Annotated in this window: 55 protein-coding genes, 2 tRNA genes and 2 pseudogenes (1 of these 59 running past the window's edge); 39 read left to right on the forward strand and 20 right to left on the reverse strand. The window is 61.4% G+C overall.

Annotation, left to right across the window (positions count from 1 at the left end; genetic code table 11):
* Window positions 1-97: 97 nt before the first annotated feature.
* A pseudogene (locus NKH23_RS28095) lies at window positions 98-718 on the reverse strand (SDR family NAD(P)-dependent oxidoreductase); the annotation flags it as partial.
* Window positions 719-828: 110 nt separating this feature from the next.
* Between NKH23_RS28095 and NKH23_RS28100 the strand changes: the two are divergent.
* The 4 genes from NKH23_RS28100 to NKH23_RS28115 all read left to right on the forward strand — a co-directional run bounded on the left by NKH23_RS28100 (window position 829) and on the right by NKH23_RS28115 (window position 4,321).
* The gene (locus NKH23_RS28100; protein WP_292662551.1) at window positions 829-1,392 is read left to right on the forward strand and encodes a TetR/AcrR family transcriptional regulator; all 564 of its coding nucleotides are present in this window, start codon (window positions 829-831) and stop codon (window positions 1,390-1,392) included.
* 378 nt (window positions 1,393-1,770) lie between these two features.
* Window positions 1,771-3,498 carry a selenium-binding family protein gene (locus NKH23_RS28105; protein ID WP_352978279.1) on the forward strand — a complete coding sequence of 576 codons (1,728 nt, stop codon included), beginning with the start codon at window positions 1,771-1,773 and terminating at the stop codon, window positions 3,496-3,498.
* Window positions 3,495-3,866 (forward strand): 2Fe-2S iron-sulfur cluster-binding protein, encoded by a 372-nt coding sequence (locus NKH23_RS28110; RefSeq protein ID WP_353025930.1) that lies wholly within the window; start codon window positions 3,495-3,497, stop codon window positions 3,864-3,866. The genes NKH23_RS28105 and NKH23_RS28110 overlap by 4 nt, the downstream gene beginning before the upstream one ends.
* A gap of 5 nt (window positions 3,867-3,871) precedes the next feature.
* Window positions 3,872-4,321, forward strand: coding sequence for a CoA-binding protein (locus NKH23_RS28115; RefSeq protein ID WP_352666082.1), 450 nt, complete (start codon window positions 3,872-3,874; stop codon window positions 4,319-4,321).
* A 50-nt stretch (window positions 4,322-4,371) separates the two neighbouring features.
* Here the strand turns inward: NKH23_RS28115 and NKH23_RS28120 are convergent, their stop codons facing one another.
* The 3 genes from NKH23_RS28120 to NKH23_RS28130 all read right to left on the reverse strand — a co-directional run bounded on the left by NKH23_RS28120 (window position 4,372) and on the right by NKH23_RS28130 (window position 7,948).
* A complete protein-coding gene (locus NKH23_RS28120) occupies window positions 4,372-5,604 on the reverse strand; it encodes an NAD(P)-binding domain-containing protein (protein ID WP_352978275.1) in 1,233 nt (410 codons plus the stop codon).
* A 59-nt stretch (window positions 5,605-5,663) separates the two neighbouring features.
* Window positions 5,664-6,221: an OsmC family protein gene (locus NKH23_RS28125; RefSeq protein ID WP_095205037.1), complete on the reverse strand. Its 558-nt coding sequence runs from the start codon at window positions 6,219-6,221 to the stop codon at window positions 5,664-5,666.
* A gap of 689 nt (window positions 6,222-6,910) precedes the next feature.
* A complete protein-coding gene (locus tag NKH23_RS28130; protein ID WP_352976687.1) occupies window positions 6,911-7,948 on the reverse strand; it encodes an IS110 family RNA-guided transposase in 1,038 nt (345 codons plus the stop codon).
* A 408-nt stretch (window positions 7,949-8,356) separates the two neighbouring features.
* Here NKH23_RS28130 and NKH23_RS28135 point away from each other — a divergent pair, with 408 nt between their 5' ends.
* On the forward strand, window positions 8,357-8,638 hold the full coding sequence (locus tag NKH23_RS28135) for a hypothetical protein (RefSeq protein ID WP_352913379.1): 282 nt from the start codon (window positions 8,357-8,359) through the stop codon (window positions 8,636-8,638).
* Between the two features lie 1,015 nt (window positions 8,639-9,653).
* Here NKH23_RS28135 and NKH23_RS28140 read toward each other — a convergent pair.
* The 5 genes from NKH23_RS28140 to NKH23_RS28160 form a co-directional block, all read right to left on the reverse strand.
* Window positions 9,654-9,776, reverse strand: coding sequence for a hypothetical protein (locus NKH23_RS28140; protein ID WP_353035899.1), 123 nt, complete (start codon window positions 9,774-9,776; stop codon window positions 9,654-9,656).
* Window positions 9,777-10,126: 350 nt separating this feature from the next.
* Window positions 10,127-10,564 (reverse strand): hypothetical protein, encoded by a 438-nt coding sequence (locus tag NKH23_RS28145; protein WP_353035901.1) that lies wholly within the window; start codon window positions 10,562-10,564, stop codon window positions 10,127-10,129.
* Between the two features lie 98 nt (window positions 10,565-10,662).
* Window positions 10,663-10,986 carry a hypothetical protein gene (locus NKH23_RS28150; protein WP_353035903.1) on the reverse strand — a complete coding sequence of 108 codons (324 nt, stop codon included), beginning with the start codon at window positions 10,984-10,986 and terminating at the stop codon, window positions 10,663-10,665.
* Window positions 10,983-11,738, reverse strand: coding sequence for a hypothetical protein (locus tag NKH23_RS28155; protein ID WP_353035905.1), 756 nt, complete (start codon window positions 11,736-11,738; stop codon window positions 10,983-10,985). Before NKH23_RS28155 ends, NKH23_RS28150 begins: the two co-directional genes overlap by 4 nt.
* 178 nt (window positions 11,739-11,916) lie before the next feature.
* Window positions 11,917-12,558 (reverse strand): hypothetical protein, encoded by a 642-nt coding sequence (locus NKH23_RS28160; protein ID WP_353035907.1) that lies wholly within the window; start codon window positions 12,556-12,558, stop codon window positions 11,917-11,919.
* A 239-nt stretch (window positions 12,559-12,797) separates the two neighbouring features.
* Between NKH23_RS28160 and istA the strand changes: the two are divergent.
* Window positions 12,798-14,364, forward strand: a pseudogene (istA, locus tag NKH23_RS28165) (IS21 family transposase).
* The gene (istB, locus tag NKH23_RS28170; protein ID WP_352662292.1) at window positions 14,297-15,028 is read left to right on the forward strand and encodes an IS21-like element helper ATPase IstB; all 732 of its coding nucleotides are present in this window, start codon (window positions 14,297-14,299) and stop codon (window positions 15,026-15,028) included. Before istA ends, istB begins: the two are co-directional and overlap by 68 nt.
* A 578-nt stretch (window positions 15,029-15,606) precedes the next feature.
* On the opposite strand, the gene NKH23_RS28175 is transcribed toward istB, so the two are convergent.
* Both NKH23_RS28175 and NKH23_RS28180 read right to left on the reverse strand, forming a co-directional pair.
* Window positions 15,607-16,275, reverse strand: a complete 669-nt coding sequence (locus NKH23_RS28175; protein WP_352643597.1) for a recombinase family protein — start codon at window positions 16,273-16,275, stop codon at window positions 15,607-15,609.
* A 254-nt stretch (window positions 16,276-16,529) separates the two neighbouring features.
* Window positions 16,530-16,709, reverse strand: a complete 180-nt coding sequence (locus tag NKH23_RS28180; protein ID WP_352643595.1) for a hypothetical protein — start codon at window positions 16,707-16,709, stop codon at window positions 16,530-16,532.
* A gap of 362 nt (window positions 16,710-17,071) precedes the next feature.
* Between NKH23_RS28180 and NKH23_RS28185 the strand changes: the two genes are divergently transcribed.
* From NKH23_RS28185 to NKH23_RS28215, 7 genes are all read left to right on the forward strand, one after another.
* On the forward strand, window positions 17,072-17,266 hold the full coding sequence (locus tag NKH23_RS28185) for a hypothetical protein (RefSeq protein ID WP_353035910.1): 195 nt from the start codon (window positions 17,072-17,074) through the stop codon (window positions 17,264-17,266).
* Window positions 17,267-17,413: 147 nt separating this feature from the next.
* Window positions 17,414-17,641: a hypothetical protein gene (locus tag NKH23_RS28190; protein ID WP_352978254.1), complete on the forward strand. Its 228-nt coding sequence runs from the start codon at window positions 17,414-17,416 to the stop codon at window positions 17,639-17,641.
* A gap of 16 nt (window positions 17,642-17,657) precedes the next feature.
* Complete coding sequence (locus NKH23_RS28195; protein ID WP_352978252.1) at window positions 17,658-17,834, forward strand: hypothetical protein; 177 nt, start codon at window positions 17,658-17,660, stop codon at window positions 17,832-17,834.
* A gap of 3 nt (window positions 17,835-17,837) precedes the next feature.
* Window positions 17,838-18,086 (forward strand): DUF982 domain-containing protein, encoded by a 249-nt coding sequence (locus NKH23_RS28200; protein ID WP_353035912.1) that lies wholly within the window; start codon window positions 17,838-17,840, stop codon window positions 18,084-18,086.
* 166 nt (window positions 18,087-18,252) lie between these two features.
* Window positions 18,253-18,654, forward strand: coding sequence for a DUF982 domain-containing protein (locus NKH23_RS28205; RefSeq protein WP_353035914.1), 402 nt, complete (start codon window positions 18,253-18,255; stop codon window positions 18,652-18,654).
* A gap of 223 nt (window positions 18,655-18,877) precedes the next feature.
* Window positions 18,878-19,513, forward strand: coding sequence for a hypothetical protein (locus NKH23_RS28210; protein ID WP_353035916.1), 636 nt, complete (start codon window positions 18,878-18,880; stop codon window positions 19,511-19,513).
* Between the two features lie 33 nt (window positions 19,514-19,546).
* Window positions 19,547-19,789 (forward strand): hypothetical protein, encoded by a 243-nt coding sequence (locus tag NKH23_RS28215; protein WP_353035918.1) that lies wholly within the window; start codon window positions 19,547-19,549, stop codon window positions 19,787-19,789.
* Window positions 19,790-19,883: 94 nt separating this feature from the next.
* Here the strand turns inward: NKH23_RS28215 and NKH23_RS28220 are convergent, their stop codons facing one another.
* Window positions 19,884-20,147 carry a hypothetical protein gene (locus NKH23_RS28220; protein ID WP_353035920.1) on the reverse strand — a complete coding sequence of 88 codons (264 nt, stop codon included), beginning with the start codon at window positions 20,145-20,147 and terminating at the stop codon, window positions 19,884-19,886.
* 384 nt (window positions 20,148-20,531) lie between these two features.
* A complete protein-coding gene (locus NKH23_RS28225; RefSeq protein ID WP_353035922.1) occupies window positions 20,532-20,897 on the reverse strand; it encodes a hypothetical protein in 366 nt (121 codons plus the stop codon).
* A 217-nt stretch (window positions 20,898-21,114) separates the two neighbouring features.
* On the opposite strand from NKH23_RS28225, the gene NKH23_RS28230 reads away from it, so the two are divergent.
* From NKH23_RS28230 to NKH23_RS28240, 3 genes are read left to right on the forward strand one after another with little or no spacing between them, the layout of a single operon-like run.
* On the forward strand, window positions 21,115-22,194 hold the full coding sequence (locus tag NKH23_RS28230; RefSeq protein ID WP_353035924.1) for an ABC-three component system protein: 1,080 nt from the start codon (window positions 21,115-21,117) through the stop codon (window positions 22,192-22,194).
* Between the two features lie 4 nt (window positions 22,195-22,198).
* Window positions 22,199-22,684, forward strand: coding sequence for an ABC-three component system middle component 2 (locus NKH23_RS28235; protein ID WP_353035926.1), 486 nt, complete (start codon window positions 22,199-22,201; stop codon window positions 22,682-22,684).
* Window positions 22,681-24,540 carry an AAA family ATPase gene (locus NKH23_RS28240; protein WP_353035928.1) on the forward strand — a complete coding sequence of 620 codons (1,860 nt, stop codon included), beginning with the start codon at window positions 22,681-22,683 and terminating at the stop codon, window positions 24,538-24,540. Before NKH23_RS28235 ends, NKH23_RS28240 begins: the two co-directional genes overlap by 4 nt.
* 103 nt (window positions 24,541-24,643) lie before the next feature.
* On the opposite strand, the gene NKH23_RS28245 is transcribed toward NKH23_RS28240, so the two are convergent.
* Together NKH23_RS28245 and NKH23_RS28250 are read right to left on the reverse strand one after the other, a co-directional pair.
* Window positions 24,644-26,011 (reverse strand): tyrosine-type recombinase/integrase, encoded by a 1,368-nt coding sequence (locus tag NKH23_RS28245; RefSeq protein ID WP_353035930.1) that lies wholly within the window; start codon window positions 26,009-26,011, stop codon window positions 24,644-24,646.
* A 92-nt stretch (window positions 26,012-26,103) separates the two neighbouring features.
* Window positions 26,104-26,178 (reverse strand) — tRNA-Asn (locus NKH23_RS28250).
* A 220-nt stretch (window positions 26,179-26,398) separates the two neighbouring features.
* On the opposite strand from NKH23_RS28250, the gene NKH23_RS28255 reads away from it, so the two are divergent.
* On the forward strand, window positions 26,399-26,659 hold the full coding sequence (locus NKH23_RS28255; RefSeq protein WP_023676401.1) for a hypothetical protein: 261 nt from the start codon (window positions 26,399-26,401) through the stop codon (window positions 26,657-26,659).
* Between the two features lie 55 nt (window positions 26,660-26,714).
* Here NKH23_RS28255 and NKH23_RS28260 read toward each other — a convergent pair whose 3' ends face one another.
* Window positions 26,715-26,915, reverse strand: a complete 201-nt coding sequence (locus NKH23_RS28260; protein ID WP_352913399.1) for a hypothetical protein — start codon at window positions 26,913-26,915, stop codon at window positions 26,715-26,717.
* A 215-nt stretch (window positions 26,916-27,130) separates the two neighbouring features.
* Here NKH23_RS28260 and NKH23_RS28265 point away from each other — a divergent pair.
* The 8 genes from NKH23_RS28265 (at window position 27,131) to NKH23_RS28300 (ending at window position 38,132) form a co-directional block, all read left to right on the forward strand.
* Window positions 27,131-27,204 (forward strand) — tRNA-Cys (locus NKH23_RS28265).
* An 89-nt stretch (window positions 27,205-27,293) separates the two neighbouring features.
* Window positions 27,294-27,962 carry a protein-L-isoaspartate O-methyltransferase family protein gene (locus tag NKH23_RS28270; RefSeq protein WP_352721647.1) on the forward strand — a complete coding sequence of 223 codons (669 nt, stop codon included), beginning with the start codon at window positions 27,294-27,296 and terminating at the stop codon, window positions 27,960-27,962.
* A 186-nt stretch (window positions 27,963-28,148) separates the two neighbouring features.
* Window positions 28,149-29,540, forward strand: coding sequence for a TolC family outer membrane protein (locus NKH23_RS28275; protein WP_352721649.1), 1,392 nt, complete (start codon window positions 28,149-28,151; stop codon window positions 29,538-29,540).
* A 198-nt stretch (window positions 29,541-29,738) separates the two neighbouring features.
* Window positions 29,739-30,629 (forward strand): DUF2497 domain-containing protein, encoded by an 891-nt coding sequence (locus NKH23_RS28280; RefSeq protein ID WP_353035932.1) that lies wholly within the window; start codon window positions 29,739-29,741, stop codon window positions 30,627-30,629.
* Window positions 30,630-30,922: 293 nt separating this feature from the next.
* Window positions 30,923-33,706 carry a valine--tRNA ligase gene (locus NKH23_RS28285; protein ID WP_352913403.1) on the forward strand — a complete coding sequence of 928 codons (2,784 nt, stop codon included), beginning with the start codon at window positions 30,923-30,925 and terminating at the stop codon, window positions 33,704-33,706.
* Window positions 33,707-34,086: 380 nt separating this feature from the next.
* Complete coding sequence (locus NKH23_RS28290) at window positions 34,087-35,307, forward strand: OmpP1/FadL family transporter (protein ID WP_352979015.1); 1,221 nt, start codon at window positions 34,087-34,089, stop codon at window positions 35,305-35,307.
* A 277-nt stretch (window positions 35,308-35,584) separates the two neighbouring features.
* Window positions 35,585-37,309, forward strand: coding sequence for a dihydroxy-acid dehydratase (ilvD, locus tag NKH23_RS28295; protein WP_352721656.1), 1,725 nt, complete (start codon window positions 35,585-35,587; stop codon window positions 37,307-37,309).
* Window positions 37,296-38,132 (forward strand): tetratricopeptide repeat protein, encoded by an 837-nt coding sequence (locus tag NKH23_RS28300; RefSeq protein WP_023678939.1) that lies wholly within the window; start codon window positions 37,296-37,298, stop codon window positions 38,130-38,132. The genes ilvD and NKH23_RS28300 overlap by 14 nt, the downstream gene beginning before the upstream one ends.
* Window positions 38,133-38,155: 23 nt before the next feature.
* Here NKH23_RS28300 and NKH23_RS28305 read toward each other — a convergent pair whose 3' ends face one another.
* The 4 genes from NKH23_RS28305 to erpA all read right to left on the reverse strand — a co-directional run bounded on the left by NKH23_RS28305 (window position 38,156) and on the right by erpA (window position 40,115).
* The gene (locus NKH23_RS28305) at window positions 38,156-38,473 is read right to left on the reverse strand and encodes a hypothetical protein (RefSeq protein WP_352721657.1); all 318 of its coding nucleotides are present in this window, start codon (window positions 38,471-38,473) and stop codon (window positions 38,156-38,158) included.
* 77 nt (window positions 38,474-38,550) lie between these two features.
* Window positions 38,551-39,345, reverse strand: a complete 795-nt coding sequence (gene xth, locus NKH23_RS28310; protein WP_352721659.1) for an exodeoxyribonuclease III — start codon at window positions 39,343-39,345, stop codon at window positions 38,551-38,553.
* Between the two features lie 30 nt (window positions 39,346-39,375).
* Window positions 39,376-39,765, reverse strand: coding sequence for a VOC family protein (locus NKH23_RS28315; protein WP_352666048.1), 390 nt, complete (start codon window positions 39,763-39,765; stop codon window positions 39,376-39,378).
* A gap of 2 nt (window positions 39,766-39,767) precedes the next feature.
* Window positions 39,768-40,115 carry an iron-sulfur cluster insertion protein ErpA gene (erpA, locus tag NKH23_RS28320; protein WP_352913405.1) on the reverse strand — a complete coding sequence of 116 codons (348 nt, stop codon included), beginning with the start codon at window positions 40,113-40,115 and terminating at the stop codon, window positions 39,768-39,770.
* Between the two features lie 73 nt (window positions 40,116-40,188).
* Between erpA and NKH23_RS28325 the strand changes: the two genes are divergently transcribed.
* The 13 genes from NKH23_RS28325 to NKH23_RS28385 form a co-directional block, all read left to right on the forward strand.
* Window positions 40,189-41,403 carry a deoxyguanosinetriphosphate triphosphohydrolase gene (locus NKH23_RS28325; protein WP_352721661.1) on the forward strand — a complete coding sequence of 405 codons (1,215 nt, stop codon included), beginning with the start codon at window positions 40,189-40,191 and terminating at the stop codon, window positions 41,401-41,403.
* A 60-nt stretch (window positions 41,404-41,463) separates the two neighbouring features.
* A complete protein-coding gene (gene argS, locus NKH23_RS28330) occupies window positions 41,464-43,221 on the forward strand; it encodes an arginine--tRNA ligase (RefSeq protein WP_353026631.1) in 1,758 nt (585 codons plus the stop codon).
* A 103-nt stretch (window positions 43,222-43,324) separates the two neighbouring features.
* Complete coding sequence (locus NKH23_RS28335) at window positions 43,325-46,978, forward strand: SPOR domain-containing protein (RefSeq protein ID WP_353035935.1); 3,654 nt, start codon at window positions 43,325-43,327, stop codon at window positions 46,976-46,978.
* Between the two features lie 118 nt (window positions 46,979-47,096).
* The gene (nagZ, locus tag NKH23_RS28340; RefSeq protein ID WP_353035937.1) at window positions 47,097-48,116 is read left to right on the forward strand and encodes a beta-N-acetylhexosaminidase; all 1,020 of its coding nucleotides are present in this window, start codon (window positions 47,097-47,099) and stop codon (window positions 48,114-48,116) included.
* 58 nt (window positions 48,117-48,174) lie between these two features.
* Window positions 48,175-48,975, forward strand: a complete 801-nt coding sequence (locus NKH23_RS28345) for a segregation and condensation protein A (protein ID WP_023678931.1) — start codon at window positions 48,175-48,177, stop codon at window positions 48,973-48,975.
* Window positions 48,972-49,751 carry an SMC-Scp complex subunit ScpB gene (scpB, locus tag NKH23_RS28350; protein WP_353026627.1) on the forward strand — a complete coding sequence of 260 codons (780 nt, stop codon included), beginning with the start codon at window positions 48,972-48,974 and terminating at the stop codon, window positions 49,749-49,751. Before NKH23_RS28345 ends, scpB begins: the two co-directional genes overlap by 4 nt.
* A gap of 178 nt (window positions 49,752-49,929) precedes the next feature.
* Window positions 49,930-50,151 carry a twin-arginine translocase TatA/TatE family subunit gene (locus NKH23_RS28355; protein ID WP_352490594.1) on the forward strand — a complete coding sequence of 74 codons (222 nt, stop codon included), beginning with the start codon at window positions 49,930-49,932 and terminating at the stop codon, window positions 50,149-50,151.
* Between the two features lie 28 nt (window positions 50,152-50,179).
* Window positions 50,180-50,887, forward strand: a complete 708-nt coding sequence (tatB, locus tag NKH23_RS28360; protein WP_352913410.1) for a Sec-independent protein translocase protein TatB — start codon at window positions 50,180-50,182, stop codon at window positions 50,885-50,887.
* Window positions 50,884-51,747, forward strand: a complete 864-nt coding sequence (gene tatC / locus NKH23_RS28365) for a twin-arginine translocase subunit TatC (RefSeq protein ID WP_023720061.1) — start codon at window positions 50,884-50,886, stop codon at window positions 51,745-51,747. Before tatB ends, tatC begins: the two co-directional genes overlap by 4 nt.
* 479 nt (window positions 51,748-52,226) lie before the next feature.
* Window positions 52,227-53,531, forward strand: a complete 1,305-nt coding sequence (gene serS / locus NKH23_RS28370; protein WP_352719158.1) for a serine--tRNA ligase — start codon at window positions 52,227-52,229, stop codon at window positions 53,529-53,531.
* Window positions 53,531-54,289, forward strand: coding sequence for a 5'/3'-nucleotidase SurE (gene surE / locus NKH23_RS28375; RefSeq protein WP_352719159.1), 759 nt, complete (start codon window positions 53,531-53,533; stop codon window positions 54,287-54,289). The genes serS and surE overlap by 1 nt, the downstream gene beginning before the upstream one ends.
* Window positions 54,286-54,951, forward strand: a complete 666-nt coding sequence (locus tag NKH23_RS28380) for a protein-L-isoaspartate(D-aspartate) O-methyltransferase (RefSeq protein ID WP_352914978.1) — start codon at window positions 54,286-54,288, stop codon at window positions 54,949-54,951. The genes surE and NKH23_RS28380 overlap by 4 nt, the downstream gene beginning before the upstream one ends.
* A 285-nt stretch (window positions 54,952-55,236) precedes the next feature.
* On the forward strand, window positions 55,237-55,871 hold the start of the coding sequence (locus NKH23_RS28385) for a peptidoglycan DD-metalloendopeptidase family protein (protein WP_353035939.1). Its footprint extends 898 nt past the window's final position; the window shows 635 of its 1,533 coding nt (coding positions 1-635); its start codon is at window positions 55,237-55,239; its stop codon lies beyond the right edge, outside the window.

Below are 55,871 nucleotides of genomic sequence, written 5' to 3' on the forward strand. Positions count from 1 at the left end.
ATCATGCGGCGACCGATGTTGACCGCGAAGACAACCGTGTACCCGGCCAACGCATCTCCGAGCGCGAAGATACTTGACGTCCCCACCGCGATTAGACAACCTCCATCACGTTGGAAAGCGTGTTGACGTCGGCGCCGACGTGTTCCCAGATCTCCGTTCGCGTCGTGGCGGGAAGCACGGCCTGGACGTATACACCCTTCGGCGCGAGCTCGAGGCTGAGTCCCTGCGACAGAAACAGCACGAAGGCTTTGGTTGCGCCGTAGACCGTCATGCCGAACTCCGGCGCCAGGCCGACCACGGAGCCGATGTTGACGATCGCGCCTTCGCCCGCCGCCGCAAGGCGCGGGGCGATGGCACTGGCAAGCCGCAGAAGGGCGGTCGTGTTGAGCGCTACGAGCCGTGTAACGTCATCCGTGCTCTGCTCGATGAAGCTTCCGCCGATGGCCGTTCCGGCATTGTTGACGAGGATCCCGATGCGGGCGTCGTCGCGCAGCCTCGTCTCCACCGTTGCAAGATCGGTGGGCTGCGTGAGATCAGCCTGGACGATGTCGATCGCCACGCCGGTCTCCTGACGCAGGCGCGCCGACAGCGCCTCCATTCGTGCCGTGTCGCGGGCAACCAGCACGAGGTCGTGGCCGCGGCGCGCAAAGCGATCGGCATAGGAAGCTCCGATGCCGGTGGAGGCGCCGGTGATGAGGACTGACGGAATGGCGGTCATGGGATTGCTCTTTTCTCTGCAGGAACTTATAATCATGACGGTCATCATGATTGCAGATAAATATGATGACCATCATGTAAATGTCAACGGAGCCGGCGGAGAATTTTTAAATGAAGGTCAGCCGAGAGCAGATGGCGGAGAACCGTCGCCGGATTTTGGAGGTTGCCAGCCGGCTGTTTCGCGACAAGGGGTTCGATGCGGTCAGCGTGGCGGAGGTGATGAAGGCCGCCGGGCTGACCCATGGCGGTTTCTATGGTCACTTCAACTCGAAAGACGACCTGATTGCGCAGACCCTTGCCCATGTCCTCGCCGCGGACACAGGCGGAGGGCGCGGTCTTCGCGCTTATGTGGATGACTATCTTTCACCCCGGCATCGCGACAACTGCGCCGGTGGTTGCCCGACGGCGGGCCTTGCCGCGGCCATCCGCCATCAAACCCCGGCAGCGCGCTCGGCCATGACCGAAGGTCTTCGATCGCAGATCGACCGTATTGGCAAGGCGTTGCCGGAGCTGGATGCGGCAGACAGGCGCCGCGCGGCGATCGGAAGCTTTGCGGCGATGGTGGGGGCAGTGATCCTCGCCCGGGCGATTGACGACCCAGCGTTTTCCGATGAGGTGCTGGAACAGACACGTTCCTGGGTTGATGCCGGGATCAACCAAGTGTCAGCTAGTTAGCCCCGGCCGACCTGTTGTGCTGATTTATGAGACGGGACTTGTTCCCGACGATGTCGATCGTTCCCCGGCCAGCATTGCAGTCTGGGCGCGCCGCGGCTGGTTCTAGCGCGCCTTAGCGTACAATGAGCGCTAGCTCCCCGGGACCGACGAAGCAGCGAAATACGAGTTCGCCATAGCGCTCCGCCGAGACGCGCCACAGCCGCATCAAATGCGAAAACGTGATCGTGACCGCGCAAAAGCACTAGGCCTTGCAGGTGGGCGGCCGCCGTCGCTTCGGGATCGCGCCGTTGCTCTGGCGCAAGAGCGCGGCGAGGTGCGAACCCGCGATCTCATCAACATCGGCATCCCACGGTGCTATCTCTCCCAAATGTGCGAGGAATGGCTGCTCGTGAAGGTCGGCTACGGGCGGTATCGAGCGGCTGCATTGAAGGTGGCCTGACCTTCAGGCGGGGCGAATGCGCCATAGGATCGCGCCGCTTCGATGACCTCGCCAATCCGGCCTTCGGGGAGGGCGTCGATTGGGCGCGGTTTACGGCCGCTCTCGTGCCGTCCATCGCCCCACCAATGTTCCGCCGGGATAAGCAGCTCGCGTTGGACAGTCCCGTGGACGCTCTGTCGCCCAGTTGTACGTCACAGTGCGCGCGCTTGACCAGCCACCCCGGCCATAGCGCTAATGCCAAGCATGCACTAACATTCCAGCTTGACCCCCGTTGGGGCTGGCCAGTGATCTGTTCAAATTGGGAAGTACCCATGACCAATCATTGCTGTGGACCGGGCTATGCTTCTCCAGCAGAGGCGATGAGGGCACCTCGCGAAAAGCTGCTCTATACGATTGCCATCTACACTGGCACGGGCATTCAGAAGCCGGACTATTTGTGTACCATTGATGTCGACCCGGAGAGTTCGACCTACAGCCAAGTGATTTCACGTTTGCAAATGCCGGGTATTGGCGATGAGCTTCATCACATGGGCTGGAATGCCTGTTCGTCCTGCCATGGCGATGCGAGCATGGAGCGCAAGTATCTGATTGTGCCGGGTGTGCGCTCGACCAATCTGCATATTGTCGATTGCGCAACCGATCCCCGCAATCCGACACTGTTCAAGGTCATAGACGGCGCTGAAATCAAAACCAGGACCAACTTGTCGGCGCCGCACACAGTGCATTGCCTCGGCTCGGATATCATCATTTCCATGCTTGGCGACGCTCAAGGCAACGCCCCAGGCGGCTATTTGCAACTCAACAAGGAGTTCGAGATTGTCGGCCGTTGGGAAAACTCCATGGGCAGCATCAAGTTTGGTTATGATTTCTGGTACCAGCCGCGACATAACGTGATGGTCAGTTCGGAATGGGCCGCGCCCAATACCTTCATGCCTGGTTTTGACCTGGAGGAGGTTGGCCACCTGAAGTATGGCCGAGAGATACATTTCTGGGATTTTGAGAAGAAGGAACCAAAGCAGACATTCTATCTCGGTGAAGATGGCTTGCTCCCACTGGAAGTGCGATTCCATCATAATCCCGACAGCAGTCACGGCTTTGTCGGCGCGGCCCTTTCTGCAAACATCATCCATTGGTGGAAGGATGCGGCGGGTGACTGGCAATGGGAAAAAATTGTCGATGTTGGCAATGAGCCGCATCCCGAATGGCCGATCCCGATACCGGGCGTGATCTCGGTCATTCTGCTCAGTATGGACGATAGACACCTCTATCTGTGCAACTGGTTGCATGGCGACATCCGCCAATATGACATCTCGGACCCGCACAACGCCAAGCTCACCGGACAGGTGTGGATGGGCGGACTTCTCGGCCGTGCGCCCGAGATCAATGGCGTGAAAGTGACTGGTGGGCCTCAGATGATACAGCTCAGCCTCGACGGCAAGCGCCTTTATGTGACGACCTCGCTCTTCTCGACCTGGGACAATCAGTTCTATCCGGAAATCCGCACCAATGGCGGATGCATGCTGATGGTCAATTGCGATACGGAAAACGGCGGCATGGAAATTGATCCGCGATTTGTCGTCGATTTTGGCAAGGAACCAAATGGACCAAGCCGCTGCCACGAAACCCGTTATCCCGGCGGTGATTGCACGAGTGACATCTGGGTATGACCAGCTTCACCATCACCCTCGCCAACCAAGGCGGTGCAGCCTTTGAGGTCGATCACCGCAAGCCCCTCTTGCAAAGCCTGCGCGAGCAGGGCGTGGACCTGCCCTACGGGTGCAAGTATGGCGGCTGCATAACCTGCGCGGCCAAGATAATCACCGGCAAAGTCAGTCAAAAGGCCCAGCGGGCGCTGAACAATCGCCAGATCAACAATGGCTATATAATCCTCTGCGTTGCCCGCCCTATGAGCGACTGCACGCTGGAGGTCGGCGTTGAAAGCCACGACAAGCTCTATCGCAACCCCTTCCTAGATCCCTTGGCCGCACATGAATTGAAAGCCGATATTGCGACCCCGTTGGACACAAAGAAATGACCCATATGAATCATGATGAGCCCTATTCGGAGGCTTATCTGCAAGACATTCTGAAGTCGGTCAAAACCATTGCGATGGTGGGGGCCAGCCCCGACAAGACCAAGTTTTCCTATGGTGTTCTCAGGGTTCTGCACGAAACCGGCTATGACATGATCCCGGTCAATCCCACTCCAGGTCTGGATGAAATTCGAGGGCTCAAGGTGTACGCGTCACTGGCGGCCATCGACCGGCCTGTGGATATGGTTGAGGTTTTTCGCCGCTCCGAAGACCTGTTGGAAGTTGCACAGGAAGCCATCGCAATTGGTGCCAAGGTTCTGTGGAGTCAGATTGGGGTGCGCGATGACACCGCCGCCCTGTTGGCGGAGGAAGCGGGCTTGAAAGTGGTGATGAACCGCTGTCCCAAGATTGAGTTGTTCCGCCCCTTCTGGAAGCCGAAGTTGCACTTGGGAATATGATTGCAGGGTCACGGAATTCGGCGTTGTCGCGGTAGCTGACCTCCTTGGCCTTAGACGTTGATTGATTTGTGCCTGAGGTAAGATGCCAGATGGTCGCTGAGATCACGCGCGTCGTCGCCGGCGCCGTCGATCAGCGCAGACTTGCGGCGGCGCAGAAATTGCATCCCCATCAGGTACATGCCCGGATGTTCCGCAACGCCGCCGTCGTGACGGACGTGGCCTTTGCGGTCGAGGACCGGCAACTCCAGCCAGGAGTAGTCTGGCCGGTAGCCGGTGGCCCAGATGATCGTCCTGATCGCACCTCCGGTAAGGTCGAGGCCGAGCGGCGGGTTGTCCTCAACACGGGTCGGCGGCAGGCGATCCGGCGGCCCGACCGTAGCGTCAAGGCCGTTGGCGCGCGCCCATTCGTCGATGAGGTCGAGCAGCCGGGCCATCTTGAGATCGGAAAGCGCGCACATGTTGCGCAACGACCCCGCAAACTGGGCCTTGCCGTCTTCGGTGATGCCAGCGAGACGGCCAACGAGTCTGACGCCGAGGTCGACCAGCGCATTGAGGTCGAGGGTGGTGCGGTCGGGGGTGCCGGCAAGCTGCAGCGAAGGAACCCGTCGTGCCCGTCTGATGTCGTCTACCTCGTCGTAGCGCTCGTCGAGCACGCCGGCCGCGTCCATCCACCACTCCAGGTCCTTGCCGCGATAGACGCGCGGCGCCCGGATGTGCTCGCCCACCGACAGGGTCACTTGACGCCCCGAACGCTGCAGCTCCTGTGCGATCTGGGTGCCGCTCGACGAGGCACCCACCACCATCACGCCGCCGCCGGCGACCTGAGCCGGATTGCGGTAGGACTGTGCCGTCAGCATGGCGACCGACGGCGGCACGCGGACGGCCAAATCGGGCAGGCGTGCGATGTTGCACGCGCCCGACGCCAGCACGACAGTTCGGCAGCGCCACTCGCCGCGGTCCGTGCGCACGAGATATCCCGCCCCGTCGCTGCGAACCGAGGTAACGGTCGTATGTGTTCTGACTGGAGCCGCGATCGCCTTGGCATAATTCCCGAGGAAGTCGATCACTTCAGGCATCGTCCGGTAGCCGTCGGGGTCGTCGCCATCGTAGCGGAAGCCCGGCAGCCGGCTCTGCCAGTTCGGGGTGAGCAGCCGCAACGAATCCCATCGCTCGGTGCGCCAGGTATGGGCGATCTCGCCGCGCTCCAGCAGCACATGGTCGATAGAGCGCTCCGCGAGGCAGCGGCTCATCGCGAGCCCCGCGTGCCCTGCACCGACGATCACTGTGGTGACGGAACTAATCGCGCCCTCTCATCAGGAGAGTCTACGGCTCGAAGCGCCTTTCAATTCACCACGACCGTGACGTTCGTCGGATTGGTTACAATGTCATAGACAGCCGACCGCTTCTGTGACTGCGCGACGAGAGCCTCGATGTCCTCGGGCTTGGCGTCGGCGTCGATATTGTACTTCACCGTGATGCCGCTGAAGCCGTTGCGGACGTCGCTGTCGATGCCGAGTATGCCCGCTATATCCATGTCGCCTTCGATGGTCGCCTTCACCGACTTCAACTGGATGTTCCGGTTCTGGGCAACCGCGGCGATGCCGGCGGTCAGGCAACTCGCCAGCCCGACCAGCACGTATTCGACAGGCGTGGCGCCCTGATCCAGGGAAGCGAAGACCTCCGGATGGTCGGCATCGAATGCGAAGGTGGTCTTGCGATGCTGGTCCTGGCCGAGACCGTAGAAGCTTTCGACCGTCGAGTGGCTGTGGGTGCCATCCTTCCATTCGCAGGCCGCGCGCCACTTGAACTGCGCGGCCTCCGGGGCGTTGGTAAGCGCTTCTTTTGCGGCGAGCAGCGCCTCTACGTTAACGCCGTTGTTTGCCTGTACTTCGGAAGCCATAATTATCCTCCCTACCTTGCACTGGCTTAAAACCCGACCGATCCCACTGACCTCCTGATCAGATTTCACCAGGGGATGGCATGCTATGGGTAGCGAAGCGTTTCTTCAAGTTGTTTCCGTCGGGGATATGGTCGCCCCTTCGTGCACCGAGTTGCCCCTTGCAGGCTAAGGGTTGCCTGCGTGTCTGTCGGCGTTGGTTCCGCAGCCTGGTGCCAGGCCATAGGCATCGCGATGCAGTTCTTGAAGGTCGCCGGCAAGCTAGCGGACTGCATTTCCGCAGGGCGATCTTCCTGGCGTTGCGAACAGCTGGTTCGCCGCTGTTAACGGGCATTCAGAAGCTGTGAAATCAATTTCGGCTGCTGGCGCGACCACGACCTCCAGCGCGGTCAACTGCAATGTCTTCTGTGGATGGCTCCCGCGATGCAAGAGGTAATTCGACATTATGGCGCGTTGGTCGGGTGCAGTCTTCTGTCCGGCCTGTTGATGCAGCCATTCGAGACTGCTGGCCCTGATGGGGTCGGCGAACTGGGTCCCAATCTGCTTATCAGGCTATGATGCCTCCGACATCGCATGGGTTGTCCCTGTTCCCGGCCTGACCGGTCTCGCCATCACATCGCGTCGCTCTCACAACCTCATGGAGCCGATCGATCGGCTCGATCTGATTTCTGCTTCAGTGTCTTCTGCGCAACTTACGCTGCAAGGTTCGGAGCATGACGCGCCTGATAGGTTTCGCCGCGCGCCATGATAGCCCACACCACGCGGGCCATCTTGTTTGCCATCGCTACGCTCGCCACGCGCGCTGGCTTCCTGGCGAGCAACGCGAGGAGGCGCGGATCCGCAGCCTCGGGCTTATGCCTTGCCCGTCGGATCAGGGAGGTCGCGCCGATCACAAGGAGCTTTCTCAGGTACCGGTCGCCCATCTTGGTGATGTGCCCGAGACGGTCCTTTCCGCCGCTCGAGTTTTGCGAAGGTGTCAGCCCGAGCCAGGCGGCAAACTCTCGACCCGAGCGGAACTGACCCGGATCAGCAACCGAGGCCGCCAACGCTGTGGCACCGATCGGGCCAATGCCAGGTATGGTCGATAGACGCCGTGCCACTTCATTCGTTCTTTGTTGGGCAAGGATCGACCGGTCAATGGTCTGGAGCCGGGCATGGGTGTTGAGCACCTGCTCGCACAGGATACACAGAATCTGCAGTGCCATTGCCGGTACGTCCAATGTGGATTTCTTCGCGGCTATCTGGCGCGCCAGCTTAAGCGCCCGCTCCAAACCTTGGGGAATGTCGATGCCGAACTCAGCCAACAGGCCGCGGATCATGTTCACGAGTTGCGTGCGCTGCTTGACCAGAAGATTGCGTGTGCGGTGAAGCGACAGGGCCGCCTGTTGCTCGGCCGACTTCATCGCCACGAAGCGCATGGTCGGGCGTGTTGCCGCTTCGCAAATCGCTTCCGCGTCCACCGCATCATTCTTGCCGCGCTTCACATAGGGCTTCACGTAGGACGGTGGCATCAGGCGGACTTCATGGCCGAGCTCCGTCAGTTCTCGAGCCCAGTGATGTGCCGTCCCGCAGGCCTCCATGCCGATCAGGCAGGGTGGCAACTTGGTGAAGAACGGCAGAACTTGCGATCGGCGCAGGGCCTTGCGCACGACAACGCCCCCAGACGCGTCGACGGCATGAACCTGAAAAATGCGCTTGGCCAGATCAAGGCCCACGGTGGTAATCTGCATGGCGGATGGCTCCTTTGCTCGGGTTGCCTGACAGCAAACCCACTGTGGCACTCAGATGCCGGGAGCGGGAGCCATCCACCTCATCTGCTTCCGGGCGGAGGCAAAGTTCGCCTCTATGGTCGACATGAGGCGCAAGGCGGACCTGCCCGATGTTTCATGTGCGAACGCCTGAGACGCGAGCGCCGCCATTAACCATCGATTAACTATCCGGTCGCCTTTAATTCAATTTTGCAGCATACTGATTTGGGTAGCGAGGTTGCTCAAGGAGACTGGAACAAGAGGGTAATTCTCCTGTTCGCGCACTTGTCCCTTCACTCGTGCGCGACAGTCGAAATTGTAAAAAGAAACGACGGAACACCGTCGTCTCATGGGGAGGCGCCAGCATCATGTTTGATGAGGAGCGCCTGAATGAAGATCGAAGACGCAGTTACGGCTGTGACGTCAGAACCGAGCACGCTCATGTCTTGCCTCGGCCAGCCCGTTGTCGCCTACCACGTCATGGAAATCATGAGAGAGACAGACCTGGCCCACGCCCGCGAGATGCAGCACGCGCTGATGCGACGAAGCATCGAGGCTCTTGTCGATGATGGCCTGGAAGGCGTCGCCGCCGAACATTTCGCATCCCAGTTCGACGGCCGCGTCGGCCTGACTTGGAGACTCCTACACGCATCCGACGGCGTGGCGCATTGATCACGACCAGAGCGGTCTTGGTCAAGCTCTGGCAAGATCAGCTTCGAGGCGCGAAGCCGATGATCGGCGAAGCCGCCGATCGTCGGTATTTCCGCATGGCTGCCGCCGATCTTGAGATTGCGGCTTGCAAGGAATAGGCATGGGCGGGCGAGGCCGATATTCTACGCTTGGATTCGTCGGTCCTCGACGCTCTGCCACTCTGGAAGCTGGACTACGAGATCGAAGCGTAGGGAAAAATCGCACGCCGGGGTGCAAAATCGCGACTTGGCGTAGAAAAGGCGGTGGCTCCCCGGGCCGGACAAATTCGACAAATCGAACCGAGTGCAAAAAAGCCAGAAATGCCTGTATTTCCAATCTCTTGGTGTGACATCTTCCCCAAAGCGCCGACCGCCTTGGTGTATCTCTAGGGGTAGCGGCGGTGTATCTCTTAGTCAAGGGGCGCGACGTCACTTCTGATGTCAATTTCAATTCTCAGAACGCACGGCGCGCGCCAAAGCTTCGGTCGTTGCCGAGCCCTGAACACGCTCCACGGTCAAACCGCTGGGTGCTATGACCTCATCCGACCGGCGGGGAACGGGCGGTGCTTCTCAGTCCGAAGTCCATCCCGGTCGTATTCCGTGACGTCGATCCCCGCCCACGCGCCAATGGTCCGATCTGCCTTCCACATTGGCACGCCCCCGATAGTGACCCTGACACGCTCGCTGGGGTCGACGCCTCGCTTGACCAATTCTCGACACACGACCGGAACCGGGTCTTTGCGTGTTGTGGTGATCCTGATTTCCTCGCCCGACAGCGTCGTGACGGCAGTGTATGACCCGCTCATTTCGATCTGTTGCATGTTCTCCGTATTTGCATGGTGGAAGCGCGGAAGGTTCCGCAATGGCGGATTGTACCGGGGAGGGGCCTGAAGCCGCCCCACGGTCAAACCGCTGGGTTTTGTGGTGGTGTTTGATAGGAAGCCCGGGCAGGGCTGTGAGCTTGGGGCTTAGAGCAGCCACCACCCGGGAAGTCTGACTTAGATGCCCAAATCCAGCCGCATCTTTGCAGCGGCACGGGCATGGTTGATCAGGGCTTGCCAGTCACCCTCGACGACAGCGCGGCGGAAGGCTGGCAACTCGGCCTCGCCGATGTGTTCCATCCATTGGTCCATCGATAGTCCAACCGGGTTCAACACCTGACGCTCGATCTGGACCGCTGCCGCCGCCTAAACAATGGAGACTTCCAGCTCATCGACACCGGCTGCCGCGTGGTCGATCTCTCCCGTCTCGATGTATGAGGCAATCGAAGCTTCCCGAACCTCTTGGGTTTGGTTCTGGTTCCATCGGTCAAGGGCTCTGTCGGCCCCTTCGATCAACTGGGTCTCGGTCTTCTCCTTTTTCTCGTCGTCGGTCAGTTCCTTGTCGTCGTCTTCCTTCGTGTCGATCTCATCCGCAGTCGGGACTTCCGACCCCTCGACGGGGGCCGAAAGCTTCTCGTCGCCCGCTGCGGCTATTTGAAAGAACCGGGGGCCTTGTACCCGTGCAGCGCCAGCGCATCCGACAACGCCTTGTCGTATTCAGCCTTTGACCACTGGCCGTATTGGACCATGTCGCGGGCTTGCTGGCCGCTGATCTCCCAGCCGTTGAAGCGCACGTGGGTGCTTTCGACAACTTCCCTTGGCGCGATCATTCCGATGCTTTGCGATGAGATCGTGCGGTTGGTGCCGAAGCCGATCCGCTGCGCCTGAAGCTGAGGATTGTTCTGGACGGACAATTCTGTTGCCCGCTCGATCTCGGCCTTGAGGGCGTCCTCTTTGGCCTGCTCGGCGAGGGCCTCCATCTTGGCCTGATTGGCTGCCTGCTCTGCCATCCGAGCGCGGTACATGGCTTGCCCGAGTAAGGTCTGGTCGGGAATGTATTTGCTGGGATCGTCCTGGTAGTCGTTCATGTGGTGTCCTTTCAGTCATGGTTGATCGCTCCCGACGCGGAATGCGCCAAGAGGTGGTGGGTAGTGATGGTCCGATCACACGTTCTTTGTGGTCAATGTCACCGGCGGGGCGTGAAGCCGTAGCTGTGATCCGGTCTTGCCCCGGGTTCTGCGATGGGCGTCACCGGAGCGGCGGTCGGGGCCTTGCTACGGGGCCCCATGTAGACTTCGGCCATGTGCCTCGCCAGCGCCGCCGGCTCAAGCTGGGGATAGCCATAGACAAACCAACAGCGGTCCGCGACGATCACCGCGTTGGCGATGCCGGTGAGCCGGTCAAGCTCGTTAGGGGTACCTTCCTCGATCCGCTGAAGGGCGTCGAGAATTGCAAGTGCGGTGTCCCTTGTCGGGTAATCCTCCAACGGCATTGCGCCTCTGTAGGTCATAGCCGCTTCACCCGACCGAAGCGCTGGAGGTAGTAAAGGTCGGGCGGGATCTTGCCGGACAATTCCTCGGCGAAGACGGCGTCGAGGGTGCCCTTTGCTGCGAGCTTGTCCAAGACGGTCTGGTGTTCTTTGACTTGATCCGAGGTCATGTCTCGCCAGTCAGCATTGCGATGCTGGACAACCACGCCCTCAACGACCTTCCGCCGCCCCTCACGCCGCTCTGCCGCTGCCTTGATGGACTTCGATCTGCGAAGCTTGGCGCGGTGTGAGAGGGCTGCATCGGGGACAGCATAGGTGCCTGCAATGTGGTCGAGACGGTGCTGGACACGTCCGCCACGTTCGGCTCGTTCATCGTCGTGGCTATTTCTCTCCTTTCGTTTAGCAGCGTCCCTGCGACTGTTGGCGGCCTCAAGCCGCTGAGCGACCATCGCATCCCAGTCGGCTGCGGTGTACGTATCTGGGCAGTCTGCGGTCATCACCAAGAACAGGACCTCACGGTCGGTGAGGGCCTTCCGGTCGGTCGTCCGATGCATGATCTCAAACACGGTCGTGCGATAGACACACATGCCGATCTCGCTGACCAACCCCTGCCATCGATGGGTCGCTTGGTGATCGATAATTGGCCTGCCGTCCGGGTGCTGATCGTGAAAGGCGGCGAGGTAGGCGGTGACAGCTTCCACGGCGACGAAGCGGTCATTAGGGTCAAAGTCTGGCCGGCGCACGGAGGCGAGGGCCTTCTCATCGGCGGTCATTTTTCGACGATGTAACTCCTTGTGTAATGTAGGTATCCAGTCGGATGACGATCATGGTGACGTAGTCAGGGAACGCCCGAAGGCGAACCAATTGGGGGACTGGCGGAAACCTCGGGTTGAAGACCACAGAAGGGGGAGACCAAAGAAGGAAATCCCCAGTCCGGGTTCAGCTCGAAGTCTAGCCCCAGGTATCAATCAAGTCGGGATTGAAGGTGACATGTTTGGTCACCGAAAGGGGCTTCGCTTTCCAAGCCTTCCATGCCCTGATCTGGTCCGCTCGGGTGTTCACATGCAGGGAAACCATTCGGGGTGACGCTCCGGTTATCGTGCACATGTCGACCTGGAGGAGATCGGGGAACTGGTCGGACAAAAAGCAGACTTCCTCCTGGGGTGTCATGTTCGACCGGCGAGATGCCCTGAACGTGTCGAGGCATTCCTTGGCAGTGTTGACCATCGGACTTGAAGCAGTCTCAGCAGCCATGGTCTGGACTGCGTCGTCCCAACGCTGGTCGATCCATTCCTGTCCTTTTGGGGAGAGGACATCGAAGGGGTAGGTTCCTGCTTTCTTGGGATAGTTGCGCTTGCCCAGTCCGGCTTTGATGGCTTCGTCGGTCAATCGTCTTCGGGCAACCCGAGAGGTTCCCGACTTGGACACTTCAAGCTGTTCTTGAAGTAGCCCGAGGTGGGACAAGATTGCTCGGATTTGCCGAGGTCCGACGCCCTTGGTAGCGCCGTAGTAAGTCACGGTGACCCAATTGCCGAGTGAGACGGTTTTGAGGTCGCCGGTGGATCGGTCAAGTATTTCGGTCGTGTATTCCATTGCTCCTTGGTTGAGTGTGGTGGTCGATTTGGGCGGTTGTCCCCATGGAAAGGCACTGATCAGGACACAAGCGCCTCACCAAAGCTGACCCGCCAAGCGCCACGTCCGTCGCCCCGGAAAGTGTGTTTCGGCGTGCAATTTTGACCCCCTGAGGCGGGGAATCGGCGTCCAATTTTGACCCCCCCTGTTGATGGCGATCTGCGACCATCCGCTTGTCTCGGCGAGCGGATGGAGGGGGGATGAAGTCGGTGGATACAATTGCCCGTGTTCGGCGCGCTTTTTACGTTCAGAGGTGGTCGGTCAAACGGATCTGCCGGGACCTTCATCTGGCGCGCAACACGGTGCGCAAGATCCTCAGGTCTGACGAGACGTCCTTCTCCTATGAGCGCGAGCGGCAGCCGATGCCGAAGATCAGACCCTGGCAGGACCAGTTCGATGCGCTCCTGAGCAGCAACCGCGGCAAGTCCGGCCGCGATCGCCTGACGCTGGTGCGGATATACGAAGAGCTTCACCGGCTCGGCTACGAAGGCGGCTATGATGCGGTCCGGCGCTACGCCAAGACCTGGGCGAAGGCGCAAGGCTCGGCGTCGGAGGACGCCTATGTGCCGCTGTTCTTCCCGCCCGGCGACGCCTACCAGTTCGACTGGAGCCACGAGATCGTCCTCATCGACGGCGTGACGGTGACCCTGAAGGTGGCCCATGTCCGGCTCTGCCACAGCCGCATGATGTTCGTGCGGGCCTATCCGCGCGAGACGCAGGAGATGGTATTCGATGCCCACGACCGGGCCTTCGCTTTCTTCGGCGGGGCCTGCACGCGCGGCATCTACGACAACATGAAGACGGCGGTGGAGACGGTCTTCGTCGGCAAGGACCGTCAATACAATCGCCGCTTCCTGCAGATGTGCAGCCATTACCTGGTGCAGCCGGTCGCCTGCACCCCGGCCTCCGGCTGGGAGAAGGGGCAGGTGGAGAACCAGGTCGGGCTGGTGCGCGAGCGCTTCTTCACGCCGCGGCTGCGCTTCAGGAGTTATGAGGAGCTGAACGCCTGGCTGCTCGACAAGTGCGTCGCCTGGGCTAAGGCCCATCGCCATGTCGATCAGCCGGACCGCACGATCTGGGAAGTGTTCGAGGAGGAACGCCGCAAGCTGGTCGCCTATCGCGGCCCGTTCGACGGCTTCCATGTGGTTCCCGCCTCGGTGTCGAAGACCTGCACGGTGCGCTTCGACAACAACAAATACTCGGTGCTGTCGACGGCAGTCGGACGGCCGGTCGAGATCCAGGCCTATGCCGACCGCATCGTCATCCGCCAGGACGGCCTCATTGTCGGCGAGCACGCCCGCTTCTTCGGACGCGGCGAGACGGTTTATGATCCCTGGCACTACGTCCCGGTCCTCTCCCGAAAGCCCGGAGCGCTACGCAACGGCGCACCGTTCCGGGATTGGGTTCTGCCGTCGGCCACGGAGCAGGTCCGCCGCATACTGAAGGACGCCGACGACGGCGACCGGCAGATGGTCGCCATCCTGGCTGCGGTGGTCTCCGACGGGATCGAGGCCGTCGAGACGGCCTGTCAGGAGGCGCTCGACCAGAACGTCTGCTCGTCGGCCGTCATCCTCAACATCCTGGCCCGCCGCCGCGATCCGGCGCCGGCGGTGACCGTGCTCACTCCGGATGCGCTACGCCTGAAGCATGAGCCGCAGGCCGACTGCGCCCGTTACGACAGCCTCAGGAGGGCAAGCTGATGGAAAGGACTCAGGTTCTCGAACTGATGGGCACCTTGAAGCTCTACGGCATGCGCGGCGCCTATGACGAGATCATGGCCACCGGGATCAAGCGTCAGCACGAGCCGCCGAGGATCGTCGGCGATCTCCTGTCGGCGGAGATTGCCGAGAAGCAGGCGCGCTCCATCAAATACCAGCTGACCGTCGCCAAGCTGCCGCTCGCCAAGGAGATCGAGGACTTCGACTTCACCGACACGCCGGTCAACGAGGCCCTCGTCCGCGAGCTCGCCAACGGCACCTTCGTCGCCGACCAGCGCAATGCCGTGCTCATCGGCGGCACCGGAACCGGCAAGTCGCATCTGGCGATCGCCATCGCGCGCGCCCTGATCCGCAACGGTTCACGCGGCCGCTTCTTCAACCTCGTCGATCTCGTCAACCGGCTCGAGACGGAGCACCGAAACGGCAAGCAGGGACGCATCGCTGACCACCTCACTCGACTCGACTTCGTCGTCCTCGACGAACTCGGCTATCTCCCCTTCGCCCAGGCCGGCGGGCAGCTTCTCTTCCATCTCATCAGTCGGCTCTACGAACGCACCTCCATCATCGTCACCACCAACCTGGCATTCGGCGAATGGCCGAGTGTCTTTGCCAGCGACGCAAAGATGACGACGGCGCTGCTCGACCGGCTCACCCATCACTGCGAGATCATCGAGACCGGAAACGAGTCCTGGCGCTTCAAGAACCGCGCCTGACGCGCCTCTGCCGACCACCGCCCAAACAATCCGCACTCGCCGGGCTGCGCAACCCCGACCAGCTCCGCCCGGCGAGCGCTCCTCGTCGCGCTTAGGCAAGGGGGTCAATATTGGACGCCAATCGGGGGTCAAAGTTCGGCGCCGATTGACACCGGAAAGGAGCAAACAGGGCAACCGGCAGTCGCGATCAGGGGAGAACCGCGCGGGTCAGCTTGGGAGAGGAGCGTTTCATAGAGCTATTGGTGCACCAATTCGCCTTCGTAGGTGCTAGTAGGGGTGCTTATCGCCTTCACAGTGCCAGTGGTGCGGTTGATGTCAGCCGGCGAGGAAATCGCCTTCACGCCCAGTGGAAGGGTTTGTCTTTGATGAACGATCCGACCACAGCCGTTCACTAATCGTTGACGGCGCTGTCCCGTAGTTCTAGAGGGAGCCCAATTATTCAGGGTTGCATCCATGACGCGTGACACAACCGTCCGCGCTGCTTCATAGCTAGTAGTCAGGTTATTTAATTCAGCGCCCTCTAATGCATGACCATCTGTGGTAGTGGTGCCGGTATTCCCGGACCGTAGGAAACCGACCTAACCCGCTTCTATCAGCCGCTGCACCTGAGAAGCCGAGAATGGCTGCCCCTTCGCCGTCATGTGACCAAGCTGGGCAAGCGCCGCCGCGATCTCGCGCAAGGTCCTTGCCTTGCCTGTCCTTGGGCTCTTGCGGGCCAATCGCTTCGCCTCCCGGATCACCTCAGGGCTGGACACCCGATAACCGTGGTTACCCTCCACGCGCCTCCCAGCGACCCTAGAAGCCCTGTCACGCGCGCCCCTGAGCTTGGCCACCAACTGGGCCTTTTCAAACTCCGCAACGGCCCCAAGTATCTGCCGCACCATGGCAGCGGTCGGTGTGTCGTCCGTGAAGTGATTGGGGGCATCGACCGGGATCAACTCATACCCCAGGTCCTGAAGGAGCTTATGGCCTGCCAACTGCACGGCAAGGTCACGGGCAAACCGGGACGCGTTCTCTATCAGGATCACCCTAGCCCCATTCCCAGCAAGGTATTCCAGAAGCGCCTGAAAGCCGGGCCGCGTGTCTATCGGGTCGGTGCCGCTCACGGCAGCGTCGTGAAACTCCTTGACCACCTTCAGCCCGTGGCGCTTGGCGTACTCCTCAATTGCCTGTTTCTGCCTCGGGGCGCTGTCCCCGTCGAGATTGGTGCGCGATGAGGTGCGAAGGTAGGCCACTGCTGTCGTCATTCTCTTGATCTGTATCCCTTGATCCACAAGGCATTGAGCCTTCTGTGTGTACCTTGTACTTGAGAATTAGGTACACGGTCAAGGGAGTGCGGTTGGATAGTGGCAGCCGCCGAAGGGCTGCCCGTGCGGTTATGCTGCTGACATGAACGCGCTCTGGTGACTATCGTCCCACTGAAGGGAAACCATGCGCGGGCTTATTGTGGCCTGTTTCCTCGGGACGCTCGCCGCAATGGGTCGCGCCTGGGCCGCGCGTCCTATTGCACCTCGGGCCGTGGAAATGCCTCCGTGCAAGCCTTCGGCTCGCCCATGGCGTGCGTGGCATAGATCAGGCAGCGAATAGCCGTGGCGCGGCGACGACCAAAGTAATCGGCCCCATACGTGGCCGCCAAATTGGCGACTTGCAGAACAATGAGTACTGTGATGGCGGTTTTCATGGTCTTTTCCCCCTGGCCGGCGCGGCCCCAAATTCAGTGCATCAATCCCACGAAATGCCCGCCACCGCCACTGGCAGCCCCTACGTATACGCGCGGAGCTACAGACAGGGCCGATAAGAGATACATTCTCCTGTTTGCCCCATTGAAATCATTCGACAATCTGCCGTGTTGTGGGAATGATAGTGGGACGGAAGGCGACCCGAGCGGCACGACGTGGGAAACGAGGGGGCACGGGGGGGTCGCCGCGCGAGCCAGTTATCCGATCAGGCGCTCAGAAATTTCTGCCAAAAAATTCCCAGCCTCGTGTTGGAACCATTTCGTTTCGGGCGGGTTGCAGCTGACGGGGAAGGGACGCCCTGCACATGACCAAGAAGAACAAAGCAGGCCATCCGTCTGTCTCCAAAGCATTTCGGAAACTGATCCATTCCGAAGACAATCGTCGTCACATGCACAAGCTGTTAAGGCTAGCAGTCGAACCAGAACTCTCGCCGACCCTAGCGTCATTACTTGCGGCTATTGATCAGGCCAAACAGGGGCCGACCGAAGAAGGTGCCTAGCGGGCTGGCTGAGCGTCAAACAGAGGCTCGCTCCGTCCTGGTTTCTCTGGTTCCCGCTCAGAAATTTCTACCCAACATTCTTCTTGATTTTTCCCGGCAGAGGATCATCAATGTTCCCTTGGGTTATCGCTGAGGTGGAGGCCTCGGATGAACGTTCTGACGAACTGTCGACCCAGCAAAATGACTGCCCACGAGATTGTTGAAGAGCTGATCCTACAAGCCCGTCGCGGTCAAATCATCTCCGTCAAAGAGACCATCACAGCGGTGCGCCGAGACGGGCCACATCTGGTGGAATGTGACTGCGCGCTGGTCGAGCTTATTGTCGAGATTGCCCCAGCCTTTGGCCTGTTTGTCGCGTTCGACCTTCGCGAATAGCCTTTGGCGCTCCAGTGTGGCTGAAATCGATAAAGCCAAACAGAAGGTTATTGCCGAAGTTGTGCGGCGGTGGATCACCTCAGAGGTAATCCGCAATTACCTTCGCAACCAGCTAAATCTGCCTGTAGAACGGGAACTGTCGGCTGAGCAAAGGTATTTGCTGGAGGAACTTGATCGGGCCGACAAAGAGTGACGTATGGCACTCCATTGGTTCAACCCTCCGGTCCCCGTCAAGACCGAGCGTCCCGGGATCATCCGCAACGTCAACAACGCCGAGACAGCCGGCGAGGAGCTGATGAAGTGGACCAGGCGTGGACCTTGCTGGGACCTCGCGGTGCGCGTCTGCATGGCCGTCATTTTCGACGAGATGGAACCTGAGGAGGCACGTAAGGCGTTCCTGGCTGCTGCAGAAGAGGAGGGGGCGTTACTCCCCCCAAATAACTAACACGGAGGGCCCGCCGCCCGAAAGGATGAGGCGACGGACCCACAGCGGCTACATCCACGAAGAATCGACCGCTGCGATTTGTAAACCGCCGAGGGCCTGCGTTGTTCCCTATCCGCGAACTGCAACCGGGTTGGTCGGCAGGCTCATCCCGCTCTAGATTCACCTCATGGCAACCCATTGGTTCTCTCCTCCGGTCCCCGTCAAAACTGACCGCGCCGGTCTGACCCGCAACGTCAACAACGCCGAGGCAGCCGGACAGGAGCTGATGAAGTGGACTAAGCGTGGCCCCAAATGGAACCAAGCGGTGCGCGTTTGCATCGCCTGCATTTCCGATGAGATGGAACCTGAGGAGGCACGTAAGGCGTTCCTGGCTGCTGCCGAGAAGAGGGGATGCTTAGGGGGACCGAGTAGCAGGCGGGGCGGCATGTGTTGCCCCCGCGCAGGATTGGCAATACAGCAACACCGGGAACGGAGCCGTCATTTCAACTGCCAAGCCTGCGGAAAGAAGCTCGAACTCGGAACCTATGTTCCGTATCGCCCGAGCGTGAATAGGAGTAGGGACTTTTAATCAGTCCGGCCCGACTCAATTTCGGAGAGAACAATGCTGCTTCAACTCACCACGTATAACGGCGGTAAGATTTCAGTGAATTTTTACACACGTTAGCCAGTTTGAGCCGAACACTTCTGGTGGCACACAAATCAAGATGCAGGGCGAAGCTAAGGTCATCCACGTGGCTGAGAACTATGGGACCATTACCGCGATGTTGGGGAAGACCCGCTAGGCTGTCTCAATGCTGTCCAAGTCCGCACTGCTCGAACTAGACCCGGAGATGAGAACATTCTCTCTAGTCGGCGCATTTATGGGCTTTTTTGCGCTTCTTGAAAGTGGAATCGGAACTGCTCTGGGAGAGGTACTTGGCGTCAATGGCGCCCGCCGAGCAATCATCACTCGAAACATGGCTTTCGATGAAAAGATCAAGACTCTTCGGACATTGGTCGACCTCTTCATCTTCGACAGAGTTCTGGCAAAGAAGTTCGACAAGCTCGCGATACAAGCCAGGGAATGCGGCGTGCTCCGCAACATCGTCGCCCACACATCCTTTCGGGCCAGCAGTGTTTCCGATGGTGTTCAGTTCTTCGCCATGTCCGCGAATAGCAAACTTAAGGTGCCCGACATGGATTGGTCCATCGACATCTTTCTGAGTCACATCGCCCACATCAATCAAATTGATAATGAGCTGAGGCTGATCGAGAGCCAGATGCCACTTCAACGCATCGCGGAGGCTCTAATGCGCGAACCAGATGCGAAGAGTTCAACACGACAGTCTGACCCGACCCTCGGTGGCCTATTCCCGCTAGCCGGCCTCTTCGGGCTAGGCACGAATTTTCTAAATGAGGAAGAACCGCCGACTGCCGAGGGCGGATGACGCAAGCCGGGAACTGGATACGGAGGGAATGAGATGACGAAAGCTGAAGGGTTGGCCCGTTATCGGGACACGTTATTGAAAGAAATCGAACGATCCGAAGAGTCGATCGCGTGGCTTTCCGATCCAGACATTAAGATGACGCGGACGGAAGGGACTCAGGCCCCTGAAGACTTGAAGGCGATCCTTCTTGCCGACTACAAAAGGACGATCGATACCACCAAACAGTGCATCGTTATGGTTGACGAGATGCTGTCCGGATCGCCCCGGTTCCTCTGATGGTGGGTAGGTAAGGGTCTCCTGTGTCCCTGTGCCCCCTCGGCTACACCCTGAGGAGAACTTCAGGGGAGCCTAAGGGGTACCGAGCGGCCCGTCATTCCATGTCCGGCACGTCGCCACCAACAAAGAGGGTCTTCGGCTCGCCGTATTCGCCAAGCGCCGGGTTGGCTTCACGCGACCACGCAATGACACCGGCATGTTTCGTCGCCAGAGCTTTGGCGGTCCTTATCGCCCGATCTTCCGACTGCTGCTCGGCTGGACCGAAGACGGGCTGAAGGTCGCCGGTCTCATCACGGTCGAACGCCGTGACGACGATGAGCTTGGGTGCCTTTTGCTGAGGAAGGATGCTGTCCGGCATGCTGGCTGCCTTTGTCTAGCGCGAAGTTTCCGTGTCGCTGGCGTACCATCTTCGGCGGTGCCATCCCCACACCCATGGCTCAAAGCAGGGGCCGCTAGGGCCAGCTCACGCTCCAGGGCGGCGTTGGCGATAAGAAGCGCCTTGACCGCTTCTCTGGCACCACCACGGGCAGCTATGGCTTCGTCAGTCACAAGCTCCCAGTCGGCAGGATCAACTTGCTGTTCCTGCGATCTCTCGGTTTGTTCTCCCATGGCTGTTGGTCTCTCTGCCGGCTGTCTAGGGACACATGTCATCCACATGAGCGTCTCCTAATTTCGTTCCCAGTAGTGAACAAAATGGGAACGAAATTGTCAATGGCGAATTGACCGAGAGAGGAATGTGTTCCTAATTTGGGTCATGCCTGACACTGGTGGAAGACGAAAGCGCGGTGGCGAATGGAAGCTCAGCAATGCCCATGAGGTAGGGCAGCTCGTGCGCATTCAATGCGGGCTCTGCAACGTCAAGCGCTGGTATCAGCCGGGTGACCTGAAGGAAATCTTCGGGGACATCGAGGCTGAAGTTGTGGGTGGCAAAATGAGCTGCGAACGGTGCGGCAAGAACGACTGCATGCTTGCCGAGACGCAAAACCCAACAGCGCGAGAACGGCAGGGCATACGGGTCAGGCGGCTTGCGGAAATAAGGACTGTGCGGCGGGTGGTCTGGCGAGATGAGGATTGAGCACACGGTTGACCAAAGCGGGCAGGCGGCCAACAGAGGCTGCTGGCGCCGCCCTGAGGGCCAAGCCACGGGGTTCAACTAAATGCAATGTCGCTGCGCAGTCGACAAGTTCATGATTCAGAAAAAGGGCAGTTTCACGAAAGCATTGATCGTGGCATAGGTGGCGTTGGGAGGGCCGAGCAGTGGAAATAAGTGATTCTATTCACAGCATACGAAATGAAACGCAGATCGTTGGGCTGCGTGTCGGCCGATGAAACCACCCACACGCGCCATCACCGTCGCAACGACACTTGGCGGGGCCGATCCGCTTGAGATTCGCTCGGGCCCATTCATTCCACCGATCGAACGCATAAAAATCTTCTCCGCTGCGGAATGGGAGGCATGTGTCGACGAATGGGCATCGAGCCTCCCTGGCTACGGATTAGTGGAGCGAGCGGGCGGTGCCGGTGACATGGGATGCGACATCATCGCGACAGTTGATCCAACGGTTGATGACAGCCCGTGGGACAACTATCAGTGCAAGCACTACGATCATCCACTCGCGCCCAGCGACATCTGGCTCGAACTCGCGAAGCTGGCCTACTTTACCCACATCGGTGCCTACACTGTGCCGCGACGCTATTATTTCGTTGCGCCGCGAGGCGTCGGCACCAAGCTTATGCGCCTCTTAAAGAAGCCACACGCACTCAAGGCTGGGCTGATCGCTGCATGGCCGGATAAGTGCGCCGAACAGCTTACGGCGACCGGGCAGGTCCCGCTGGAAGGTGCGTTGCTCGATCATGTCAATTCGCTCGATTTCACGCGTATCGGTCACTTGCCGCCGCTTAGGTTGATTGAGGGCCACATGGCTACTCGCTTCTTTGCAGTTCGCTTCGGGTTGGGGCTTCCAGCGCGCACTACCCCACCAGCACCGCCAGATCACATCGCCCCCGGTGAAAGCCGTTACGTCGCGCAGCTTCTCGAAGCCTATGGCGACAATCTTCGAACAAATGTAAGTGCGCATACGCAGCTCACCGCGAAGCATTCGGCGCATTTCACACGTGCGAGAGAAAGCTTCTATTGCGCGGAGGCTCTCCGCAGTTTCTCACGGGACACACTGCCAGAAGGTGCTTTTGAGAATCTTCAGAACCAAATCTATGACGGCGTCATAGACGTTGCCGAGGCTGACCACGCCTGCGGTCTGACCCGCGTCAACGAAACTACCAAACAGGCCACTGCGCTTTCTTTGACAAGTTCAGCTCTGCTTGGGCGTGTCGAGCCAATAGATCGACGTGGCGTCTGCCACCAACTGGCCAATGCAGATCGGCTGACATGGGTGCCAAATGAGTGACCCCGTGCGCGAACTGACACCATTCAACAGTGCGCTGGAGACTGGCGCCCGTACACTCGCGATCCTGGCGGAAGCATACCCCGCTGCATACGATCTCCAAAGGCTCCTCTACTTCGACTATCTGGTTGTGCACTCACAAGACGCCGATGGTCCGGAAAGCCTTCATCCGAACATCCCATTGCGAAACGGAGAGCTTCTCGTCCGTCGCGGCATCATCGAGCGCGGTCTCCTTCTGTTGGTCAGCCGGCGCTTAGTCGAACGGATCATTGGTGCTGAGGGTATTAGCTATCGAGCTTCGGACGAGGCAGGCCCATTTCTTGACTGCCTTCAAACCCACTACAGCCAGCTCTTGCGCGATCGCGCCCAGTGGGCGGTCGAAGTATTTGGCGTTCTAGACGATGATGAGCTCAAAAGCTATTTCGACGCTCACTTTGAACGCTGGACCCGAGAATTTCAGGCAGTACGCCAGCCACCCGAGTATTTCACATGAGCGGCTTTCAGCTTCGTGGTCTTCGTGTCACCGGCCCAGAAGTAAAAGAAGCAGAAATTAGCTTTGAGGCGGGACTCAACGTCATTTCCGGGCCTTCTGATACCGGCAAATCATACATTGTCGAAGCAATCGACTTTATGCTCGGAGGTGCAACACCGCCGCGTCAGATTCCCGAAAGCGTCGGGTATGATACGGCGTACTTGACCATAGAAGCGCGCGACAGCGGTGTCTTTACGCTGACGCGCGCATTGCAAGGGGGAGACTTTCAACTCACTGGCTGGCCCGAACCCGATGCTGCCGCCGTTACGCTCGCGTCGCGCCATTCTGCGAGCGACGCGGATAACATCAGCACCTTCCTTCTGCGTCTAATCGATCTCGACCAGAAGCGTCTGCGAAAGAACGCCAACAATGAATTGCAGAACCTCAGCTTTCGAAACCTCGCCCATCTAGTGATCATTGACGAAGAGAGTATCATCAAGAAAGGGTCCCCAACTTTCACGGGGGAATCGACGCAGCGCACGTTACAGTCGAGCGTCTTCAAACTCCTTCTGACGGGAGCGGACGACAGCTCGCTGATTGCTGTAAAAAAACGCGCCATCGCAAAGGCCGAGATCGAAGCGCAGATCGCCCTGCTCGACCAAATCATCAGTGACTATGAGGCCGATCTTAGAGAGCTAACCGGGGATCCCGCCGAGTTAGCTGATCAGGAAAGAAAAATAGAGAGCGCCATTTCTTCTAGTTGGCAGGTCCTCTCAACTGAGCGTTCCGTCTTCGAGGGTCAAGAACGTGCACGTCGCAGCGCGTGGGTCGACCGGGAGCGATTTGAAGCTCGCGTGAACGAGATCGATGCGCTGAAGGAACGATTTGTCTTACTCGATCAAAGCTATCGGTCGGACGTCGAAAGGTTAGAGGCGATTGCAGAGGCCGGGCAGTTCTTTGTTGCTCTGAAGGCAGGCCGTTGTCCGCTTTGCGGTGCGACCGCAGGTGATCATCATCATGACGGCCTTCCGCACGATGGTGACATTGATGCTCTGCGTGCGGCTTGCCAAATCGAGATCGCCAAGATCAAGCAACTGCGGCTTGAGTTGACGGCGACGGTCACTGATCTCAATGCCGAGCAAGAAGAGTCGGAGATCGAAGCCGCTGTTGCGTTCTTGTCTTATAACGAAGCAGATGCGCTAGTTCGCGAGACTTTGACACCTCGACTATCCGCTGCCCGTGCCGAGCACACCAACTTACTTGAGACACGCGCGCGACTCCGCCAAGCCCGTTCGCTGGTCGACCGGACTGACGCCCTGCGTAGCAAACGAGCGGAGTCACAGGCAGCGTTGGGCTCTGCCGGCCGAGTTACTGATGAACGCCCGGGGCTTCCTGCGAAGAGCGTCCAGGCATTCAGCAAAGCCTTCGAGACTTTGTTAGAGGCTTGGCAGTTCCCACACGAGAAGCCTGTCTACTTCGATGAGCGAAATCAGGACATGGTGCTCGGGAACCGCCGGAGGGGAGAGCAAGGAAAGGGGTTACGGGCCCTAACGCACGCTGCGTTCACTATCGGACTACAAACAGCCATCGCAGCGTTGGATAGGTCTCCCCTAGGTTTTGTAGTGCTGGATTCACCGCTGGTAACGTTCAGAGAGGCCGATCACGAAGATGCAGAACTTTCCTCCGAGCAGAGGGTCGCCGTCAAGCAAGCCTTCTACAGCGATCTCGCAGTACGACCCGGTGATTTGCAAATAATAGTCCTAGAGAACGAGGACCCTAACGAGGCAATCCGGCCAAACATCACGACCCACTTTTTCTCCAAGCAGCCGTCAAAGGGCCGCTATGGCTTTTTTCCGCCCCGAACCGTCGCTGAATAGAGCCATACCGCTCGAAGTCGCCTAGGCCGGGATGCCCTGCCAGCGCCTCCAAAGTCCGGCGAAGAGGAACACCTGCAGGTCTTTCAAAGTGACGGGGCAGCACTCATCCTAGAGCCTTCTCAAGCGCCCGTCTCGCCACCTCAAGCCGTGCCTCGTCGCCACCATAGTCCTCCCCAACGCTGCCCGAGGAGTGACCCAGCACAATGTCTTGGTCCGACTTGGTGACCCCGGCCAATCTCAATCGGTCCTTCATGAGATGCCGAAGCGAATGGGTTGTGGCCTTCGGATCGGTCACACAAGCCCGAACGTGCTTGCCCAAGGCGGCAGAAGCTGAGGACGCACCCTTGGGACGTCCGTAGGTCGGAAAGAGCATCGTTGCGCTGCCGGCGGCTTTGGCGGCTTCCTTTGCGGCCTCCAGCGCGCCACCTATCAATGGGACGTTGCGCCGCGACACCTTATTCTTAATGCGCCGGTCGTCATGCCACTCGACTGTGATGTGCGGAGTGGAGTGGTCAAGGTGTACGTCTGTCACCCGTAGGCCCGAGACTTCAGCCAATCGGCATCCGGTTCCATTTAGGATTGTCCAGATGTGCTGAAGGTCTGGCTTCGCATGGTACGCGATGCGGGCGGTTATGGCGGTGACCTCGGCCTGAGTGAAGGGACGGCGTTTGTCCTTATCGGGCTCGGCCTTGTCCTTCGGCGCCGCTTCCAAATTCATGAATGGGTTGATGACGCCGGCTAGGTCAAACTCTCTGATGGCATGGTTGATCATCGCGCGGACCACGTTCAGATAGCGGTCAACCGAAGACGCTTTGCGCCCATCGAGCATGTAGTCGCGGACTTCCTTAGCGTCCTCGCGCTTGAGGGTAGACAGTTTGCGATCCTTGCCAAGTGCTTCCCCGACGAGCTTGAAGACCCGCTCAAGCTCCATTTGCTTCGTTTCGTCGTCGCCAACGCGCTCCTTGAGATAGAGCCTTTTGGCGTCCGCAAGGGTCGGGGCCGGCTGACCTTGTCGGGCGCCATACATAAGTGCCCGAAGGGTAGCTGCGTCTTTCGAGCTAATCCCTGTCGGGTTCCCTTGATCGTCGATGGGATACTTCGCGGCGATCTGCTCAGCGATTAGCTCGCGCCTGAGGGCTTCGCTGTCGTGTTCGTGATCGGTACCAGACCATTCCGGGTCCAACTGCAATCTGCGGACATGCTGCTGTCCCCATTTGAACTGTTCCAAAGGGGTCAATGGTAGGTGCGAGTTGAGCGGATGCGCCTTCTTGCTGGAGATGGCCGATAGGAGGAGTTTCTCGGCCTCGGCATGAACCTTCGGATAATTTTTCAGGGCTTCCTGTTCGGTGGCGCCAAGCGGGACGAGATGTTCCCGTTTGCCCAAAATTGCCCGAAGTTCCTCGGGGATTTTGCGCCTGTAGCGCCAACCTGCCTTGCCACGTTTCTGTATGTGCTTCACGTCAATCTTCATGCTCAGGGTACCCCGCAGTGTATCGCGCGGTGTATCTCTGGGGAAGCGGAAACCCTTGCAATCCTTGGGTTTCAAGACTTTTCTGGTGGTTGTGGCTCCCCGGGCCGGATTCGAACCAGCGACCAACCGGTTAACAGCCGGTTGCTCTACCACTGAGCTACCGGGGAACAGAGGCTCTTATGTGAGTGGGGCAGCCTATAGCAAACCCGTTTCGGCTTTGCAAAGAAGCATTTCGCATTTTTTCGGTGCTTTTTGGCGCAGGGCTTTCTGGCAATGGCCGGCGAGCGCCCTCATATGAGCTGTCTCTCGCCTGTCACGGAACAGAAAAGGCCGCTGCGGCTTTCTCCGGCTGATGGTGCTACTGATGCAAACGGATCGACATTTCACATGACGGCAATGAGCGACGAACAGCCACCGGCCCGGAAAATCTCGGTCTTCGGCCGCCAGTTCACCATGCCGCGCTCGCGCGGCCTCAGGATTGCGATCGGCGTCGTGCTGATCATCGGCGGCATTCTCGGTTTCCTGCCGATCCTGGGTTTCTGGATGGTACCGATCGGATTGCTGGTACTCTCCTACGAATTCGCATTGGTGCGCCGTCACCGGCGCCGCTTCGTCGTCTGGTGGGAGCGACGGCGCCGGCCCGATTGAGGTTGCCCTGCTGGAAACAGGCAATTGTTTGAGAGCGGCGTGGTCCGTCTAGGCATCACCGAGGTTGGTCGAAGCAGCTTTCCAGGCGTTCGCAAAGCTCCTTGAGAACGGCGGTAGCCGATGCCAGCCGCGCCCGGTCGCGCGGCGGCAGGCTGTTTGCGCCTTCTATGCCGAGGCGGTCGATGGCATAGCGCACAAGCTCTGCAGACTGCGACAATCCGCGCGGTGTGCCGTCTTTCGTAGCTGCTCGAGCCATGGCGGAGCCTCCTATCTGCCCAACGTGGCCGCCGGTTTCGGGTTCCTGTCGCCGCGCATCATGCTTAACGATAAGCTAATATATTATTGCTAGCATGGCATTGCGTTGATAAGCAGTGCCTCGATGTCGGAAGAACCGTTGGGAATGCATGGTGGCCGCTTGACGGCATTTTCGCCGCAACCTATTGGAGCCGGGTGGAACGCCGGGAGCAATGAGGCCTCGTGGCGGAGTGGTTACGCAGAGGACTGCAAATCCTTGCACCCCGGTTCGATTCCGGGCGAGGCCTCCAATGCCCGAGCTCCCGCGCGTCAGCGCCAGGGGGCTTCAGTTCCGGTCGAAACAGCCGCGGTCTTTGCGCGGCAAGCGGATGGTTGGAACATGAGCGCTGATTTTGCCGAACGCCGGGTGAAGATGGTCGACGGCCAGATCCGCACCACCGACGTGACCAGCGCGCCATTGCTCGAGGCGATGCTTGTCGTGCCGCGCGAGGCCTTTGTCGGCGCCGGCCAGCGCGATCTTGCCTATATCGATGAGGACATCCGCATTGCCGATACGGCCGATGGTCCGCGCTATCTGATGGAACCGTCGCCATTGGCCAAGCTGATGCAGCTGGCCGATGTCGGCCCAAGCGATTCGGCACTCGATGTCGGCTGCGGCACCGGCTATGCGGCGGCGATCCTGTCGCGGCTGGCAAGGTCCGTGGTCGCGCTGGAAAGCGATGTGGCGCTCGCCGAGAGCGCCACGTCGACGCTCGCGGCACTTGGTTGCGCCAATGTCACGGTGGTCCAGGGACCGCTGCCGCAAGGCCATGCTGCCAGGGCGCCTTACGACGTCATCCTGATCGGCGGCAGCGTCGGCGAGGTGCCGACGGCGCTGTTCGATCAGCTTGCCGAAGGCGGCCGACTCGTCGCCGTTGAAGGGCAGGGCAATTCGGGCGTAGCCCGGCTTTTTTTTAAGACTGGAGGGGTTGTAACGGGAAGACGCGCGTTTAATGCGGCAATTAAGCCACTACCGGGATTCGAACGCATTCCCGCCTTCGAATTCTGAGTGATTTTGCCTTGCAGCGAAGGCGTTGTCATGATCGCTTGCGTTTGAACAATCGTTGCTGATCTGCATAACCGGGTGTTTCTTGGGGGCTTTCAGCGGGGGAACGATAAAAAACGCGGCGCCGGCTGATCAGAGGAGAAGCCAGCGTGGCGCAGTTCCCGTGCAAAACGAATGAGGGAATATAACGTGCCGTCTGTACGCAAGTTGCTTTTTACCGCTGTCCTCGTTTCGGCGACAGCGCTTTCTCCACTGGCCGCCTCGGCCGAAACCATCCTCGGGGCACTTTCAAAGGCCTATCAGAACAATTCCTCGCTTAATTCTTCACGCGCCGGCGCCCGCGTCACCGACGAGGGCGTCGCCATCGCCAAGTCCGGCTGGCGCCCGACCATCACTGGTTCCGGAAGTATTGATTATACCGCCAGCCACAGCAATCGGTTGCACCGAAACATCTCGATAACCACCGGCAACTTCGGCGTCGAGATCGACCAGACGCTGTTTGACGGTTTTCAGACCAGGAACAATGTGGCGGCCGCCGAATCGCGGGTCCGCGCTTCGTTCGAAAGCCTGCGCAACGCCGAAGAAAACACTCTTTTCAACGCGGCAAGTGCCTATATGGACGTTATCCGCGACCGCCAGGTCGCCGTGCTGACCGAACAGAACCTGCAATTCCTGACCGAGCAGGCGCGTGCGGCGCGTTCGCGCTTCGAGGTCGGCGAAGGTACGCGCACCGACGTCGCGCAAGCCGACGCCCAGCGTGCCTCCGCGGTGGCGCAGTTGAGCGCCGCCCGCGCGACGGCGCTGGCAAGCGCTGCGACCTATCGCCAGATCGTCGGCGACGAGCCGGGCAGGCTCAGGCCGGCTTCGCCGGTGTCGAAGCTGTTGCCGTCGAGCCTCGATGCGGCGATTGCGATCGCATCGGCCGAGCATCCGGCCATCCTCGCCACCGCGCATCTGGTCGACGCGGCGGCGTTTTCGGTGAAGTCTGCCGAAGGCGCGTTGCTGCCGCAACTATCGGCGTCGGCAGGTGTTTCGAGCGCCATTCGCGGCACCGCGCCGGGCTCGCTCTCCTCGACACAGGATGGCGTAACCAATTCGGCGAACATCGGCGCGACATTGACGATACCGATCTATTCCGGCGGCCGGACCTCGGCATTGGTTCGCCAATCAAAGGAATCACTTAGCCAGGCCCGTATCGAGGTCGATGTCAGCCGCGACACCGTGCGCCAAGCGGTGACCTCGGCATGGTCGCAATACACCGCCGCGCAGCAAAGCGTCACGGCCAACCGGCAGGTGGTCGCCGCCGCACAGCTTGCCCTGAACGGCGTCATCGAAGAGCGCAATGTCGGCCAGCGCACCACGCTCGACGTGCTCAACGCGCAGGCGACCCTCATCACCGCCAAGATCAATCTTGTCAGCGCCGAACGCGACGTGGTGGTGGCAAGCTATGCCATCCTCTCGGCGGTTGGCCATTTGTCGGCAGAGCGCCTTGCGCTCAACGTGACGAAGTACAGGCCGGAAGAGCATTACAACGCCGTCAAGGACAAGTGGATCGGCCTGCGCACGCCGGACGGCCGCTGATCGCCAAGGCGTGTTTTCAGCCCGCGCTCGAACGACGCGCGGGCTTCAACTCCCGACCCTAATCTGTTGAAATCCGAGATGTCGCCAGATTGGGGATTCTCGCAAGGCGTTCCGTCGGTTACGCTGTTGCCATGATTCGAATCCGGCATTGCCGGACAGGAAATCTGAGAACGAGTCACAAGGGCGGCGGATGTGACGATGGCGACGGCGAGCAGCGTACAGCGCGAACCTTCCATGGAAGAGATACTGGCTTCCATCAGAAGGATCATCGAGGACAGCGATACCGGCCGCAAGCAGCCGGGCGACGCGGAGGAGCTGCGCCAGGATCTGCAACCGGCGCCGGCAGCCGGACGGGCAGCGGAGGGGGATGCGTTCCGCTCCGAACTGCGCGGCGGACTGGAGATCGCCAAGCCGGCCACGCGCGCCGAGGTGCAGCCAGCGGCCGCGCCGGTCATTGAGCGCCTGGAAACGCCGCTGCGCCCCGGCCCTGTAAAAGCAGCGGTGACGCTGGCTGAGGTGAACGCCGCTCCCGAACCGCCCGCAAAGCCGGATCGGCCTGCGACGGCCAAGGCTGCCGAGACGACCGACACTATCATCGCCGATTGGCGGCGCGAGATCGCCGCGGTCGGCGACGCGATAGCCAAGCCGGAGCGCGCCGAGCCACTCCGTACGCCGGACGCCAAGCCGAAAGCCGAGGTTTTCGAGGGCGAGGCGAGTGCTGGACCTGCGCCAGAGCCTTCGGAAATTGGGCCGGAGCTTTCGGAAAGTGGCCCGGAACCTTCGAAAATCGGCCCGGAACCTTCGAAAATCGGCCCGGAATCTTCGAAAATCGGATTGGCGCGTCCGGCGGCCAGCGAGGCGCCGCCCGCACGTCCGGCGATCCTTTCGGAGCATACGGGCCGGCAGGTTGCCGCCGCCTTCGGCGAGCTCTCCGACGCGTTTGCCAGCCGCAGCAAGAAGACCTTCGACGAGATGGCCGAGGAGATGCTGCGGCCCATGCTGCAGGACTGGCTGGACAACAACCTGCCGACGCTGGTCGAGCGGCTGGTGCGCGAGGAAATCGAGCGCGTCGCGCGCGGCGCGCAGTAGCACAGCAGCCTGCAGCCAGGAGAAGTTATTATGGGCTATCTGGAGCTCTCGTGAGCGCTAGGCGGTTCAGCGCGGCCATTTCAAGCCTTATCGCCACACGTCGCCGTTCGGACTGAGCCGACTGCCCCGGCTTTGGGAAAGCCATGTCGAATTCGAGCGCGATGACCCCGCGGAACGGACAAACTCGTGTGATCCGTAGCGTGGAACAAACCCGCCGCCCTTGCGGTTGACTTGGCAACAACCTTCCGATTTACACCGGACCACAAATTCCGGACAGCGCGGACCGTTTTCCCATGCTCGAAAAGACCTACGACGCCAAAGCCGTCGAGCCGAAGATTGCCAGGATCTGGGAAGAGGCCGACGCGTTTCGGGCCGGGGCCGGGGCCGAGGAGGGGGCTGAAGCCTTCACCATCGTCATCCCGCCGCCGAACGTCACCGGCTCGCTGCATATGGGCCACGCGCTCAACAACACGCTGCAGGACATTCTGGTGCGCTTCGAGCGCATGCGCGGCAAGAACGTCTTGTGGCAGCCGGGCATGGATCATGCCGGCATCGCCACGCAGATGGTGGTCGAGCGCCAGCTGATGGAAAAGCAGATCCACCGCCGCGACCTGACGCGCGATGAGTTCATCGACAAGGTCTGGGAGTGGAAGGCCGAGTCCGGCGGCGCCATCCTCAACCAGCTGAAGCGGCTCGGAGCCTCGGCCGACTGGAGCCGGGAGCGCTTCACTATGGACGAAGGCCTGTCCAAGGCCGTGCTCGAAGTGTTCGTGACGCTCTACAAGGAAGGGCTGATCTACAAGGACAAGCGCCTTGTGAACTGGGACCCGAAGCTGTTGACCGCCATCTCGGATCTCGAGGTCGAGCAGCAGGAAGTCAACGGCAATCTGTGGCACTTCCGCTATCCGGTCGCGGGCGTGACCTTCGATCCGGAGAATCCGAAGACCTTCATCACCGTTGCGACGACCCGCCCGGAGACGATGCTGGGCGATACGGCTGTAGCAGTCCACCCCGACGACGAACGTTTCCGGCATCTTGTCGGCAAGAACCTCATCCTGCCGATCGTCGGCCGCAAGATCCCGGTGGTGGCGGACGAGTATTCCGATCCCGAAAAAGGCAGCGGTGCGGTCAAGATCACGCCGGCGCATGACTTCAACGATTTCGAGGTCGGCAAGCGCCACCGGCTGCCGGCGGTCAACATCCTCACCGTCAATGCGGCGGTGAGCCTCAAGGACAATGAGGACTTTCTCGCCGGACTGGAAGTGACGCCGGAGCGCCAGGCCGTCTGGGACAGCCTGGACGGCCTCGACCGTTTCGATGCGCGCAGGAAGATCGTCGAGCTGATGGAGGCGGGCGGCTTTCTCGAGAAGGTCGAGCCGCATCGCCACACTGTCCCGCACGGCGACCGTGGCGGCGTGCCGATCGAGCCGTTTCTGACCGACCAGTGGTATGTCAATGCGGCGGAACTGGCCAAGCCGGCGATCGCCTCGGTGCGCGAGAGCCGTACCAATTTCGTGCCCAAAAACTGGGAAAAGACCTATTTCGACTGGATGGAGAACATCCAGCCCTGGTGCATTTCGCGCCAGCTCTGGTGGGGCCACCAGATCCCTGCCTGGTACGGCCCGGACGGGCATGTCTTTGTCGAAAAGACCGAGGAAGAAGCGCTCGGTGCCGCCGTCGAATATTATCTGGCGCTGGAAGGGCCGTGGAAGGCCTGGGTCGAGGACAAGCTCGAGAATTTCCAGCCTGGCGAGATCCTGACCCGCGACGAGGACGTGCTCGATACATGGTTCTCGTCGGCGCTGTGGCCGTTCTCGACGCTCGGCTGGCCGGACCAGACGCCGGAGCTGAAGACCTATTACCCGACCGACGTGCTGGTCACCGGTTTCGACATCATCTTCTTCTGGGTCGCCCGCATGATGATGATGGGCCTGCATTTCATGGACCAGGAGCCGTTCCACACGGTCTATGTCCATGCGCTGGTTCGCGACAAGAACGGGCAGAAGATGTCGAAGTCGAAAGGCAACGTCATCGATCCGCTCGAGCTCATCGACGAATATGGCGCCGATGCGCTGCGCTTCACCTTGACGGTGATGGCAGCGCAAGGGCGCGACGTTAAGCTCGATCCGGCCCGCATTGCCGGTTACCGCAATTTCGGCACCAAGCTGTGGAACGCGACGCGTTTTGCCGAGATGAACGAAGTGGCGCGCGACGACGATTTCTGGCTGCAGGACGCCAAGCTCGCGGTCAATCGCTGGATCCTGACGGAGCTGACGCGAGCCGCGCGAGACATAACCGACGGTATCACCTCATACCGCTTCAACGAGGCGGCGGGCGCCGCCTACCGGTTCGTCTGGAACCAATTCTGCGACTGGTACCTGGAACTGCTGAAGCCGGTGTTCATGGGCGCCGACGAGGCCGCCAAGGCCGAGAGCAGGGCATGCGTCGCCTTCGTGCTGGACGAGATCTATAAGCTGCTGCATCCGATGATGCCGTTCATGACCGAGGAACTGTGGGCCGAAACCGCCGGCGAGGGCAGGCAACGGCCGTCGCTGCTTTGTCATGCGGCTTGGCCGTCGCCCGATTTCGAGGACGAGGAGGCCGCCGCCGATATCAACTGGCTGGTCGATCTCGTCTCCGGCATCCGCTCGGTGCGTTCGGAAATGAACGTGCCGCCGGCGGCGATAGCTCCCCTGATGGTGATCGGTGCCAATGACACGACACACGAAAGGCTGGAGCGCCAGGCATCGGCAATCAAGCGGCTGGCGCGGGTCGGCGACATCTCGCTGGTCGATGCGGCACCCAAGGGCTCCGCGCAGATCGTGCTTAACGAAGCGACCATCTGCCTGCCGCTCGGCAGCCTGATCGACCTTGCCGCGGAGGCAGCGCGCCTGCAGAAGGAACTTGCCAAGGTGACCGAGGAAATAGCGCGGCTCTACAAGAAGCTGTCCAACGAGAAATTCGTCGCCAACGCGCCGGAAGAGGTGGTGGAGGCCGAGCGCGAAAAACTCGCCGAATATCGCGAGGCGCAAGAGAAGCTTTCGGTGGCATTGACGCGGGTACGCGAGGCCGGCTGATCAAACAAATTGGGCCGGCTGGCCGGGATAGATTCGCCGGTCACGAATCTGCTTTCCAGATAGGCCGCCTGCCACGAAAACAGGCATTCCGCAGCGTAAATCTTGAGGCAAACTGATGTTTTTGCCCCATTGTTGCCGTAATGTAACAATGGCTGACTGGGCACTCAAAATGCACTGTTCTGTAGTGATTTGGGCGGTTTTCCCGAGTTTTCTCGTCGATTTGTATTGAGGCGGCCATTTTCCCGTCTCGGGAAGAAGGCCGACACCTTGTCGGAAATGCGTTCAGCCAAGGTGTACATGTACGCACGGCGAATTCGTTGTTGCGCCGTTAACCTGAATTGGTTCTAGCTTGATGCAAGGATATTTCGGGGAGGAGATTCATGTGTTATTCGCGTCTGAAAGTGCTGCTGGGCGCGGGGGCTTTTTCGCTGGCTTTGGCTGGGACGGTGCAAGCCGGGGGCTTTGACCGGGGCGGCGTCAACATCGACCAGCTGTTCGACGCGGCGCCATATTCGTTCGATGCGGGCGTCACCTATGTTTCGCCGCAGCGCAAACTCAAGAATGTGCAGCGCCTCGACGGCTCGGGTTTGTCGACATCGGCGGTGGACGTTGGTGGCGACTATGCGGTGCCGCATGTCGGCATCAAGGCCAACATCTTTGAGCCCGTAGACTGTCTTGCCACCTATACGAGACCGTATGGTGCGGACGCAAATTTCGGCATGAACAACGCCTATTCACCGACAGCGGTCAAATACGCCGTCGACACAGACGATTTCGGTCTCACCTGCTCTTACAAGGTGAACGTCGGCAAGGGCTCCATACGATTCATCGGCGGCGTCTCCTACCAGCAGGTCGACGCGTTTCTGTCCCGCCAGACACTGCTCGCCTTCGGCAATACCGGCCTCGGCGTATTCAAGCTATCCGACGAGGCGTGGGGTTGGCGTGCGGGCGCAGCCTATGAGATCCCCGAGATCGCTCTGCGCGCCAGCCTGATGTACTCTTCCAGCTACAAATATGACGGGCTGTCGGGAACGGTCGACACGACCGGCTTCAGGGGCGCCTTTCCAGCGGATCTGGTTCCTGGCTCCACCGGGGTGTACCCAGTCTCGGCGTCGGCTGAGATACCTCAGGCTCTGGAATTCAAGCTGCAGAGCGGTATAGCTCCTGGCTGGCTGGCCTTCGGTTCCATCCGCTGGCAGGAGTGGAGCAAGCTTGGCGTCATTGCCATCAATGGCGTACGCAGTCCGGTGACCGGTGCTCCCTCGCCCGTTTCATTCGACCTGCTTTATCGCGACGGCTGGACGGTCACGGGCGGTATCGGTCACAAGTTCACCGATCAATTGTCGGGCGTGGTTTCGCTGACCTGGGATCGCGGCACCTCGACGACCTCGGGCTATCAGTCGGATACCTGGGCCGTTGCCAGCGGCGTCTCCTATTCGCCGAACGACCAGGTCGAGGTCAGGCTCGGCGGCTCGATCGGTGTGCTGACGAGCGGGTCATCGACTTTCAGCGGTGTCGGCGACGTGGCAAATGCCGTCACCTATACCTACGGCAACGACCTGCTTCTCGCCGGTTCGGCTTCCGTCAAGATCAAGTTCTAACTACAGATTTTTAAACGACAAAACGGCCGGGCGTTGCCCGGCCGTTTTGTTCGGTGCATCATCCGGCGTTCGGCCAGCGCAACAATTGGCCCATGATGTTCGCTCCGATAATTGTGACGTTTTGGCAACAGTTTCTGAACAACCCTCGCGCCACCCGGCCGCCCGGGAACATTGCCTATTTCCCGCCATAAACCCGGCGCACCTCAAACTTGTCTCGGGACACGCGCCAAAAGGCTAGGCGAAGAGGCAGGCCGCACCGCCCGCGGCAAGGACGAGTATGGACGCCAGAGGGATCTCCAAGGCCAAGCTGCCGAGCCGCCACGTGACCGTTGGTCCCGAGCGGGCACCGCATCGCTCCTACCTCTATGCGATGGGGCTGTCGGCGGCCGAGATCGCGCAGCCGCTGGTCGGTGTCGCCAGCTGCTGGAACGAAGCAGCACCCTGCAACATCTCGCTGATGCGCCAGGCGCAAGTGGTCAAGAAGGGCGTGGCATCCGCCAATGGCACGCCACGCGAATTCTGCACCATCACCGTCACCGACGGCATCGCCATGGGCCATCAGGGCATGAAGTCGTCGCTGGTGTCGCGCGAGGTCATCGCCGACTCGGTCGAGCTCACGATGCGCGGCCATTGCTACGATGCGTTGGTCGGATTGGCCGGTTGCGACAAGTCGCTGCCCGGCATGATGATGGCCATGGTGCGCCTCAACGTACCGTCGATCTTCATCTATGGCGGCTCGATCCTGCCCGGCAGCTACCGTGGCCGGCAGATCACTGTACAGGACGTGTTCGAGGCGGTGGGCCAGCATTCGGTCGGCACCATCAGCGACGCCGAGCTGCTCGAGATCGAGCAAGCCGCCTGTCCGTCTGCCGGCTCCTGCGGCGCCCAGTTCACCGCCAATACCATGGCCACCGTCGCTGAGGCGATCGGCCTGGCGCTGCCCTATTCCTGCGGCGCGCCGGCACCCTACGAGATGCGCGACCGCTTCAATTTCGCTTCCGGCGAAAAGATCATGGAGCTGATCGCAAGGAACATCCGCCCGCGCGACATCGTTACTATAGAAGCGTTGGAAAATGCCGCGACCGTGGTCTCGGCCACCGGCGGCTCGACCAACGCGGCGCTGCATCTGCCGGCGATCGCGCACGAGGCCGGGATAAAGTTCGATCTTTTCGACGTGGCCAGGATATTCGAGAAAACACCCTATATCGCCGACCTCAAGCCGGGCGGCAAATACGTCGCCAAGGACATGTTCGAGGCCGGCGGCATTCCGCTCTTGATGAAGACGCTGCTCGACCATGGCTATCTTCATGGCGATTGCCTGACGGTGACCGGCCGCACTTTGGCCGAAAATATGGAACATGTTTCCTGGAATGACAGTCAGGATGTGGTCCGTCCCGCCAACAGGCCGATTACCCAGACCGGCGGGGTCGTGGGCTTGAAGGGTAACCTTGCCCCCGAAGGCGCGATCGTGAAGGTCGCTGGTATGGCGGAACTGAAATTCTCGGGTCCGGCGCGCTGCTTCGATTCGGAAGAGGAATGTTTCGAAGCGGTTACACATCGCAACTACAGGGAAGGCGAGGTTCTCGTCATCCGTTACGAGGGTCCGCGCGGCGGCCCGGGCATGCGCGAAATGCTGTCGACGACGGCGGCTCTCTACGGCCAGGGCATGGGCGGCAAGGTGGCGCTCATCACCGACGGGCGTTTTTCGGGCGCAACGCGCGGTTTCTGCATCGGCCATGTCGGGCCGGAAGCGGCAGTGGGCGGCCCGATCGGGCTGCTTAGGGATGGCGACTTGATCTCGATCGATGCGGTGAACGGCACGATCGAGGTTGCATTGTCCAAAGCCGAACTGGCGGCGAGGGCAAAAGCATGGAAGGCGCGCACGACCGATTATCAGTCGGGCGCGATCTGGAAATACGCACAGACGGTCGGATCTGCCCGCGACGGCGCGGTCACCCATCCCGGCGGTGCCAAAGAAACACACTGCTATGCGGACATCTGAGTTGTTGAGGTCGTCTGTCCTTTCGGCACTGGTTGCGCTCGCCACTTTTGGCGCGACCTTGGGCGCCGTCGGCCAGGCCATGGCTTTCGACGACAAGGTATTCGACGACAAGACCGGCGTGAAGCCGCAGTCGAGCCCTTGGGCGGTGTTCCAGTTCGGCTTTTCCGCCTACAAGAACGGCCATAAGGAGCAGGCCGCGGAAGCGTATAAATATGCCGCCGAGAACGGCCAGATCGGCGCCACCTGGAAGCTTGCGCGCATGTATGCGGAAGGCGACGGCGTGGCGCGAGACGACTACGCGGCGTTCAAGTTCTTTAGCGAGATCGTCGACCAGGATGTCGAGCCCGGTTCGCCCGAGGAAAGCTATGTTTCGGACGCGCTGGTGGCGCTTGGCGACTATCTGAGGAAAGGCATTCCCGGCAGCCCCGTCGAGGAGAACGAGGTGGCGGCCCAGGAATATTACATGCGTGCCGCCGCCAACTACCGCAACCCGAACGCCCAGTTCGAGATGGGCCAGATGTTCCTCAAGGGTGAGGGCGGCGTCAAGGCCAGCGTCAAGCAGGCCGGACGCTGGTTCCAGCTGGCGGCCGAAAAGGGCCACGCGGGCGCGCAGGCGACGCTCGGCAACCTGCTTTTCCAAAGCGGCAAGATCGTGCGGGGGCTGGCGATGATGACCGCGGCGCTCGAACGGGCCTCACCCGCCGACCAGCCATGGATCCGCGGCATGCAGGAAGAAGCGTTTGCGGCCGCCGGCGAAGCCGACCGCCGCACCGCGATCTCGCTGGCCGACGACATCCTCACCAAGGGTGGCGGCGACCAATAGGTCGGCGGGATTGTAGATTTAAATCAATTCGCGGTCGGTTCCGCCGGCACGCCGCCGGGCGCCGGTGTTGAGATCGGCGTGCCCTGCAGATGTGGGGCCAGTGTGTCCTCCGGGCAGCCGTCGCGGAGCTTTGTCCAGGACGTGTTGTTGAGCACCATGTCGCAACGGGCGAGATGGCTCCCGCCTGCAACCGTCAGGCAGGCGACCCGGCCGATCTGGAATGATTTGCCGTTGGCAAGGCATTCTGCATCGGCAAAAGCCGGCGTCGCTACCGCCATCGCAAGCGCGCAGCCGATCGGGCAGAATGCAAATCGAGTAGTCATGGGAACCCCAGCCACCATGATGATTTCCCATCAAGCGCGCGATTTGTGGCGATAAGAGGTCAACTTATCAATGTGCCGCCGGACAGCAGCTCCGGTCAGGCCGGCTGCAGCGCCAGATCGATCGCCACCGGTACGTGGTCGGAGGGCTTTTCCCAGGCGCGCACCTGTTTTTCGATCGAGGCCGAGGAAAACCAGTTGGCGGCCTCGGGCGACAAAAGCAGGTGGTCGATGCGGATGCCGTTGTTCTTCTGCCAGGCGCCGGCCTGATAGTCCCAGAACGTAAAGACGTCCGGGGCGTCGCTGACGGCACGCACGGCTTCGGTGAAGCCGAGATTCTTCAGCCGCCGGAACGCCTGCCGCGTCGCGGGTTGGAACAGCGCATCGCTTAGCCAGTTTTCCGGATATTTCGCGTCGATAGGCTCCGGAATGACATTGTAGTCGCCGGCCAGAACCAGCGGCTCTTCCAGTGCAAGCCGCTCCTCGGCCCAGCGCTCCAGCCGCGCCATCCAGGAAAGCTTGTAGGAGAACTTCTTCTCGTCGTCGATCGGGTTGCCGTTCGGCAGATAGATCGAGGCAACGCGCAAGGCGCCCTTGTCGGTCGAGAACACGCCTTCGATGAAACGCGCCTGCTCGTCGGCATCGTCGCCCGGCAAGCCGCGATTGACCTCGTCGAAACGCAGCTTCGACAGGATGGCGACGCCGTTGAAGCCTTTTTGGCCGTAAGTCTCGACATTGTAGCCGAGCGCCTCGATCTCGGCGCGAGGAAACTGCTCGTCGACGGTCTTGATCTCCTGCAGGCAGGCGATGTCTGGCGCGCTTTCCGTCAGCCAATGGGTCAAATTGCCGATGCGGGCGCGAACGCCGTTGATGTTCCAGGTGACGATTTTCATGACGGCCTCGATAGGCTGGTGGTCCGGAGACTAGCGATCCGGCGGGTGACGTTCGACAAGGCCGATCGTATTGCCTGCCGGGTCCTTTAGGAAGGCCATCCATTCGCTTTCCCCCGCCTGGCCGAACAGGCCTTCGGTGTCGCGATGGACGAGCGCCGGCGGCGCGGTGAAGGGGACGCCGGCGGCCTTTGCCGAAGCGTGGAACTCTTCGAGGCCCGAGATGTCGAGATAGACGGTGCCAGCCGGCAGGCCGTCGGTGAAAAGCAGGCGCACGTCACCTGCCATGATGAAGGCGATGCCTGGAGGATCGAAACGCGCATGCAGGCTCATGCCGAGCACCTCGCGCCAGAACGCCAGCGTTGCGTCGAGGTCGCGTCCGGCGGAAAGCGCGACCTGACGGACCGCGCCGATGTCGGGCATTTCTAGATCGAGAAGCTGGTGCCGCAGCCGCAGGAGGCGACCGCATTGGGGTTTCTGATCTGGAACGACTGGCCCATCAGATCGTCGACGAAATCGATCACCGAGCCGCCCATATAGACCAGCGACAGGTCGTCGATCAGCACGGTGGCGCCGTCCTTTTCGATGGCGACGTCGTCGTCATTGCGCCTGTCGACCAGATCGAACTTGTAGGAGAAGCCGGAACAGCCGCCGCCCTCGACCGAAACGCGCAGGGCCGTCTTATCGGCTTCGCTCGCAACAATCTTGGCGATCCGCCTGGCGGCGGCGTCGGTCATCTCGACTTTCATGGCGGTCTTGGCATCAGCGCCCATGGGCGTCACCTTGCTTTCGGTTTTGTATGATAGGTATGAAGCGCGACGGGGCAAGTCAACTGCGGCATACGCTATGACCAACGAGTTGGGCGACATCGGATTCGGCTATCGGCCGCGCGCGGCCTATGCCAGCGACCCGGCGAAATCGCGCGGGCGGCTGTTCGACGAGGTGGAAAGCCCGACGCGCACGCCGTTCCAGCGCGACCGCGACCGCATCATCCATTCGACGGCGTTCCGCCGGCTGAAGCACAAGACGCAAGTGTTCGTCGCACATGAAGGCGACCATTACCGCACAAGGCTGACGCATTCGATCGAGGTGGCGCAAATTGCACGCGCTCTGGCGCGGGCGCTGCGCGGCGACGAGGACCTGGCCGAGGCGGTGGCCCTGGTGCACGACTTCGGCCACACGCCCTTCGGCCATACCGGCGAGGACGCGCTGAACGATAAGATGGCCGCCTGGGGCGGCTTCGACCACAATGCACAATCGCTGCGCGTGGTGACGCGGCTGGAGCGGCGCTATGCCGAGTTCGACGGGCTGAACCTCACCTGGGAAACGCTGGAGGGGCTGGTCAAGCACAATGGCCCGCTGACCGATGCCAAAGGGAAAGGGCTGAAGGGGCCGGTGCCGCAGGCAATCCGCGACTATTCCGAACTGCACGACCTCGAACTCGACCGCTTCGCCGGTATCGAGGCCCAGTGCGCGGCGATTGCCGACGACATCGCCTACAACACCCACGACATCGATGACGGCTTGAGGGCAGGGCTGTTGACGCTGGATATGCTGGAGGATGTCTCGCTGCCGGGGTCGATCCTCAAGGGCGTGCGTGAGCGCTATCCGGCGCTCGATGACGTACGCACCAGCCACGAGCTGATGCGCCGGCAGATCACCATCATGGTCGAGGACGTGATCGTCTCGACGACGGCCAATCTGGCGCGCATCAAACCCGGCAGCGCCGAAGCGGTAAGGGCGGCCGGCGAGACGATGGTGAGCTTCTCCGCCGAAACGGCCGCATCGGAAAAGGAGCTGAAGGCCTTTCTTTACAAGCACCTCTACCGGCACGCGGAGGTCATGCGGGTGCGCGCCGATGCCGACCAGATCGTCAGGGACCTGTTCGACGTTTATTTCGCCGATCCGCGCGCCATGCCGGATGGCTGGCGCGAAGGGCTCGACCGGGCAGAGGACCGCGTCAAGGCGCGCAGTGTTGCCGATTTCCTGGCCGGCATGACGGACACTTATGCGCTCAAGGAACACAGGCGTTTGTTTGACCATACGCCGGATTTGAGCTAGGGCGGGCTCGATTTGCCGGCCAACGCGCCGGATCCCTGCAAAACCGTCAGAGCCATAGCAATGAACATCTTCGCCGATTTCAACGCGCGAATCATAAAGGCCGTCGAAGCGCTTGATTTGAAAGACAAGGATGGCGTGTCGCCGGACCTGTCGCGCATCGCTGTCGAGCCGCCGCGCGATGCCAGCCATGGCGACCTCGCGACCAACGCAGCCATGGTGTTGGCCAAGCCGACCGGCCAGAACCCGCGTGCGCTGGCCGAAAGGCTGGCCGAGGCGCTGCGCGCCGACGAGGATATCGCGGCCGCCGAGATCGCCGGCCCGGGCTTTGTCAATCTCAGGCTCAAGGACGGCTTCTGGCAGGCGCATCTGACGGCGCTGCTCGGCGAAGGCCGCAACTACGGCCGCTCGACGGTCGGCGGCGGCAAGAAAACCAATGTCGAATATGTCTCGGCCAACCCGACCGGCCCGATGCATGTCGGGCATTGCCGGGGTGCCGTGGTCGGCGACGCGCTCGCCAATCTGATGGCCTTCGCCGGTTACGACGTGACCAAGGAATACGTCATCAACGATGCCGGTTCGCAAATCGATGTGCTCGGACGCTCGGTCATGCTGCGCTACCGCGAGGCGCTTGGCGATGAGATCGGCGACATTCCGGCCGGGCTTTATCCAGGCGACTATCTGATCCCCGTTGGTCAGGCGCTGGCCAACGAATTCGGCCGCTCCCTGCTGCAGATGCCGGACGAGGAGGCGCTTGCCATCGTCAAGGACAGGACGATCGATGCGATGATGACGATGATCCGCGAGGATCTGGCGCTGCTCAACGTGCATCACGACGTCTTCTTCTCCGAGCGGACGCTGCATGCCAACAATGCGAAGAAGATCCGCTCGGCGATCAGCGACCTGACGCTGAAGGGCCACATCTACAAGGGCAAGCTGCCGCCGCCCAAGGGCGAGAAGCCGGACGACTGGGAGGACCGCGAGCAGACGCTGTTCCGCTCGACCGCAGTCGGCGACGATATGGACCGGGCGCTGGTCAAGTCGGACGGCACCTTCACTTATTTCGCCGCCGACGTCGCTTATCTCAAGGACAAGGTCGATCGCGGCTTCGTCGATCTGATCTATGTGCTTGGCGCCGATCATGGCGGCTATGTGAAACGGCTGGAAGCGCTTGCCCGGGCGATTGCGGGCGACGAGGTCAAGCTAACCGTGCTGCTTTGCCAACTGGTGAGGCTGTTTCGCGCCGGCGAGCCGGTGCGCATGTCGAAGCGGTCCGGCGAGTTCGTGACCTTGCGCGAAGTGGTCGAGGAGGTTGGCCGCGACCCGATCCGCTTCATGATGCTCTATCGCAAGAACGACGCGCCGCTCGACTTCGACTTCGCCAAGGTGACCGAGCAGTCGAAGGACAATCCGGTGTTCTACGTGCAGTACGCCTCGGCGCGCTGCCATTCGGTGTTTCGGCAGGCGAGCGAGCAATTGGGCGAGGCCATGTTCGACCGCAACCAGCTGGCCGCCGAAGTGGCTTTGCTGACCGATGAGGGTGAGATCGGCCTGATCAGGAAACTCGCCGAATATCCGCGGCTGATCGAAGCGGCGGCGCTCGCGCTCGAGCCCCACCGGCTGGCATTTTACCTCTACGAACTCGCTTCCAGCTTCCACGGACACTGGAACCGGGGCACCGATAATCCCGACTTACGTTTTGTTAAGGTTAACGACCGACAATTGACGCATGCCAGACTAGGGCTGGTGCAGGCTGTTTCGGACGTTTTGACGTCCGGCCTGACGCTGATCGGAGCCAATGCGCCCACCGAAATGCGTTAGGTTTGAGTAAAAAACCTGTCACCTTTTGCCCACATTGCGCTGGTAAGGGCCAACCCTACGCGACGTCCATGGCGTCCGAATGAGTGCGAGTTCGGGAACAATAATGGCAGACAGAACCCAGCTGAGAGCAGCCGACCACAACGACATCGCCAACGATGATCCGTTCGCGGAACTGACCAGGATCATGGGGTTCGACCCGCGCCAGCCGGTCAAACCGCAAACCCCGGCCCAGCCGAAAACCGCTGCCGTCGAGCCTCCGGTGGACGAGGGCGATTTCGACATCGATCTCGAGAAGGAGTTGATGGGCGAGTTCGGCGCCGACGCCAATGACAATGCTTCCCCTGCCGAGCTTCGCGAGCCGGCACCCGAACCGGCTACCGCGGATGAAATTGAGGACGCGCTTGCCGCCTCGTTCGAACAGGATTTCGCGTTCGACGACAGTGCGGCGGATGATGCTGCTCCTTTTGCGGCCGCTCCTGTTGCCGCCGACGAAATTGCCTCCGGCCCCGAAAGATCGTTCGCTCCCGCTGTCGAGCCGGAGTTCGACGACGAGTTTCATAACGCCGTCGCCGGCTCGCTCGAAGACGTGTCGCCGTTCGAGGATGACCTTTCGAGTGACGACGAACTTGCCGCCTCGCTCGACCAGGATTTTCGGCTCGACGACGATGTGACGGCCAAGATCGCGGTGACCGGCGAGGATGAACCCAGGGCCGCAGCCGAGGCTATCGAGCCGGTCGAAGGGCCCGCCTTCGACGATGAGTTCGACAACGCCGTGGCAAGTTCGCTCGAAGATGAGCTGATGTTTGAAGAGCATGAGCCGATGGAGCAGACCGTCGCCGTTGAAACCGCGGCGCAAGCCGCCGCGCCTGCGTTCGATGACGAGTTCGACGATGCCGTTGCAAGCTCGCTCGAAGACGAGCTGATGTTCGACGAACATGAGCCGGCGGTCGCCGCCCCGGCATCGCCGGCTGAGGCGGTTTCGGCCGATGAGGATCTTGCCGGCCATTTCGATGATGCCATGGCCGATGTCGACATGGACTTCGACGTTCGCCCGAACGAGCCTGCCGAAATCGAAGAACCAGCGTTTATCGAAGAGCTGTCGATCGAAGAGCCAGAGGCCGCCCGGCTTTCCGGCACGGCCGCCGAAGCGGCGTTCGACGACGATTTCGATCTGAGCTTCGACGATGCGCCTGCCGAGGACGCCGAAGAGCCGGTGGCGCAGGTCGTTGCAGCCGAACCAGCGGCGCCGGCCGCCGCTGTCGTCCCGACGGCCCCAGTGGCTGAGGAACGCAGCCTGGAGGACGAGCTGAACGCGCTGCTGGGTGCGATGAGCACACGACCGGCACAAACGGTCAACGAACCTCAGACAAGCCAGCAGTCTGCCCAGCAGCCTGCCCAGAAGCCCGTTATGGTTGCTCAGCAGCCCGTCGCGCCGGTAATTCAGAAGCCAGCAGTGGCTGCTGAACAGCCCATGGGTGCGGCTGAAGACGTCACCAACGAACCGGTGCATCCTGTCGACGAGCTGGATTGGGAACTCGACGAGCACGAGCCCGCTGAGCCGCAGCAGTCCAGTGCCGCCGATGACGCCGATCTTGGCAGTGTCCTCCTCGATGAGCTTGAAGGCGAGGATTTCGGTGTTGAAGCCGCTGCCGGACCTGCGGATGATTTAGACAACGATGCGCTCGATGCCGACTTCGCCAGGAATATCGGCCTGGATCATGACTCGGCCGACAAGAGTGCCGCAGCTGCTTCCGAAGAAGATCCGCTCGATGCGCTGAACTGGCTGACGACACGCGCCACACCGCCCGAGCCGGCCCGCTCGTGGAGCCGCGTGACGCCCGTCGCACAGCCTCAGCCCGCTTTTGCAAGCCAGCCGGTCGCTTCGGCGCGTCCGGCACCGCCGCAGCCGGCTGCAACGCCGTCCAATCGGGCCGCACCGGTCGAAGAGAGGCCGTCCTATGAAGATCGGCCCGCCTACACGGAAGCTGCACCAACCTCGCATCAACAGCCTTCCGCATATGACGAGATGCCCGATGTCGAGACGGTCGACGTGCCCGAGCGCGTCGTGGCGCTGGCGGACGATCTCGACATTCCGGAGCTCAACTTCGACGATGACGAGCCGGTGGCGCCCGCCTACGACGATCTTGATGCCGATTTTGCCAGCCTTCTCACCGAAATGAATGCCACGGATATAGCGCCCGCCCCGGTGCGCAGTGCTGGCTACGACGATGAATACGATGCCGGCTTCGCGTCTGGCTATAAGCAGGATCGCGGCGAGACGCGCGCCTATGGCGCCAAGCCTGCGGAAGCCCCCGTCAGCGCGGCGGCCGCTTCCTATGCCGATGCAGCGGACGGTTTCGATCTGGCCCCATTGCCCAGTGGCCAGCCGGTTTCGCAGGCCGACGATTTCACCTTCGATGAGCTCGATTACGATCCCGAACTGGACGAGGAGATGTCGGTTCCGGGTCTTGCCGAACGCGGGGCCGAAAGGCAGCCGCGCAGGCGCGGGCTGCTGATAGGAGCGGTGGTTGGCGCGGTGGCGATCGCCGGAGGCCTTGGCGCCTTTGCGTTGACCCACGGCGGCAAGAGCGGCAGCGATGCGCCGGTTATCGTCAAGGCGGACAACAGGCCGATCAAGATCAAGCCGGAAAATCCAGGCGGCACCGTCGTGCCGAACCAGGACAACAAGGTTTATGACGCTGTGGTCAAGGGCGCCAAGCCCGCCGAGCCCGTTCAGCAGAAGCTGGTCACCAACACCGAAGAGCCTGTGGACCTGAAGGCCAACGAACCGGAGAGCCGCGTCGTCGATCTTTCGCCCAATGACCCCGATGCCGCAGACGATATCGACGCGCCCGGCACCGTGGCGTCCGACACCGACGCGTCTGGCACCAACGTGCCTGACACCAACGCGTCTGACCCCAGCGCGCTTGGCGCCAATGCAGCTGGCGCTTCCGAAACCGCCGCCGCACCGGCGCCCAAGTCCGAGGATCGCATCGCGCAGGTCCTGCAGGAGGCCGAGAAGGGTGCAAACCCCGAGATCGTCGCCGTTGCGCCGCGCAAGGTACGGACCATGGTCGTGAAACCTGACGGCTCGCTGGTGGCGCGCGAAGATCCGGCGCCTGCCGCCCCGCAGATGGCTGCTGCCGAGCCGGCCGATCCGGCGCCGCAGCACGTGGCTCCGGCGGGCCAGGCCGACGCCGCCGCGCAGACCGGCACCGTGCCCCTGATCGACCAAATGACAAGTGATCCGAAGATTGGCGATCAGAAGATTGGTGACCAGCCGAGTGGCGACCAGCCGAGTGGCGATCAGGCCGAAACCACCAAGCTGCAGCCGGCGCCCAAGCCCGACACAAAGGCTGAAGCCAAGGCCCAGCCGTCAGCCAGCAAGCAGTCCGCCAGCACCCCGGCCACGGTTCCAGTGGCGCCGCAGCGTCCGTCCGACCAGCCGGTCGACGTGGTCGGCGAGGTCAAGCCCGATCAGGTTGCTTCCATCGATCCGGCTGCGGCCGGCGCTGGTTCGTGGTCGATACAGATCGCTTCGCAGCCGACAGTCGAAAGCGCCCAGGCGACTTACCAGGATCTGCAACGCCGCTACGGCAGCGTGCTTTCCGGCCGCACCGCCAACATCGTCAAGGCCGAGATTGCCGGCAAGGGCACCTTCTACCGCGTCCGCGTTCCGGCGCAGTCTCGCAACGAGGCGATCAAACTGTGCACCAGCTACAAGGCTGCCGGCGGCAATTGCTTCGTGTCCCACTAGCGGCACCAAAGCCCCCTCGAAAAGCCGGCGCTCGCGCCGGCTTTTTGCGTAAACGGAAACCTTTGGAGGCAATTGCGGGCGATTCCCTTTGTCGGCGCGAAGCTCTAAACTGTTCCGCATGACCGAATCAAAATCCATGATCCTCGGCTGCGCCGGGAAATCACTGACCCGCGACGAGATCCGTTTCTACCGCAACGAATGCCCGTGGGGCTTCATCCTGTTTGCGCGCAATATCGGCGAGACCGAGCAGATCCGCGATCTGGTCGCCGCCATGCGCGACTGCGTCGGGCGTGCGGATGCGCCCGTATTCATCGACCAGGAGGGCGGTCGGGTGCAGCGCCTGCGGCCGCCGCTGGCGCCGAACTATCCGGCTGCCGGCGCACTCGGTGTCTTGTGGCGCGACGATCATGACGCCGGCACCCGTGCCGCCTGGCTGATGGCGCGGCTGCATGCCTTCGATCTGCTGCGCTACGGTATCACGGCGGATTGCCTGCCGGTGCTCGACGTGCCGATCGAGGGCGCCAGCGACGTCATCGGCGCGCGCGCCTATGGCAAGGAGCCGCGCGCCGTCATCGAATTGGGTCGCGCCGCGGCGGAAGGCCTGATGGCGGGCGGCGTGCTGCCGGTGATGAAGCATATTCCCGGCCATGGAAGGGCATTCGCCGACACGCATTTCGAACTGCCGACCGTCGACGCCTCGATCGGCGACTTGCAGCGGCATGATTTTGCCCCGTTCAGGGAGCTCAACCATTTGCCGATGGCGATGACGGCGCATGTCGTCTATAGCGCGATCGACCCGAAGAACCCGGCCACGACATCCGGCAAGGTCATCGAAAAGATCATCCGCGGCGAAATCGGCTTCGACGGTCTGTTGATGAGCGACGATACCTCGATGAAGGCACTTTCTGGGGATTTCCCGTCGAAAGCGGCCGCTATCCTTGCGGCGGGCTGCGATCTGGTCCTTCACTGCAACGGCGTGTTCGAGGAGATGGCCGGCATTGCATCGCGCACGACCGGGCTGGAAGGCAAGTCGTTTGAGCGCGCGGAGCGGGCGCTGACCTATATCAGGAACCGTGACGTGGCGGACGAGACCGAGATTCGGGCCGAATTTGCCAGTTATTTCGACGCGGTGGCCTAGCATCAAAGGAAGCGAAGTGGCGGAAACATTGGACCTGAAGGCCGGCAAGGCCGCACCGATGGACCGCTTGTGGGCCGAGAACGACGATTCTCGGCTGACCGGCGATCCGGCGTTGGTCGTCGATGTGGCCGGCTTCGAAGGTCCGCTCGATCTTCTGCTGCATCTTGCCCGCAATCAGAAGGTCGACCTGTCGCGTATCTCGATCCTGGCGCTGGCCGAACAGTATCTGGCCTTCGTCGAGAAGGTGAGGGCGCTAAGGCTGGAGCTTGCCGCCGACTATCTGGTGATGGCGGCGTGGCTGGCGTTTCTCAAATCGAAGCTCCTGATCCCCAAGCAGCCCGGCGACGAAGGCGAAAGCGGCGAGGAGCTGGCGGCGGTGCTGCAGTTCCGGCTGAAGCGGCTGGAGGCGATGCGCGACGCGGCGGCACGCCTGGTCAACCGCAACCGGCTCGGACGCGACGTGTTTGCACGCGGCATGCCGGAAATGGTCATCGTCGAGAAGCGCAATGCCTATTCGGCCTCGCTCTACGACCTGTTGACCGCCTATGCCCAGCAGCGCCAGAAGCAGGCGATCACCAATGTGACGATCGCCAGGCGCGGCGTCTGGTCGCTCAAGGATGCGCGCGACGTGCTGACCAGGCTGATCGGGTCGCTGCGCGACTGGACGGCGCTCGACAGTTTCCTGGTCGAATATCTGGCCGGCCCGGAAGAGCGGCGCACCGCGGTTGCCAGCTCGTTTGCCGCGACGCTGGAACTGGTGCGCGAAGGCAAGATGGAGATGCGGCAGGACCAGGTGTTCGCGCCGCTTTATCTGCGCGGCCGCGCCCAGGCCATCAAGATAGTCGAGGTGACACCATGAGCGAACGCGCCAACGCTTCGGTCATTCCGTTCAAGGTCGAAGACGACGTCGAGCAAGGCGCGGTCGCCGAAAACCCGGCACAAAACCAGGGGCAGAATTTGACGCAGAATCCTGGCGAGCGGCTGCATATGGCGGAGGCCGTACGGATGGCCGAGGCGATCGTATTCGCCAGCGCCGAGCCGGTCAGCGCAAAACAGCTCACTTCGCGGCTGCCCGACGGCATCAACATTGCCGCGGCGATGGCCGAACTGCAGCAGATCTATGCTCGGCGCGGCGTCAATCTGGTGCGCGTCGGCGATGCCTGGGCTTTTCGCACCGCCGGCGACCTCGCCTTCCTGATGAGCCGTGACACGGTGCAACAGCGCAAACTTTCCCGCGCTGCCCTCGAAGTGCTGGCGATCATCGCCTACCACCAGCCGGTAACGCGTGCCGAGATCGAGGATATCCGCGGCGTCGAGACGTCAAAGGGGACGCTCGACACGCTGATGGAGACCGAATGGGTGAGGATGCGCGGCCGGCGCCGTACGCCCGGCCGTCCCGTCACCTATGGCACGACCGATATTTTCCTCGACCATTTCGCGCTGGAGGAGATACGCGATCTCCCCGGCATGGAGGAATTGAAGGGTGCGGGGCTGCTGTCCGGCCGCATGCCGTCGAATTTCTCGGTGCCGCTGCCGCCGGCCGACCCCGATCCGCTCACCGACGACGAGGATCCGCTGACCGACATCGACCTCGAAGAACTCGGCCTTTTGACGCCGCGAGTCACGGAAGATTGAGCCGAGCGCCATCTTAAAGCCACAGGCAGGATGGAACTGCGCCGATTGGTAGCGGGCCGCCGTGCCGAAAGTGCGTGACTTCGGCCACTCATTCATGAACTCTGTCGCAGTTCTGTTTGAATCCGAACCCGAAAGCGCATAGATCAGCGTCTGGGAAACCGTTCGAGAGAGATTTGCTATGGGTTCATTTTCGATTTGGCACTGGATGATCGTTCTGGTGATCGTGCTGCTGGTCTTCGGCCGCGGCAAGATCCCCGAGCTGATGGGCGACATGGCCAAGGGCATCAAGAGCTTCAAAAAGGGCATGGCCGACGACGAGACTGCCGAGGACAAGCGCACTGTCGAACACCGTGCCGACGAAACCGTTTCGGTACCGAAGGAAAAGGCCAGCAAAAGCTGAGCCCAAACTTTAGTCGGAACGTATAGCCATGTTCGAAGTCGGCTGGACCGAGATGCTGGTGATCGCGATCGTCATGATCGTGGTCGTCGGGCCCAAGGATTTGCCCAACATGCTGCGCACCTTCGGCCGCACGACGGCGAAGCTGCGCGCCATGGCGTCCGATTTCCAGCGGCAGTTCAATGATGCGCTGAAGGAAGCCGAACTCGACGACGTCAAGAAGTCGGTCGATTCGCTGAGAAGCCTCAATCCGGCAGCCGAGATCAGGAAGCAGCTCAATCCATTCGAGCAGGCCGCCGCCGACGTCCGTTCCGGCGTCGATGCCGTGATGAAGCCCAAGCCGGCCGTCGATGCCGCCGCTTCGACAGAGCAGGCGGCCGAGCCGCTGAAGAACGGCGCAACGACGATGCCGGGCGTCAGCCCGCCGGAGCCGACGCCGGCCACGCCGATCTTTCCGGCGATGACGGACGAGTCCGTCGTGGCGCCGGCAGTACAGGCGCAAACGGCTGCAGCGGCCGTGCCGCAAAAAGCGCCGGCGGCAAAGAAGAAGCCGGCGCCCGCGAAAGCCGCGGCTGCCGCGCCGGCCAAGCCGGCAAAGACCGCTGCGCCAAAGGCCGCCGCAAAAGCTGAGCCAAAACCGCAGTCGTCAGCAGCGAAGAAGCCGGCGGCAGCAGCGAAGAAGCCTGCGACAGCAACGAAGAAGCCGGCCGCCACGAAAACGGCGGGAGCCGCCAAGTGAGCACTTCGGACACGGAAAAGGACGAGATCGAAAAATCGTCGGCTCCGCTGATGGAGCACCTGATCGAGCTGCGCCGGCGGCTGATGTGGTCGATCGGCGGTTTTTTCGTCGCCTTCCTGGTCTGCTTCTTCTTCGCCAAGAAGCTGTTCAACCTGTTGGTGATCCCGTTCAGATGGGCGACCCAATGGGCCGGGCTCGACCCGCACAAGGTCGAGCTGATCTATACGGCGCCGCAGGAATTCTTCTTTACCCAGGTCAAGCTCGCCATGTTCGGCGGCATGGTCATCGCCTTTCCGCTGATCGCCACGCAGATCTACAAATTCATCGCGCCCGGCCTCTACAAGAACGAACGCAATGCCTTCCTGCCGTTCCTGATCGCCTCGCCGATCCTGTTCTTGATGGGCGCGTCGCTGGTCTATTTCTTCTTCACGCCGATGGTGATGTGGTTCTTCCTCGCCATGCAGCAGACCGGCACCAACGACCAGGTGCAGATTTCGCTGCTGCCGAAAGTGTCCGAATATCTCAGCCTGATCATGACGCTGATCTTCTCCTTCGGCCTGGTGTTCCAGTTGCCGGTGGTGACCAGCCTGATGACGCGGGTCGGCATGCTGTCGTCGCAGGGATTGGCCGAGAAGCGCAAATGGGCGATCGTCATCGCCTTCGTCGTGGCGGCGGTGCTGACGCCGCCCGACCCGATGAGCCAGATCGGCCTCGCCATTCCGACGATCCTGCTCTACGAGGTCTCGATCTGGTCGGCCCGGCTGATCGAGCGCAGCAAGGAGCGCGACCGTGTGGCCCGCGAAAAGCAGGACGCCACCGAAGAGGTGGCCGAAAAGCCGGCGGACGCGTCTTCGACGTAGGTTCGGTTGAGGCGGGCAGCATCTTTTTGCCGGCCGCAGCAACTTTGTTCTTGCTTTGTGCCGGCAGCTATGCTACTGATTTGGGTATGGTGCCAATTGGCTCCAAAAACCCGCCTCCCGAGGCGGGTTTTTTGTTTCTTGCTTCCTTTTGAGAGTTCCTGCGTTGTCGGCTGATGTCGGCGGGACAGCGCCCCCCTCTGTCCTGCCGGACATCTCCCCCACAGGCGGGGAGATCGGCTGTCCTTGCCGCTTTCGCCAATCTCATAGGATGCAGAAAGGGCGCTGTCCCCAAAGCTGCCGATCTCCCCCCTTGAGGGGGAGATGTCCGGCAGGACAGAGGGGGGCGCGAAGGAACTCGGCCTGACATCTTGCATCAACGAAAGATGCGGTTTACGCCCTCTGGTCTTTGTTTTGGGCATCTCGTTGCCCCACAACCGCTGCGCATTTTGGGCGACATGCCCTCTGAGGACGAACAGACCATGCTTGACATCAAATGGATTCGCGACAACCCGAAGGCCCTTGTCGAGGCGCTCCAGAAGCGCTCGTGGTCGGCTGAGGCGGCGCAGTCCACGGTCGACGACCTGATCGGCGCGGATGAGGCGCGGCGCGAGCATCTGACGGAGCTGCAGACCCGGCAGGAACGCCGCAACGCCGCATCGAGGGAGATCGGCAATGCCATGCGCTCGGGCGATGCCGCTCTTGCCGAAAGGCTGAAGGCCGAGGTCGGCGAGATCAAGGCCTTCATCCAGAATGGCGAGGCGCGCGAACGCGAGCTCGACAAGGCGCTGAACGATGCGTTGGCAGTGCTGCCAAATGTGCCGTTCGACGACGTGCCGGTCGGCAAGGACGAGCACGACAACGTCGTCAAGCGCGTCGTCGGCGAGGTGCCGACGCGGCCGAACTGGGTCAAGGAGCATTTCGAGATCGGCGAAGCGCTCGGCATGATGGATTTCGAGCGGGCAGCACGGCTTTCCGGCTCGCGTTTCACCGTGCTGAAAAGCGGCCTGGCGCGGATGGAACGCGCGCTCGGCCAGTTCATGCTCGATCTGCACACGACCGAGCACGGCTATGTGGAGATCCAGCCGCCGTTGATGGTACGCGACGAGGTGCTTTTCGGGACCGGGCAACTGCCAAAATTCGAGGAGGATTTATTCTTCGTTCGGCATGGGGACGGCAGGCTTGGCCTAATACCAACCGCCGAAGTCCCGCTGACCAATCTCGTTCGCGACGAAATCACGCCGCACGAAAAACTGCCGCTGCGCTATACCGCGCTGACGCCGTGCTTCCGCTCGGAGGCGGGCTCGGCTGGGCGCGACACGCGCGGCATGCTGCGCCAGCACCAGTTCTACAAGGTCGAGCTGGTGTCGATCACCGACCAGGAGACTTCGGTTGCCGAGCATGAGCGCATGACCGAATGCGCCGAGGAGGTGCTGAAGCGGCTCGGCCTGCCTTTCCGCACCATGACGCTGTGCACTGGCGACATGGGCTTTGGCGCGCGCAAGACCTACGATATCGAGGTCTGGCTGCCGGGCCAGAATGCCTATCGCGAAATCTCGTCGTGCTCGGTATGCGGCGATTTCCAGGCGCGGCGCATGGACGCCCGCTACAGGGACAAGGACGGCAAGGGCAACCGCTTCGTCCACACCCTGAACGGTTCGGGCACCGCCGTCGGCCGCGCTCTGATCGCCGTCATCGAAAATTACCAGAATGAGGACGGCAGCGTAACCATTCCTGAAGCGCTTCGGCCTTACATGGGCGGTCTGCAAAAGATCGAATCGAAATAATGCGCATCCTTCTGACCAACGACGACGGCATCCATGCCGAGGGCCTTGCATCACTCGAACGCATCGCCCGCACGCTGTCGGACGACGTCTGGGTGGTGGCGCCGGAACAGGACCAGTCCGGCTATGCGCATTCGCTGTCGATCTCGGAGCCGCTGCGGCTCAGGAAAATCGGCGAAAAGCACTTTGCCGTGCGCGGCACGCCGACCGACTGCGTCATCATGGGCGTGAAGAAGATCCTGCCCGAAGCGCCCGACCTGATCCTGTCCGGCGTCAATTCCGGCGCCAACATCGCCGACGACGTCACCTATTCGGGCACCGTCGCCGGCGCCATGGAGGGCGCGCTGCTCGGCGTGCGATCGATCGCCATCAGCCAGGCCTATTCCTATGTCGGCGAGGACCGCGTCGTTCCCTACGAGACCACCGAAGCGCTGGCGCCGGCGCTGCTCGAAAAGCTCGTCGCCATGCCGTTGCCGGACGGCGTGCTGCTCAACGTCAATTTTCCGAATTGTGCGCCGGAAGAGATCGCCGGAACTGTGGTCACTTCGCAGGGCAAGCTGGTCCACAGCCTGTGGGTCGACGAGCGGCGCGACGGGCGCGGCTTGCCTTACTACTGGCTGCGCTTCGGCCGCGAGCCGGTCGAGGGCAAGCAAGGCACCGACCTCCATGCCTTGCGCAATCGGCAGGTGTCGGTGACGCCGCTGCAGCTCGATCTCACCGCGCATGAAATCCGCGATCAACTGGCCAAGGCGCTCGCATGAACTTGAACCACGCTGCAACGGTCGACGAGCGCGAAGGTTTCGCTGCCTTCCTGCTTCGCCTGCGAGGCAGGGGCACAGTGCCGAAGGCGCTGATCGCCGCCTTCGAGGCGACGCCGCGGCGCGGCTTTCTGTCTCCGCATTTTCACTCGATCGCCTGGTCGGACCGTATGCTGCCGATCGAATGCGGCGAGGCCATCGAAGGTGCCGACCTGCAGGCGGCGGTGATCGCGGCACTTGCCATCGAGCCGGGCAACCGGGTGCTCGAGATCGGCACCGGGTCCGGCTATACGGCGGCGGTGATGTCGCGGCTTGCCGCTCGGATCGTCACCATCGACCGTTACAAGACGCTGGCCGAACAGGCCCGGCAGCGCCTCGAGGCACTCGCCATCGGCAATGTCATCGTGCGCCAGGCCGACGGTTCCAACGGGCTGGCCAACGAAGCGCCGTTCGACCGCATAGTCGCCTGGGCGGCCTTCGACAGCCTGCCGCGCTTTCTCCTCGATCAATTGTCGAGCGGCGGCATCGTCATCGCGCCGATCGGACCCGACGAAGGCGAGCAGGTGCTGGCCAAGCTGACCAAGGTCGGCAGCCGCTTCGAACGCGAGGATATCGGCCTGGTGCGCCTGCAGCCGATCCTGCGCGGCGTCGCCGCGGTGATTTGATATCCTAACCGTCGGCCGCTTGGGGGCAGCCGAAGCCGGGTGTTTCGTCATCCTAGGGCGCAGCAGAATTCTGCTCCGCCGCATTCTTCGGCCAACGTCACGGAATGGATCCCAGGGTCTCCGCGACGGAAGCTCCGCTCCTGCTCCGCCCTAGGATGACGAAGCTGAGAGCCTTCCTCGAATATTTTAAGAAAATTTGCGCCTGATTCTACAGGTTTAACCGACCGGTAACATTAACGCGCTTTAATCACACTCAGATGTACCGGGTCTGTGCGGGTTAGTGCGATGCAATTCAGTGTTTTGAAGGCAAACGGACGCAATCTGGCGCGTGGCTGCGCCGTCCTCATGATCGCAGGCGCTGCGACGGGGTGTAGTTCCCAGGTGGCGCGGTTCAACAGCGTCGACGACGTGTTCACCGCCTCGACCAACAACCAGCGCGCCATCATCGACAAGCAGGATGCTGCTCAGCCCTATCCGGGCGATGTTGCGGCCGCGCCGATCGACGGCAGCCACACCCAGTCGGTCAGCCGCTCAAGCCTCGAACCGGTCACGGCGCAGCAATTGCCGCCTCCGGCTCCCGCCCTGGCGCCTGCCGCCCGTCCGGTGCGCACCGCTGCCGCGCCGGCCCTGGCGCCTGCCGCTCCTCGTGTCGACAGGACGGCAACCGGCACCGTCGCTCCGGCGGCAAGGCCATTCAAGAACGCCGAGCCCGACGCGCCGCGCATGGCGACGGCCGCCGGCGCACCACATGCGACCGAGATCGTCGTCAAGGATGGCGAGACCATTTCCGGCCTGTCCCGGCGCTACGGCGTGCCGGCCGATGCCATCATGAAAGTCAACGGGCTGAGCGCGACCAAGGGGCTGAAGACCGGCCAGAAGCTCGTCATCCCGGCCTATGCGTATTCGAGCAACGGTGCCGC

It is taken from the genome of Mesorhizobium sp. M1328 (assembly GCF_040318075.1).
Taxonomy (GTDB): domain Bacteria; phylum Pseudomonadota; class Alphaproteobacteria; order Rhizobiales; family Rhizobiaceae; genus Mesorhizobium.

Excerpts from the sequence above, each read along its gene's own strand:
- NKH23_RS28105 (WP_352978279.1), top strand. The coding sequence starts at position 1,771 with ATGGCTGCTCGTGAAGGTCGGCTACGGGCGGTATCGAGCGGCTGCATT.
- NKH23_RS28285 (WP_352913403.1), top strand. The coding sequence starts at position 30,923 with ATGCTCGAAAAGACCTACGACGCCAAAGCCGTCGAGCCGAAGATTGCC.
- NKH23_RS28140 (WP_353035899.1), bottom strand. The coding sequence starts at position 9,776 with ATGGAACACATCGGCGAGGCCGAGTTGCCAGCCTTCCGCCGCGCTGTC.
- NKH23_RS28145 (WP_353035901.1), bottom strand. The coding sequence starts at position 10,564 with ATGAACGACTACCAGGACGATCCCAGCAAATACATTCCCGACCAGACC.
- NKH23_RS28130 (WP_352976687.1), bottom strand. The coding sequence starts at position 7,948 with ATGCAGATTACCACCGTGGGCCTTGATCTGGCCAAGCGCATTTTTCAG.
- NKH23_RS28220 (WP_353035920.1), bottom strand. The coding sequence starts at position 20,147 with ATGCCGGACAGCATCCTTCCTCAGCAAAAGGCACCCAAGCTCATCGTC.
- NKH23_RS28245 (WP_353035930.1), bottom strand. The coding sequence starts at position 26,011 with ATGAAGATTGACGTGAAGCACATACAGAAACGTGGCAAGGCAGGTTGG.
- NKH23_RS28215 (WP_353035918.1), top strand. The coding sequence starts at position 19,547 with ATGACGAAAGCTGAAGGGTTGGCCCGTTATCGGGACACGTTATTGAAA.
- NKH23_RS28175 (WP_352643597.1), bottom strand. The coding sequence starts at position 16,275 with ATGACGACAGCAGTGGCCTACCTTCGCACCTCATCGCGCACCAATCTC.
- NKH23_RS28100 (WP_292662551.1), top strand. The coding sequence starts at position 829 with ATGAAGGTCAGCCGAGAGCAGATGGCGGAGAACCGTCGCCGGATTTTG.
- NKH23_RS28280 (WP_353035932.1), top strand. The coding sequence starts at position 29,739 with ATGGCGACGGCGAGCAGCGTACAGCGCGAACCTTCCATGGAAGAGATA.
- NKH23_RS28270 (WP_352721647.1), top strand. The coding sequence starts at position 27,294 with ATGAGCGCTGATTTTGCCGAACGCCGGGTGAAGATGGTCGACGGCCAG.
- nagZ (WP_353035937.1), top strand. The coding sequence starts at position 47,097 with ATGACCGAATCAAAATCCATGATCCTCGGCTGCGCCGGGAAATCACTG.
- NKH23_RS28185 (WP_353035910.1), top strand. The coding sequence starts at position 17,072 with ATGACCAAGAAGAACAAAGCAGGCCATCCGTCTGTCTCCAAAGCATTT.
- NKH23_RS28190 (WP_352978254.1), top strand. The coding sequence starts at position 17,414 with ATGAACGTTCTGACGAACTGTCGACCCAGCAAAATGACTGCCCACGAG.
- erpA (WP_352913405.1), bottom strand. The coding sequence starts at position 40,115 with ATGGGCGCTGATGCCAAGACCGCCATGAAAGTCGAGATGACCGACGCC.
- NKH23_RS28355 (WP_352490594.1), top strand. The coding sequence starts at position 49,930 with ATGGGTTCATTTTCGATTTGGCACTGGATGATCGTTCTGGTGATCGTG.
- istB (WP_352662292.1), top strand. The coding sequence starts at position 14,297 with ATGGAAAGGACTCAGGTTCTCGAACTGATGGGCACCTTGAAGCTCTAC.
- NKH23_RS28230 (WP_353035924.1), top strand. The coding sequence starts at position 21,115 with ATGAAACCACCCACACGCGCCATCACCGTCGCAACGACACTTGGCGGG.
- NKH23_RS28290 (WP_352979015.1), top strand. The coding sequence starts at position 34,087 with ATGTGTTATTCGCGTCTGAAAGTGCTGCTGGGCGCGGGGGCTTTTTCG.
- NKH23_RS28200 (WP_353035912.1), top strand. The coding sequence starts at position 17,838 with ATGGCACTCCATTGGTTCAACCCTCCGGTCCCCGTCAAGACCGAGCGT.
- scpB (WP_353026627.1), top strand. The coding sequence starts at position 48,972 with ATGAGCGAACGCGCCAACGCTTCGGTCATTCCGTTCAAGGTCGAAGAC.
- NKH23_RS28345 (WP_023678931.1), top strand. The coding sequence starts at position 48,175 with ATGGACCGCTTGTGGGCCGAGAACGACGATTCTCGGCTGACCGGCGAT.
- xth (WP_352721659.1), bottom strand. The coding sequence starts at position 39,345 with ATGAAAATCGTCACCTGGAACATCAACGGCGTTCGCGCCCGCATCGGC.
- NKH23_RS28315 (WP_352666048.1), bottom strand. The coding sequence starts at position 39,765 with ATGCCCGACATCGGCGCGGTCCGTCAGGTCGCGCTTTCCGCCGGACGC.
- NKH23_RS28150 (WP_353035903.1), bottom strand. The coding sequence starts at position 10,986 with ATGACCTACAGAGGCGCAATGCCGTTGGAGGATTACCCGACAAGGGAC.
- NKH23_RS28240 (WP_353035928.1), top strand. The coding sequence starts at position 22,681 with ATGAGCGGCTTTCAGCTTCGTGGTCTTCGTGTCACCGGCCCAGAAGTA.
- NKH23_RS28115 (WP_352666082.1), top strand. The coding sequence starts at position 3,872 with ATGAATCATGATGAGCCCTATTCGGAGGCTTATCTGCAAGACATTCTG.
- serS (WP_352719158.1), top strand. The coding sequence starts at position 52,227 with ATGCTTGACATCAAATGGATTCGCGACAACCCGAAGGCCCTTGTCGAG.
- NKH23_RS28325 (WP_352721661.1), top strand. The coding sequence starts at position 40,189 with ATGACCAACGAGTTGGGCGACATCGGATTCGGCTATCGGCCGCGCGCG.
- tatB (WP_352913410.1), top strand. The coding sequence starts at position 50,180 with ATGTTCGAAGTCGGCTGGACCGAGATGCTGGTGATCGCGATCGTCATG.
- argS (WP_353026631.1), top strand. The coding sequence starts at position 41,464 with ATGAACATCTTCGCCGATTTCAACGCGCGAATCATAAAGGCCGTCGAA.
- NKH23_RS28135 (WP_352913379.1), top strand. The coding sequence starts at position 8,357 with ATGAAGATCGAAGACGCAGTTACGGCTGTGACGTCAGAACCGAGCACG.
- NKH23_RS28335 (WP_353035935.1), top strand. The coding sequence starts at position 43,325 with ATGGCAGACAGAACCCAGCTGAGAGCAGCCGACCACAACGACATCGCC.
- NKH23_RS28125 (WP_095205037.1), bottom strand. The coding sequence starts at position 6,221 with ATGGCTTCCGAAGTACAGGCAAACAACGGCGTTAACGTAGAGGCGCTG.
- NKH23_RS28110 (WP_353025930.1), top strand. The coding sequence starts at position 3,495 with ATGACCAGCTTCACCATCACCCTCGCCAACCAAGGCGGTGCAGCCTTT.
- ilvD (WP_352721656.1), top strand. The coding sequence starts at position 35,585 with ATGGACGCCAGAGGGATCTCCAAGGCCAAGCTGCCGAGCCGCCACGTG.
- NKH23_RS28160 (WP_353035907.1), bottom strand. The coding sequence starts at position 12,558 with ATGGAATACACGACCGAAATACTTGACCGATCCACCGGCGACCTCAAA.
- NKH23_RS28210 (WP_353035916.1), top strand. The coding sequence starts at position 18,878 with ATGCTGTCCAAGTCCGCACTGCTCGAACTAGACCCGGAGATGAGAACA.
- surE (WP_352719159.1), top strand. The coding sequence starts at position 53,531 with ATGCGCATCCTTCTGACCAACGACGACGGCATCCATGCCGAGGGCCTT.
- NKH23_RS28305 (WP_352721657.1), bottom strand. The coding sequence starts at position 38,473 with ATGGTGGCTGGGGTTCCCATGACTACTCGATTTGCATTCTGCCCGATC.
- NKH23_RS28155 (WP_353035905.1), bottom strand. The coding sequence starts at position 11,738 with ATGACCGCCGATGAGAAGGCCCTCGCCTCCGTGCGCCGGCCAGACTTT.
- NKH23_RS28255 (WP_023676401.1), top strand. The coding sequence starts at position 26,399 with ATGACGGCAATGAGCGACGAACAGCCACCGGCCCGGAAAATCTCGGTC.
- NKH23_RS28180 (WP_352643595.1), bottom strand. The coding sequence starts at position 16,709 with ATGAAAACCGCCATCACAGTACTCATTGTTCTGCAAGTCGCCAATTTG.
- NKH23_RS28380 (WP_352914978.1), top strand. The coding sequence starts at position 54,286 with ATGAACTTGAACCACGCTGCAACGGTCGACGAGCGCGAAGGTTTCGCT.
- NKH23_RS28300 (WP_023678939.1), top strand. The coding sequence starts at position 37,296 with ATGCGGACATCTGAGTTGTTGAGGTCGTCTGTCCTTTCGGCACTGGTT.
- NKH23_RS28260 (WP_352913399.1), bottom strand. The coding sequence starts at position 26,915 with ATGGCTCGAGCAGCTACGAAAGACGGCACACCGCGCGGATTGTCGCAG.
- NKH23_RS28205 (WP_353035914.1), top strand. The coding sequence starts at position 18,253 with ATGGCAACCCATTGGTTCTCTCCTCCGGTCCCCGTCAAAACTGACCGC.